At 72.3% G+C, this 48,869-nt stretch carries 38 protein-coding genes (1 of these 38 cut by a window edge); 18 read left to right on the top strand and 20 right to left on the bottom strand.

The genetic code is table 11. The annotated features are described in order from the left end of the window. Positions 1-88: 88 nt before the first annotated feature. Positions 89-1,438 carry an AbfB domain-containing protein gene (locus tag ACIBQZ_RS06120; protein ID WP_396087348.1) on the bottom strand — a complete coding sequence of 450 codons (1,350 nt, stop codon included), beginning with the start codon at positions 1,436-1,438 and terminating at the stop codon, positions 89-91. 148 nt (positions 1,439-1,586) lie between these two features. Between ACIBQZ_RS06120 and ACIBQZ_RS06115 the strand changes: the two genes are divergently transcribed. Further along, on the top strand, positions 1,587-4,055 hold the full coding sequence (locus tag ACIBQZ_RS06115; RefSeq protein ID WP_396087347.1) for a protein kinase: 2,469 nt from the start codon (positions 1,587-1,589) through the stop codon (positions 4,053-4,055). A gap of 7 nt (positions 4,056-4,062) precedes the next feature. Here the strand turns inward: ACIBQZ_RS06115 and ACIBQZ_RS06110 are convergent, their stop codons facing one another. Continuing rightward, complete coding sequence (locus ACIBQZ_RS06110) at positions 4,063-5,289, bottom strand: threonine synthase (protein WP_396087346.1); 1,227 nt, start codon at positions 5,287-5,289, stop codon at positions 4,063-4,065. A 110-nt stretch (positions 5,290-5,399) separates the two neighbouring features. Here ACIBQZ_RS06110 and ACIBQZ_RS06105 point away from each other — a divergent pair, with 110 nt between their 5' ends. After that, positions 5,400-6,242, top strand: coding sequence for an SGNH/GDSL hydrolase family protein (locus ACIBQZ_RS06105; RefSeq protein ID WP_396087373.1), 843 nt, complete (start codon positions 5,400-5,402; stop codon positions 6,240-6,242). Positions 6,243-6,284: 42 nt separating this feature from the next. Here the strand turns inward: ACIBQZ_RS06105 and ACIBQZ_RS06100 are convergent, their stop codons facing one another. The 6 genes from ACIBQZ_RS06100 to ACIBQZ_RS06075 all read right to left on the bottom strand — a co-directional run bounded on the left by ACIBQZ_RS06100 (position 6,285) and on the right by ACIBQZ_RS06075 (position 12,145). Then, positions 6,285-7,637: a BNR repeat-containing protein gene (locus tag ACIBQZ_RS06100; RefSeq protein ID WP_396087345.1), complete on the bottom strand. Its 1,353-nt coding sequence runs from the start codon at positions 7,635-7,637 to the stop codon at positions 6,285-6,287. Positions 7,638-7,759: 122 nt separating this feature from the next. After that, positions 7,760-8,617, bottom strand: a complete 858-nt coding sequence (locus ACIBQZ_RS06095; protein WP_396087344.1) for a hypothetical protein — start codon at positions 8,615-8,617, stop codon at positions 7,760-7,762. Positions 8,618-8,707: 90 nt separating this feature from the next. Continuing rightward, a complete protein-coding gene (locus tag ACIBQZ_RS06090) occupies positions 8,708-8,947 on the bottom strand; it encodes a hypothetical protein (RefSeq protein WP_396087343.1) in 240 nt (79 codons plus the stop codon). A gap of 68 nt (positions 8,948-9,015) precedes the next feature. Next, entirely contained in the window at positions 9,016-10,353 is a 1,338-nt protein-coding gene (locus ACIBQZ_RS06085) for an NAD(P)/FAD-dependent oxidoreductase (protein WP_396087342.1), read from the bottom strand. Further along, positions 10,338-11,720, bottom strand: coding sequence for an aspartate aminotransferase family protein (locus tag ACIBQZ_RS06080; RefSeq protein ID WP_396087341.1), 1,383 nt, complete (start codon positions 11,718-11,720; stop codon positions 10,338-10,340). Before ACIBQZ_RS06080 ends, ACIBQZ_RS06085 begins: the two co-directional genes overlap by 16 nt. Continuing rightward, positions 11,705-12,145, bottom strand: coding sequence for an Lrp/AsnC family transcriptional regulator (locus tag ACIBQZ_RS06075; protein ID WP_396087372.1), 441 nt, complete (start codon positions 12,143-12,145; stop codon positions 11,705-11,707). Before ACIBQZ_RS06075 ends, ACIBQZ_RS06080 begins: the two co-directional genes overlap by 16 nt. 294 nt (positions 12,146-12,439) lie before the next feature. Between ACIBQZ_RS06075 and ACIBQZ_RS06070 the strand changes: the two genes are divergently transcribed. Next, on the top strand, positions 12,440-13,639 hold the full coding sequence (locus ACIBQZ_RS06070) for a saccharopine dehydrogenase family protein (RefSeq protein ID WP_396087340.1): 1,200 nt from the start codon (positions 12,440-12,442) through the stop codon (positions 13,637-13,639). Here the strand turns inward: ACIBQZ_RS06070 and gabT are convergent. The 5 genes from gabT to ACIBQZ_RS06045 all read right to left on the bottom strand — a co-directional run bounded on the left by gabT (position 13,613) and on the right by ACIBQZ_RS06045 (position 18,982). Next, the gene (gabT, locus tag ACIBQZ_RS06065) at positions 13,613-14,899 is read right to left on the bottom strand and encodes a 4-aminobutyrate--2-oxoglutarate transaminase (protein ID WP_396087339.1); all 1,287 of its coding nucleotides are present in this window, start codon (positions 14,897-14,899) and stop codon (positions 13,613-13,615) included. The genes ACIBQZ_RS06070 and gabT overlap by 27 nt on opposite strands. Before the next feature lie 2 nt (positions 14,900-14,901). Then, positions 14,902-16,341, bottom strand: coding sequence for a gamma-aminobutyraldehyde dehydrogenase (locus tag ACIBQZ_RS06060; RefSeq protein WP_396087338.1), 1,440 nt, complete (start codon positions 16,339-16,341; stop codon positions 14,902-14,904). A 90-nt stretch (positions 16,342-16,431) separates the two neighbouring features. Next, a complete protein-coding gene (locus ACIBQZ_RS06055) occupies positions 16,432-17,484 on the bottom strand; it encodes a YbhN family protein (protein WP_396087337.1) in 1,053 nt (350 codons plus the stop codon). A 41-nt stretch (positions 17,485-17,525) separates the two neighbouring features. Then, a complete protein-coding gene (locus ACIBQZ_RS06050) occupies positions 17,526-17,723 on the bottom strand; it encodes a hypothetical protein (protein ID WP_396087336.1) in 198 nt (65 codons plus the stop codon). Continuing rightward, complete coding sequence (locus ACIBQZ_RS06045) at positions 17,720-18,982, bottom strand: NAD(P)/FAD-dependent oxidoreductase (protein ID WP_396087335.1); 1,263 nt, start codon at positions 18,980-18,982, stop codon at positions 17,720-17,722. The genes ACIBQZ_RS06050 and ACIBQZ_RS06045 overlap by 4 nt, the downstream gene beginning before the upstream one ends. Positions 18,983-19,055: 73 nt before the next feature. Between ACIBQZ_RS06045 and ACIBQZ_RS06040 the strand changes: the two genes are divergently transcribed. Together ACIBQZ_RS06040 and ACIBQZ_RS06035 are read left to right on the top strand one after the other, a co-directional pair. Next, positions 19,056-19,613, top strand: a complete 558-nt coding sequence (locus tag ACIBQZ_RS06040; RefSeq protein WP_396087334.1) for a hypothetical protein — start codon at positions 19,056-19,058, stop codon at positions 19,611-19,613. A 12-nt stretch (positions 19,614-19,625) separates the two neighbouring features. Then, positions 19,626-20,465, top strand: coding sequence for a siderophore-interacting protein (locus tag ACIBQZ_RS06035; RefSeq protein ID WP_396087333.1), 840 nt, complete (start codon positions 19,626-19,628; stop codon positions 20,463-20,465). 131 nt (positions 20,466-20,596) lie between these two features. On the opposite strand, the gene ACIBQZ_RS06030 is transcribed toward ACIBQZ_RS06035, so the two are convergent. Next, positions 20,597-21,022 (bottom strand): hypothetical protein, encoded by a 426-nt coding sequence (locus ACIBQZ_RS06030; RefSeq protein WP_396087332.1) that lies wholly within the window; start codon positions 21,020-21,022, stop codon positions 20,597-20,599. 421 nt (positions 21,023-21,443) lie between these two features. Here ACIBQZ_RS06030 and pulA point away from each other — a divergent pair, with 421 nt between their 5' ends. Next, complete coding sequence (pulA, locus tag ACIBQZ_RS06025) at positions 21,444-26,795, top strand: pullulanase-type alpha-1,6-glucosidase (RefSeq protein ID WP_396087371.1); 5,352 nt, start codon at positions 21,444-21,446, stop codon at positions 26,793-26,795. Positions 26,796-26,838: 43 nt separating this feature from the next. Beyond that, entirely contained in the window at positions 26,839-28,716 is a 1,878-nt protein-coding gene (locus tag ACIBQZ_RS06020) for a propionyl-CoA synthetase (protein ID WP_396087331.1), read from the top strand. Here ACIBQZ_RS06020 and ACIBQZ_RS06015 read toward each other — a convergent pair whose 3' ends face one another. The 3 genes from ACIBQZ_RS06015 to ACIBQZ_RS06005 are packed head-to-tail and all read right to left on the bottom strand — an operon-like array spanning position 28,717 to position 31,545. After that, positions 28,717-29,499: a hypothetical protein gene (locus tag ACIBQZ_RS06015; protein WP_396087330.1), complete on the bottom strand. Its 783-nt coding sequence runs from the start codon at positions 29,497-29,499 to the stop codon at positions 28,717-28,719. Next, the gene (locus ACIBQZ_RS06010; RefSeq protein ID WP_396087329.1) at positions 29,496-30,014 is read right to left on the bottom strand and encodes a SigE family RNA polymerase sigma factor; all 519 of its coding nucleotides are present in this window, start codon (positions 30,012-30,014) and stop codon (positions 29,496-29,498) included. Before ACIBQZ_RS06010 ends, ACIBQZ_RS06015 begins: the two co-directional genes overlap by 4 nt. Positions 30,015-30,057: 43 nt before the next feature. Continuing rightward, positions 30,058-31,545: a class I SAM-dependent methyltransferase gene (locus ACIBQZ_RS06005; RefSeq protein WP_396087328.1), complete on the bottom strand. Its 1,488-nt coding sequence runs from the start codon at positions 31,543-31,545 to the stop codon at positions 30,058-30,060. A 52-nt stretch (positions 31,546-31,597) separates the two neighbouring features. Here ACIBQZ_RS06005 and ACIBQZ_RS06000 point away from each other — a divergent pair, with 52 nt between their 5' ends. Further along, on the top strand, positions 31,598-33,013 hold the full coding sequence (locus ACIBQZ_RS06000) for an NAD(P)/FAD-dependent oxidoreductase (RefSeq protein WP_396087327.1): 1,416 nt from the start codon (positions 31,598-31,600) through the stop codon (positions 33,011-33,013). Here ACIBQZ_RS06000 and ACIBQZ_RS05995 read toward each other — a convergent pair. Together ACIBQZ_RS05995 and ACIBQZ_RS05990 are read right to left on the bottom strand one after the other, a co-directional pair. After that, positions 32,989-33,714: a response regulator transcription factor gene (locus tag ACIBQZ_RS05995; protein ID WP_396087326.1), complete on the bottom strand. Its 726-nt coding sequence runs from the start codon at positions 33,712-33,714 to the stop codon at positions 32,989-32,991. The two genes, ACIBQZ_RS06000 and ACIBQZ_RS05995, sit on opposite strands and share 25 nt — an antisense overlap. 71 nt (positions 33,715-33,785) lie before the next feature. Beyond that, positions 33,786-35,585 (bottom strand): ABC transporter ATP-binding protein, encoded by a 1,800-nt coding sequence (locus tag ACIBQZ_RS05990; protein WP_396087325.1) that lies wholly within the window; start codon positions 35,583-35,585, stop codon positions 33,786-33,788. An 85-nt stretch (positions 35,586-35,670) separates the two neighbouring features. On the opposite strand from ACIBQZ_RS05990, the gene ACIBQZ_RS05985 reads away from it, so the two are divergent. The 8 genes from ACIBQZ_RS05985 to ACIBQZ_RS05950 all read left to right on the top strand — a co-directional run bounded on the left by ACIBQZ_RS05985 (position 35,671) and on the right by ACIBQZ_RS05950 (position 44,934). Then, positions 35,671-36,087 carry a MarR family winged helix-turn-helix transcriptional regulator gene (locus tag ACIBQZ_RS05985; RefSeq protein WP_396087324.1) on the top strand — a complete coding sequence of 139 codons (417 nt, stop codon included), beginning with the start codon at positions 35,671-35,673 and terminating at the stop codon, positions 36,085-36,087. A 120-nt stretch (positions 36,088-36,207) separates the two neighbouring features. Beyond that, positions 36,208-36,750, top strand: coding sequence for a TetR/AcrR family transcriptional regulator (locus tag ACIBQZ_RS05980; protein WP_396087323.1), 543 nt, complete (start codon positions 36,208-36,210; stop codon positions 36,748-36,750). A gap of 1 nt (position 36,751) precedes the next feature. Further along, positions 36,752-38,935: an MMPL family transporter gene (locus tag ACIBQZ_RS05975; protein WP_396087322.1), complete on the top strand. Its 2,184-nt coding sequence runs from the start codon at positions 36,752-36,754 to the stop codon at positions 38,933-38,935. Between the two features lie 215 nt (positions 38,936-39,150). Beyond that, complete coding sequence (mmsA, locus tag ACIBQZ_RS05970; RefSeq protein WP_396087321.1) at positions 39,151-40,698, top strand: multiple monosaccharide ABC transporter ATP-binding protein; 1,548 nt, start codon at positions 39,151-39,153, stop codon at positions 40,696-40,698. Further along, the gene (gene mmsB, locus ACIBQZ_RS05965; protein ID WP_396087320.1) at positions 40,695-41,990 is read left to right on the top strand and encodes a multiple monosaccharide ABC transporter permease; all 1,296 of its coding nucleotides are present in this window, start codon (positions 40,695-40,697) and stop codon (positions 41,988-41,990) included. The genes mmsA and mmsB overlap by 4 nt, the downstream gene beginning before the upstream one ends. A gap of 54 nt (positions 41,991-42,044) precedes the next feature. Then, positions 42,045-43,145: a substrate-binding domain-containing protein gene (locus ACIBQZ_RS05960; RefSeq protein WP_396087319.1), complete on the top strand. Its 1,101-nt coding sequence runs from the start codon at positions 42,045-42,047 to the stop codon at positions 43,143-43,145. A 117-nt stretch (positions 43,146-43,262) separates the two neighbouring features. Next, positions 43,263-44,492 (top strand): ROK family protein, encoded by a 1,230-nt coding sequence (locus ACIBQZ_RS05955; protein WP_396087318.1) that lies wholly within the window; start codon positions 43,263-43,265, stop codon positions 44,490-44,492. Between the two features lie 40 nt (positions 44,493-44,532). Continuing rightward, on the top strand, positions 44,533-44,934 hold the full coding sequence (locus ACIBQZ_RS05950) for a hypothetical protein (RefSeq protein ID WP_396087317.1): 402 nt from the start codon (positions 44,533-44,535) through the stop codon (positions 44,932-44,934). Between the two features lie 14 nt (positions 44,935-44,948). Here the strand turns inward: ACIBQZ_RS05950 and ACIBQZ_RS05945 are convergent, their stop codons facing one another. Continuing rightward, the gene (locus ACIBQZ_RS05945) at positions 44,949-45,575 is read right to left on the bottom strand and encodes a hypothetical protein (protein ID WP_396087316.1); all 627 of its coding nucleotides are present in this window, start codon (positions 45,573-45,575) and stop codon (positions 44,949-44,951) included. A 280-nt stretch (positions 45,576-45,855) separates the two neighbouring features. On the opposite strand from ACIBQZ_RS05945, the gene ACIBQZ_RS05940 reads away from it, so the two are divergent. Further along, positions 45,856-48,159, top strand: coding sequence for a putative bifunctional diguanylate cyclase/phosphodiesterase (locus ACIBQZ_RS05940; protein ID WP_396087315.1), 2,304 nt, complete (start codon positions 45,856-45,858; stop codon positions 48,157-48,159). 407 nt (positions 48,160-48,566) lie between these two features. Next, positions 48,567-48,869 carry the beginning of a sugar phosphate isomerase/epimerase family protein gene (locus ACIBQZ_RS05935; RefSeq protein ID WP_396087314.1) on the top strand. Its footprint extends 618 nt past the window's final position, so only the first 303 of its 921 coding nucleotides appear in the window; it begins with the start codon at positions 48,567-48,569; its stop codon lies off the right edge, out of view.

Here is a 48,869-nt window from a genome sequence, read left to right as displayed (position 1 = left end):
CTCGTACGAATCAAGGAGACACGACGTCAGCGGGCGACCAACACGATTTTCAGCCCGGAACGGGCCACCTCGCCAGAGGCGACAGGGACTAGCCCAGTGGGGTGGTCACCGTGAACGACGCGTCCGCCTTCAGGGCCGCGCTGTTGTCGTTGCGGTCGATGCGCAGCTCGTAGTTGTAGTGCCGCAGGTAGAAGCCCGGATAGTTGTACGACTCGAACGAGGTCCCGCTGCCGGTGAGCCCGGCCCGGCCGCAGAACGTGGCGTCGTTGCGGAACGTCGCCGAGCCGTCGTTCGCCGCCAGCACCAGGCGGTTGTTGGCGTGCCGCAGGTACCGGCCGGCCGGGTTGACCGACTGGAACGTGTAGCAGTTGCCGTTGGCCAGGCCGGCGCCGATCGTGAACGTCGCGTCCAGCCGGTCGGTCGGGGTGCTCACCGGCTCCAGGTAGCCGAGGCTGTTGCGGTGGCGCACGTACCGGTCGGGGAAGTTGACCGAGCGCAGGGACCGGTTGCCGGTCGGCACCGCGGTGCTGTCGCCGACGTTCTCGCGGAGCACGGTGAAGTGCCGCACGGTGCCGGACAGCCCGGGCATCTCGGTCTTGGCCGACCAGGTGTTCAGGTTGCTGCTGTCGGCGTAGTAGTACCGGCCGGCGCCGTACTGGTCGAAGTACAGCCGCCAGGAGCCGTTCGGCAGCTGCACCACGGCCGGGCCCTCCAGCCCGGAGCCCCAGCCCGCCCAGTTGCCGGTGCCGGTGAAGGTCCAGGGCCCGGTCAGCGCGCCCGCGGTGGCGTGCTCGATGTACTTGGTCGTCTCGTTCTTCACGAACGCGTGGTACGTGCTGCCGGACTTCACCACGAAGGTGTCGATGTGGTTGGCCGGGATGCCGAGCGCGGTGCGCGCGCTCCACGCGGAGAGGTCGCTGTTGGTCGCAGTGATCTTGTACGGCTGGAACTGCCCCGCCGTCCCGGTGGTCGACGCGGAGAAGATCACGTTGATGCTGCCGTCGGTGTCCTTGAACCACTCCGGCGCCCAGGTGCTGCCGGTGGCGCCGTTCAGCCCGACGGTGACGGTGCGCAGGAAGGTCCAGTTCACGTGATCGGCGCTGCGGGCGAAACCGATCGTGTTGCCGGTCCAGTTGGTGGTGTAGACGATGTAGTAGTAGCCGTCGGTGTGCCGCATGACGCTCGGGTCGCGGATCAGCCCGGACGGCGGGGTGTAGGCGTTCGCGCGGATCAGGTCGTAGTTGGTGGCGTTCGACGAGTCGTACACGTACATGTTGGACTCGCTGGAATTGGTGAACGCTGTCATCAGATAGTGCGGCGCGGGGCCGGCCGCGGCGGCGGGCTGCGGGCTCAGTCCGGTCAGCGCGGTGCCGGCCAGGACGCCGGTCACCGCCGCGGTCAGGAGCCGGCGCCGGCGCGCCGTACGGGGGATGGGCACGTGGTTCCTCCCGGGGGGGAATCGGGGCTGTCTATGTGACCGTTAACAATCGGTGACGTCGTTCATCTGACCGCAATACATCGAGCCGCGTCAAGATGTGGCGACCCCGGAGATGCGTGACGGAGCTGCTACCGGCAGACTGCCTCGGATGGAGGACGCCCAACTGCTCGGCGGCCGCTATGCGTTGCTTGACCAACTCGGGTCCGGCGGGATGGCGGTGGTCTGGCGCGCCCGCGACGAGGTGCTCGCCCGTACGGTCGCGGTGAAGGTGCTGGCCGGCCGGCACGCCGGCGAGCCGGACGCGCGCGACCGGATCCGGGCCGAGGCCCGGGCCACGGCGAAGCTCTCGCACCCCAACATCGCCCAGGTGTACGACTACGGCGAGGCCCGCGAGGACGGGGCCCCGATCCCGTACGTGGTGATGGAGCTGGTCCGCGGCAGCACGTTGCAGCACCGGATGGACTCCGGGCCGATGTCACCGCGGTTCGCGATGCGGGTCGCCGCCGAGGTGGCAGCGGCGCTGGCCGCGGCCCACTCCGACGGCCTGGTGCACCGCGACATCAAGCCGGCCAACGTGATGCTGGCCGAGACCGGCGCCAAGGTCGTCGACTTCGGCATCGCCGCCGCGATCAACCCGGCCGGCACCGGCGACGAGGAGTTCGAGGTGCTCGGCACCCCGGCCTACCTGGCCCCGGAACGCCTCATCGGCGACGGCGTCGAACCGGCCTCGGACGTGTACGCGCTGGGCGTCCTGCTGTACCGGATGGTCTCCGGCCAGTCGCCGTGGAGCGCCGACACGACCACCCAGATGCTCTCCGCGCACATCTACGTCGACCCGGAGCCGCTGCCCCCGCGGCCGGGCGTGCCCGACTACGTGACGCTGCTGTGCAACCGCTGCCTGAGCAAGGACACCACGGAACGGCCGAGCGCCCGGGAGGCGGCGGCGCTGCTCGCCCAGGGCGCCGGGCTGCGGGTCGTGGAGGACGCGCTGCCGACGGATCCGGAGGGCGGCCCGAGCCACGACAACGAGCCGTCGGTGCTGATCCGGCCGCGGGGGGTGCGGCGGCTGCCGGGTCCGCGCTGGTACGACGACCCCGCGCCTGCCGGGCCGGCCGCCGCCGCGCCCGCCGGGCCGGCCGCTGCCGCCGCGGCCGCGTCCGCCGCGCTGGCCGGTCCTGGCGCGGGAGGATCGCCGGCCGGTCCTGGCGCGGGAGGATCGCCGGCCGGGCCTGGCGCGGAGGGATCGCAAGCCGCGCCCGCGGCGGCGGGATCGCCGGCTGTCCTGCCCGTGGTGCGGCCCGCGGCCTTCGACCCGTCTCATGGCGCCGGGGAGAATGCTCCCGGCGGCCGGGCGGCTGCGGATTCGATGGCGTCTCCCGACCTGGACCCCGCTTTGGGTCAGGCCGGCGCTGTCCCCGGCCAGGCCGGTTCCGGCCGGTTCGGTTCCGCCTCCGGTCAGGCCGGCTCCGGTCTGGCTGGTTCTGCCTCCGGCCCCGGCCGCTTCGGCTCTACCCCCCGCCAAGCCGGCTCCGACCGCTTCGGGTCTGCTTCCGGGCGGGACCCGTCGGCGTCCGGCCGGTCCGGCTCCGCCCAGGACGCGGCCACCACCGGGACCTCCGGTCCGGCGGTGTTCGCCGCCGGGATGGCGTCCGGCGCCGGCAGCACGTCCGCATCGGGCCCCGCCGATGCCGACGCGTCCGCCCTCGCGCCCCGCGCGGCCGGCCACCGCGCCCCCGCGCCCGGTTCCGCCGGTACCTCCGGCCCGCACGCCGGCGGTTCCGGCCCGCACGCCGGCGGTTCCGGCCCGCACGCCGGTACCACCGGCCTGCACGCCGGCGACTCCGACCTGGCCGGCGCCGCGGCGTCCACACCCAGTCGGGCCGGCGCCGCGTCCGCCTCCGGTCCGGGCGCCAGTTCCGGTCCGGGCGCCGATTCCGGTCCGGGCGCCGCTGCCGGGTGGGGAGGTGCTGCCGGGCCGGGCGGCGCTGCCGTGGCCGGTTCCGCGGGCAAGCGCCGCCGCCCGCGCCGGCGGGCCGTGCCCGTGCTCGCGGCCGTCCTCCTGCTCGCCCTCGCCGGCCTGCTGTGGTGGCTGATCGGTTCCGGCGACGACGGCCGCACCGGGCAGACCGTTGTCGCCCCGGGAGCCAGCGGTGGGCTCGGCACCGCGGACCGCTCGGCCGGCGCCGATCCCACCGACGGCGCCACCAGCCTTCCCGCCCGGGCACAGACCCCCGGCGCGACCGCCACCACCGGTCTGCCGGTCCAGGGCGACCGGCCGCCGGCCGCCGGCGCGCCCGGCGCGCCCGGCGTCACCGCCACCACCACCCCACCGCCGGACGCGGAGGAGCCCGAGCCCACCACGACCGCCCCGACCACCGACCCGCCGGCCGAGGAGCGGACGTTCACCTCGTCCGCCGGTTCGGTCCGGGCCACCTGCCCGAGCTCGTCCACCGCGGAGCTGCTGTCCTGGTCCGCGACCAAGCCCTACAAGGTGAACGACGTCGAGGAGGGCCCCGCCTCGAGCGCGGCGGTGGTCTTCAAGCACGGCAACGAGCTGGTCCGGATGACCGTCACGTGCTCGGGCGGGGTCCCGTCCGGCGACACCTCCGAGGGCTGAGCCCGGCTCAGGGCCGCGCCGGGATCACCCCGTCCACGGGCAGCGTCGGCACGTCGACGGGGACGGTTTCCGGGTACTTCAGGCCCGTACCGGTGTTGAGCACCACCACGCTGTCGGACCCGTCGAGGAAGCCGGTCTCGCGCAGCCGGCGGGCCGCCGCCAGGCAGGCCGCGGTCTCCGGGCAGACGAAGGTGCCCTCGTCCCGGGCCACCCGGAGCTGCTCGGCCAGCAGGTCCTGGTCGCTGACCGCCACCGCGGTCCCGGCGGTGGCCCGGACGGCCTCCAGCACCAGGAAGTCGCCGAGCGCCTTGGGCACGGTGATGCCGAACGCCACCGTGTGTGCGTCCGGGAACGGCTCGCTCACGTCCGCGCCCGCCGCGAACGCCTCGACGATCGGCGCGCACCCCTCGGCCTGCACCGCCACCAGCCGCGGCAGGTCCGCGCCGAGCCAGCCCAGCTCCTGCATCTCCCGCAGCGCCTTGTAGATGCCGATCAGCCCGACCCCGCCGCCGGTGGGGTAGAGGATCACGTCCGGCACCCGCCAGCCCAGCTGCTCGACGATCTCGTAGCCCATGGTCTTCTTGCCCTCGAGCCGGTACGGCTCCTTGAGCGTGGACACCTCCTGGTACCCGGTGCGCTCCCGGACCGCCGCGTTGATCAGCTTGCCCGCGTCCCCGATCAGCCCGTCCACCAGGTACAGCTCCGCGCCGGTCGCGACACACTCGGTACGGGTGATCGCCGGCGCGTCCACCGGCATCGCGATCAGGCACCGCATCCCGGCCCGGGCCGCGTACGTCGCCCAGGCCGCGCCCGCGTTGCCGTTGGTCGGCATGGCCACGCCGGTGACGCCCAGCTCGGCCGCCCGGGACACCCCGACCGCCGCGCCGAGCGCCTTGAAGGTGCCGGTCGGTGTCAGCCCCTCGTCCTTCATGAGCAGCCCCGGCAGCCCGATGCGCGCGCCGTAGCGGGGCAGCGGCAGCAGCGGCGTCATGCCCTCGCCCAGGGTCACCCGCCGGGCGGGATCGCGGACCGGCAGCATCTCGTGGTAGCGCCACAACGTCGGCGGGCGCCCGGCGAGCGACTCGCGGGTCAGCGTCCGGCCGGCCCGTTCGATGTCGTACCGGGCCAGCAGGGGGACGCCGGCGTCGCTGACTCCCTGGACGACGTCGGCGTCGTACCGGGCGCCGGTGCGGGAGCACTCCAGGTGGCTCAGGGCGGCGGGGATCGTGGTCATGGTGATCAGCTAACGATGCCCGGGGTGGTCTCCCGCCACCGGGGTGACGGTGTCCCGCCGATGGCTTAGGGTGATGCAGTCGTTGCTTTGAGTGGTTTCGGGGGTTGATGGTGCTTCGCCGCTGGCATCTGGTGGTCTTCGTCCTGCTCGCCGCGCTGGCGCTGGCCTGCGAGGGCGCCGGGACCGCCGCGCCCGAGCCGACCGGCGCGAGCAAGGGGCTGCCCGCGTCGATGGGCGCGCTGGGCGACTCCATCACCGCCGGCTACGGCACCTGCTTCACGCTCGTCGCCTGCGGCCGCAACTCCTGGTCGACCGGCGGCAGCGCCACCGTGGACAGCCACTACCGGCGGATCCGCGACGACAACCCGGCGATCAAGGGCCGGGCGGAGAACTACGCCGTGCCGGGCGCGCTGGCCCGGGACCTCGCCGGCCAGGCCGACCGGGCGGTCGCGGACAAGGTCCAGTACGTGACCGTGCTGATCGGCGCCAACGACGCGTGCGCCGACCGGGTCGCGGACATGACCCGCACCGGCACCTTCCGCAAGCAGGTCGACACCGCGCTGGCCCGGCTGAAGAAGGGCCTGCCCAAGGCCCGGGTGCTGGTGATCAGCATCCCGGACGTCTACCGCCTGTGGGAGCTGGGCCACGACAACGAACGCGCCGTCCGCGCCTGGAGCCGCGGGGTCTGCCCGGCCCTGCTGGCCCGCCCCACCTCGACCGCGGCGGCCGACGAGGAGCGCCGCCGCCAGGTCGAAAACCGGGTCGACGCCTACAACGACGCGCTCGAGGCGGCCTGCGACAAGTACGGCCGCAGGTGCCGCTGGGACGGCGGCAGCGCGCACCGGGTGCGCTTCTCCCTCGACCTGGTCAACGAGATCGACTACTTCCACCCGGACGTCGAGGGCCAGAACAAGCTGGCGGACGTGACCTGGCCGGGCCGCTTCACCTGGTAGGGCTACGGCTTGGATGGCCCATGGTGGACGTGGTACGCGCGGTCAGGGGCGTACGGTCCAGTCCTGCACGTCGATCTGGCTGCCGCCGTACCGGGGGGCGAAGATGCTCAGGACGCCGAGCGTGCGCAGCCGCTCGTGGTCGATCAGCGGGTCGGAGTAGTAGATCGCGCCGGAGGTGTACCGCAGCGTCCAGTCGCTCCAGGCCGACGCCTTCGAGGCGGTCTGGATGTGCAGCTTGCGGGTGCTGGAGTCGCCGCTGGCCACGTAGAGGTTGTCCGCCGCGTCGACCCCGATGTCGCCGCGGCTGGAGCGCTCCAGGAACGGCGTGTACGTCTGGTGCCAGACCTTCGACGCCTTGTCCCGCCAGTAGTGCACCAGCACCGCGCTCTCCCGGGCGGCGGTGAAGTCGGAGTTGCTCGGCGCCGCCGCGGGCAGGTGCGAGGCCAGCACGTGCACGATCCCGGCCTTGTCCACGACCTGTGACTCCTGGTTGATCAGGCCGCGGTTCTGGCCGATCGCCCAGACCCGCAGCCCGGCCGAGTTCGAGATCAGTGGCGCGCTGCCGGTGGTCGCGATGACGGTGCCGGCGTTGTTGCGCCAGGTCCGGCCCTCGTCCCGGCTGTACGCGTAGAACAGGTCGTGGTTGGTGCTGGCGTTCGAGGTTTCCCGCACCGTCCACGTCGCGTGCAGCAGGCCGGTGCTGTCGTACTCCAGGCCGAACAGGTACGCGTTGTTGTTGGCCGTGGTGCCGTCGATGAACCGGCCGACGGAGGTCCAGGCGCCGTTCGCGTACTCGTAGAGCACCTCGTCGCCGGCGCCGCTGGTGCCGGTCCGCAGGGCGAGCTGCAGCTTGCCGGCCGGGGTGGTGAGGAACTGCGGGTACGTCATCGTCGGCATGCCCGCGCCGGTCAGGCTGGACACCACCGCGCCGAAGCTGCCGGTCGTCCAGGCCGCGGTGCCGGGCGAGGTGGCCAGGCCGGCCACCGACCGGCGGTAGCGCAGCACCGAGGAGTGCATGTCGAAGGCCAGGTGGATGCTGCCGTCCTGGCGGGAGATGCCGATGCTGATGGTGTTGTGCGAGTCGGTCGAGGTCGTCGCGTAGTCGGTGAGCCGCAGGTTCTGCCAGGCGCCGGCGGGCAGCTGCCGCCGGGAGAGGTTCACGTAGCCGCTCTGGTCCCAGAACGCCGTGTACTGCCAGCCCGCGATCGTGGTGATGCCGTCCTGCTGGAACGACTCCCCGTTCATGTAGCCGGTGTAGGTCAGCGCGGTGCGGCCCGTGGTGGTCAGCACGGTGACCGACGTCTGGGTCACCGCGGGCGCCGCCGCCTGTGCGGGGGAGCCGCCGAGGGCGGTGGCGACACCCAGGACGGTGGCGGCGGTCATGAATCGTTTCATCGACGACCTCAAGGGGGCTGCGGTGGGGCGCGGAAGGTTTCGCAGACGTTAAGCCGCCGCGTCCAACACAGTCAAGGGCATCAATCTCAGTGACCGGGTGCGGGTGCGTCACCCGGCTTGTGTCAGGACAAGCCGCGGCGCCGGCGGGTGGCCAGCACGGCGGCGAGCCCACCGAGCAGCAGGGCCACGCCGGCCCCGGCGACCACGGCGGTGCTGCCACCGGTCACCGGCAGGCCACCGCCCTCGCCGCCGTCGGCTCCGGCCGTGCCGCCGGTGGGTGACGGCGACGCGGTCGCGGTCGCCGGCGGGGTGGGCGAGGACGACGCCGAGGGGGTCGGCGACGGGCTGGGCGCCGGACCGTCGACGAGCTTGAGCAGGGCGGAGTTGCCGTTGGCGCGGATGTCGGCCATCGGCAGGGCGCGGTTCTGCAGGCCCACCTTGCCCTCGGTGCCGCGGGTGACCGCGGCGCCCGGCGACTTGAAGAAGTCGATCGTCTTGCGCAGGCCGCCGCGCGCGTCCGCCCAGCTCTTGCTCTGCCAGCGGAACGGGATGCCCCAGATCCGCTCGGGCACGGCGTCGCGCTTGACCGTGAGCATGGTGGTCGCGAGGGTCAGCCCGCCGTAGCCGGGCAGCGTGGCGTCGAACTCGCACCAGGCCATCGGCCCGTCGGGGCCGGTGGTGTACCAGCAGTTGCTGTAGCGGTGGGTGAACTCCACGTCGCCGTACGCCTCGACCTGGGCGACCAGCCCCCGCACGGGCGCCTTCTGCACGCTGATCACGCCGATCGGCGCCACCACCTCCTCGCCGCGGTGCACGTCGTAGACGACCTTGCTGTAGAGCTCGTCCTCGACCTGCTCGGTGACCGCCTCCAGCAGCGCGGGATCCGGGGGTGCCGCGGCCGCGGCGCCGGGCGCGGCGGTGAGCACGACCAGGACCGTCGTGACCGCCAGCGCGAGTCGGTGGTGCGGGCGAGCGGCCATGACTACGGCTCCCGGGATCGGTGACACGAGGTACGGGGACCGGATGTTACAACCTCGTGACGCGTACCGGTGCCCGCTCGCCCGGGGGTCCTAGATCACCAGGTCCAGCGCGCTGCCGATCCGGCCGACGTCCGCACCGGTGTTGCCGCTCGCCTGGCGCTGCTGCAGGGAGTCGGTCTCGGAGCGGGTGAGGATCGCCTTGTCCTTGGCGGCGACCTTCTCGGCCGCCTTCGCCGCCAGGTCCTCCGCCAGCTTCAGCTGGACCCGCTGGAACTCGGTCCGGGCGGTGTTGGTGCTCGCGTCCGCCGAGCCGATCGCCTCGACTGCCATGGTGTTCCCCTGTCCTCGTTGCTGACTGTCGGGGGACCCCATCGTCCGGCGTCCGGCGATCTTCACCATTATTCGGCTGGCAATCGGCTGGGAGCCCGGCGCCGGGCGTGTTCCCAGGTGTCCCGCAGGGCGGTGCCGCGCAGCGCGGCGTTGATGCCGAGCCAGCGCAGCGGCTCCGGCTCCCAGCGGCGCGAGCGGTGGCCGGCCCAGGGCAGCCGGGTCAGCTCGGAGTCCGTACCGGTGATCAGGTCGGCCAGGGTGCGGCCGGCCAGGTTGGCCGCCGCCACGCCGTCGCCGACGTAGCCGCCGGCCCAGCCCATGCCGTCGGCGAGCCCGACCGAGGGCATCCAGTCGCGCGGGATCGCCAGCGGCCCGCCCCAGCGGTACGCGACCGGCGGGTTGATGCCGAACAGCTCGGTGAGCGCCCGGCGCAACGCGGCGAACACGGCCGGCTCGAGGTCGTAACCGGGCCGGACCCGGGAGCCGAAGTGGTACGGCGCGCCCCGGCCGCCGAACGCCAGCCGGTCGTCGGCGGTGCGCTGGCCGTAGACGATCAGGTGCCGGTGGTCGGTGAACGTCTCGCGCCGGGCCAGGCCGATCCGCTGCCACACCTCGGCCGGCAACGGCTCGGTGGCGATCATCAGCGAGTACACCGGCGCCAGCGTTCGGCGGTGCCCGGCCAGGCCGGCGGTGTAACCCTCCAGGGCGCGGACCACCACGTCCGCGCGTACCGTGCCGTGGTCGGTGAGCACCGAGCCGGCGGAGAGCCGCAGCGCCCGGGTGTTCTCGTAGATCGTGACGCCCCGCCGCTCGACCGCCGCGGCCAGGCCGCGGACCAGCGCCGCGGGCTGCACCGCGGCGCAGTCCGGGCTGAACGTGCCGCCGACGACCCCGGTGGCGCCGCACTTCTCCCGGGCCGCCGCGGCGTCCAGCAGCGTCAGGTCGAGGCCGTACTCCCGGGCCGTGGCCGCCTCCGCCTCGGCGCGGCGCAGCTGGGCCGCGGACCGCGCGAGCGCGACCGTGCCGCCCTTGGCGAAGGCGCAGTCGATGCCCTCGGCCGCGGCGGCCCGGCCGACCTCGTCGACGGTCCCGGCCAGCGCCCGGTGCATGGCGATCGCCTGCTCCCGGCCGTGCCGCCGGGCCAGCGCACCCACCGGTACGGGGAAAAGGCCCGAACACCACCCGCCGTTGCGCCCCGACGCGCCGAAGCCGGCGTGCTCCGCCTCCAGCACCGCGATCCGCAGCGACGGGTCCGCCCGGGCCAGGTAGTACGCGGTCCACAGCCCGGTGTACCCGGCGCCGACGATCGCGACGTCCACGCCACGGTCGCCGGGCAGCGCGGGCCGCGCCGGACCGGGCCCGCCCAGCGCCGCCTGCCAGTACGAGGAGCTCAGAGCTTGGTCCACGCCTCGGTCAGCACCCCGCGCAGGACCTGCTCGATCTCGGCGAAGTGCTCCTCGGTGCAGATCAGCGGGGGCGCGAGCTGGATCACCGGGTCGCCGCGGTCGTCGGCGCGGCAGTACAGCCCGGCCTCGAACAGCGCCTTGGACAGGAACCCGCGCAGCAGCCGCTCGGCCTCGTCGCCGGTGAACGTCTCCTTGGTCGCCTTGTCCTTGACCAGCTCGATGCCGAAGAAGTAGCCGTCGCCGCGCACGTCGCCGACGATCGGCAGGTCGCTGAGCCGTTCCAGATAGGACCGGAACAGCGCCGAGTTGGCCCGGACGTGGCCGTTGAGGTCCTCGCGCTCGAAGATGTCGAGGTTGGCCAGCGCGACCGCGGACGCCACCGGGTGCCCGCCGAAGGTGACGCCGTGCGAGAACGAGTTGTCGCCCTGCAGGAACGGCGCGATCAGCCGATCGGAGGTGATCATCGCCCCCAGCGGCACGTAGCCCGAGGTCAGGCCCTTGGCGCAGGTGATGATGTCGGGGGTGTAGCCGAACCGGGTGGAGCCGAAGTACTCACCGAGCCGGCCGAACGCGCAGATCACCTCGTCGGAGACGAGCAGCACGTCGTAGCGGTCGCAGATCTCCCGGACCCGCTGGAAGTAGCCGGGCGGCGGCGGGAAGCAGCCGCCGGCGTTCTGCACCGGCTCCAGGAACACGCAGGCCACCGTGTCGGGGCCCTCGAACTCGATGGCCTCGGCGATCCGGTCGGCGGCCCAGATGCCGAACTGCTCCTCGCTCATCGACTCGTCGGGACGCCGGTAGTAGTTGGTGTTCGGCACCTTCAGCGCGCCCGGCACCAGCGGCTCGAACTCCTGCTTGATCAGCGGCAGCCCGGTCAGCGACAGCGCGCCCATGGTGGTGCCGTGGTAGGCGATGGACCGCGAGATCGCCTTGGTCTTCATCGGCTTGCCGGTCAGCTTGAAGTAGCTGCGGGCCAGCTTCCACGCGCTCTCCACCGCCTCGGAGCCGCCGGTGGTGAAGAAGACCCGGTTCAGGTCGCCCGGGGTCAGCCCGGCCAGCCGCTCGCTCAGCTCGACCGCGGTCGGGTGCGCGTACGACCAGAGCGGGAAGTAGGCCAGCTCGGAGGCCTGCTTGGCGGCCGCGTCGGCCAGCTCGCCGCGGCCGTGCCCGGCCTGCACCACGAACAGCCCGGAGAGCCCGTCCAGGTAGCGCTTGCCGTGCTGGTCCCAGATGTACGGCCCGGAGCCGCGCACGATGACCGGCACCTCGCCGGCGTGTGCCCCGGTGTACGACGACATCCGGGTGAAGTGCATCCACAGGTGGTCGCGGGCGGAGCCGGACAGGTCCTCGGTCATCTGGTCCCCCATGCGTAGGTCTGCTTGGCGAGCTTGAGGTACATGAAGGTCTCCGTGGCGGTGACCCCGGGCACCGTGCGGATGGCCTCGTTGAGCAGGTGCAGCAGGTGCTCGTCGTCGGTGCAGACGAGCTCGACCAGCAGGTCGTAGCCGCCGGCGCAGATGACCACGTAGTCGACCTCGGGGATGGCGGCCAGCTGGTCGGCGATCACGCGCATGTCACCGACGCACTTGACGCCGACCATGGCCTGCCGGGCGAAGCCGAGCATGAGCGGGTCGGTGACCGCGACGATCTGCATCATCCCGCCGTCCAGCAGGCGCTGCACGCGCTGGCGCACGGCGGCCTCCGACAGCCCGATGATCTTCGCCAGCCCGGCGTAGGACATCCGTCCGTCCCGCTGCAGGTGGTCGATGATCTGCTTGTTCACGTCGTCCAGCGCCAGGTCCGTCACGCAGCGATTCTGGCGTGCGGTCCGGCGGATGGCAACGGAATCCGTCGGCGCATTCCGGACACTCCCGCGAATCCGTGGCGGCGCGGACCGTGCTCTGTGGACCGCCGGGCGGTGGCCGTGACGAGGTGGTGACGCTGTGCTCATGCGATCGGCTTCCGTGGTTCGGGGGTAACCCTGCTGACTGCGTTTATCGCAGAATCTTGGCCCATTGACAAGTGTTTCCGTCGCGATAGCGTGCTGGCAACACGTTTTCGGTTCCTTTTGTGGAGAGGCCATGCCATGCGCGTACTGCTCGTCGGCGCCGGCGGGGTGGGCGCCGCCGCCGTCGGCATCGCTGCCCGCCGCGACTTCTACGACGTCTTCGTGGTCGCCGACTACGACCTCGAGCGCGCCCGCGCCGCGGTCGCCGGGCGCGACGGCTTCGTGGCCGCGCAGGTCGACGCGTCGTCCGCCGCCGCGGTGACCGCGCTCTGCCGGGAGCACAAGATCACGCACGTGCTGAACGCCGTTGATCCCCGGTTCGTCATGCCGATCTTCGACGGCGCCTACCGGGCCGGCGCGCACTACCTCGACATGGCGATGTCGTTGTCGCGCCCGCATCCCGACGAGCCGTTCTCCCGCACCGGCGTGAAGCTCGGCGACGAGCAGTTCGCCGCCGCCGACGACTGGCGGGACGCGGGCCGGCTGGCGCTGGTGGGCATGGGGGTGGAGCCCGGTTTGTCCGATGTGTTCGCCCGGTACGCGGCCGACCACCTCTTCTCCCGGATCGACGAGATCGGCATCCGCGACGGCGGCAACCTGGTCGTGGCCGGCTACGACTTCGCGCCCTCGTTCTCGGTCTGGACCACGATCGAGGAGTGCCTCAACCCGCCGGTGATCTACGAGGCCGGCCGCGGCTGGTACACCACCGAGCCGCTGAGCGAACCCGAGGTCTTCGACTTCCCCGGCGGCATCGGCGAGGTCGAGTGCGTGCACGTCGAGCACGAGGAGGTGCTGCTGATCCCGCGCTGGGTCGACGCGCGGAAGGTCACCTTCAAGTACGGGCTGGGCAAGGAGTTCATCGACGTGCTGAAGACCCTGCAGAAGCTGGGCCTGGACCGGACCACGCCGGTGCGGGTCGGCGGCGTGTCGGTGTCACCGCGTGACGTGGTGGCCGCCTGCCTGCCCGACCCGGCCGGCCTCGGCGACCGGATGACCGGCAGCACCTGCGCCGGCACCCTGGTCAGCGGCGCCGGCCCGGACGGCGGACCGCGCACGGTGTACCTCTACCACGTCGTCGACAACGAATGGTCCATGCGCGAGTACGGCTCCCAGGCAGTCGTCTGGCAGACCGCGGTCAACCCGGTCGTCGCCCTGGAACTGCTGGCCACCGGGGTGTGGCAGGGGGCCGGCGTCCTCGGCCCGGAGGCCTTCGACGCCGTGCCCTTCCTGGAGCTGCTCACCGCGTACGGCTCACCCTGGGGGATGCGCGAGCAGTGACTCGGCCAGGATGTCCAGGCCGCGCGCCACCTGCTCCTCGCCGATCACCAGCGGGGGCAGGAAGCGCAGCACGTTGCCGTACGTGCCGCAGGTCAGCACCAGCAGCCCGGCGCCGTGGCAGGCCCGGGCCACCGCCGCCGTGCGCAGCGGGTCGGGGTCGAGCGAGCCCGGCTTGACCAGCTCGATCGCCAGCATCGCCCCACGCCCGCGCACCTCGGCGATGCCCGGGTCCTGCTTGGCCAGCGCGGTCAGCCGCAGCAGGAACTGCGCCTCCAGCCGCTTGGCGGCCGCGTTGAGGTCCAGCTCGTGCATGGTCTCGATGGCCGCCAGCGCGGCGGCGCAGGCGATCGGGTTCCCGCCGTAGGTGCCGCCCAGCCCGCCCGGGTGCACCGCGTCCATCAGCTCGGCCCGGCCGACCACCCCGGCCAGCGGCAGCCCGCCGGCCATCCCCTTCGCCGTGGTCACCAGATCCGGCTCCACGCCCTCGTCCGCGCAGGCGAACCACGATCCGGTACGGCAGAAGCCGGTCTGCACCTCGTCGGCGATGAACACCGCACCGGCCTCCCGGGACCACGCGGCGAGCGCGGGCAGGAAACCCGGCGCCGGCACCACGAAGCCGCCCTCACCCTGGATCGGCTCGATCAGCACCGCCGCCACGTTGGCCGCGCCCACCTGCTTGGAGATCACGTCGATGGCCCGGGCCGCCGCCTGCGCCCCGGACAGCCCGCCGTCCCGCAGCGGGTACGACATCGGCGCCCGGTAGACCTCCGGCGCGAACGGCCCGAACCGGTGCTTGTACGGCATCGACTTGGCGGTCAGCGCCATCGTCAGGTTGGTCCGCCCGTGGTACGCGTGGTCGAACACCACCACCGCCTGCCGCCCGGTGGCGTGCCGGGCCACCTTGACCGCGTTCTCCACCGCCTCGGCACCGGAGTTGAACAGCGCGGCCCGCTTGTCGAACCGGCCCGGGGTCAGCGCCGCCAGCTGCTCGCACACCGCCACGTACGACTCGTACGGGGTGACCATGAAGCAGGTGTGGGTGAACCGCTCGACCTGCTCGCGCACGGCCGCCACCACCCGCGGCGCCGCGTTGCCGACGCTGGTGACCGCGATGCCGGAACCGAAGTCGATCCACTCCCGGCCGTCCACGTCGTGCAGGCTGCCGCCCGCGGCGTGGTCCACGTAGGACGACACCATCGAGGTGACGCCCCGGGCGACGGCCGCGTGCCGGCGCTTGTGCAGCTCCTCGGACGACGACATCCTCAGCCCTCGAGACTGTGCATGACGTGCTTGATCCGGGTGTAGTCCTCCAGGCCGTACACGGAGAGGTCCTTGCCGTGCCCGGAGTGCTTGAACCCGCCGTGCGGCATCTCCGCGACCAGCGGGATGTGGCAGTTGACCCAGACGCAGCCGAAGTCCAGCCGCCGGGTCATCCGCATCGCCCGGCCGTGGTCGCGGGTCCACACCGAGGAGGCCAGGCCGTACTCGACGCCGTTGGCCCAGCGCACCGCCTCGTCCTCGTCGGTGAACCGCTGCACGGTGATGACCGGCCCGAACACCTCGTCCTGGATGATCTCGTCGGTCTGCTTCAGGCCGGCGACGACCGTGGGGGAGTAGAAGTAACCGCGCTCGCCGACCCGCCCGCCACCGGCCTCCAGGCTGGCGTGATCGGGCAGCCGGCTGATGAAGCCGCCGACCCGGTCCAGCTGGCGCGCGTTGTTCAGCGGGCCGTAGAGCACGTCCTCGTCGTCGGGCGGGCCGGTGCGGGTGCCCCGGGCCTGCTCGGCCAGCGCCGCCACGAAATCGGTGTAGACGCCGGGCGCGGCCAGCACCCGGGTCGCCGCGGTGCAGTCCTGCCCGGCGTTGAAGTAGCCGGCCTCGGCGATCGCCGCGGCGGCCGCCTCGATGTCGGCGTCGTCGAAGATCACCACCGGGGCCTTGCCGCCCAGCTCCAGGTGGGTGCGCTTGAGGTCGGCCGCGGCGGCCGAGGCCACCTCCATGCCGGCCCGGACCGAGCCGGTGATCGAGACCATCCGCGGGGTCGGGTGCGCCACCAGCGCGCGGCCGGTGTCCCGGTCGCCGACCACCACGTTGAGCACGCCCGGCGGCAGGAACTCCGCGGCGATCTCGGCCAGCATGATCGTGGTGACCGGGGTGGTGTCCGAGGGCTTGAGCACCACGGTGTTGCCGGCCGCCAGCGCCGGCGCCAGCTTCCACACCGCCATCATCAGCGGGTAGTTCCAGGGCGTCACCTGCGCACACACCCCGACCGGCTCGCGCCGCACGTAGCTCTCGTAACCGGTCAGGTACTGACCGGCGGACCGGCCCTCCAGCAGCCGGGCCGCGCCGGCGAAGAACCGGATCTGGTCGACCGCCGGCGGCAGCTCCTCGCTGGCGGTCAGCCCCAGCGGCTTGCCGGTGTTCTGCGACTCGGCGGCGACCAGCTCGTCGGCCCGCGCCTCCACCGCGTCGGCGAACCGCAGCAGGGCCCGCTGCCGCTCGGCCGGGGTGGTGTCGCGCCAGGTGGAGAAGGCGGTCTCGGCCGCCCGCATCGCCCGGTCGACGTCGGCCTGCCCGGACACCGGGGCGGCCGCGAAGACCTCGCCGGTGGACGGGTCGATCAGGTCCTCGTACCGCCCGTCGGCCGGTCCGGCCGCCGCACCGTCGATGAAGTTGGTCAGCACGCGCTTGGTGGTGCTCATCCGGCCTCCCGCAGAGATATCACGCCTCGCGGAGACATCTTTTCACCGAATCCGCAGCAGGCAAGGGCTGCGAGGACTGTTTCCGTGGCGCTACCGCGGCGGCCCGGCGCTCGCCCGGCGCAGCGCCAGCCCCGCTGCGCCGCCGGCCGGGATGATCAGCCAGCAGGAGAGCAGCCGGTAGACCAGCACGGCGGCGGCCGCGCTGACCGCGGTGGCGCCGGCCGCGGTGAGCCCGGCGACCAGGGCGGTCTCGATCACGCCGACCCCGCCCGGGGTCAGCGGCACCTGCCGGACGATCTGCACGCCCAGGTAGATGCCGGCCAGCGTGGTCACCCCGACCGGCAGCCCGAACGCACGGCACGCGGCGGCCAGGCAGAGCAGGTCGGTCAGCCAGTTCACCGCCGCGTACGCCAGCGCCGCCGCCCAGTCCCGCACCCGCAGCCCGGCCCCGGCCCGCCAGGCGTCGCGGCCCGAGGTCAGCAGCCGGGTGATCAGCCGTCCGGCCCGGCCGACCCGCGCCGGGCCCGCGGGAGTCCGCTGCGGGCGGGCGCCGTACCGGCGGCCGAGCACGATGCCGGCGGTGGTGATCCCGGCGAGCGCCGCCACCACCGCGAGCGGGCGCCAGCTCAGGTAGGCGCCGGGGTCGCGCGCCACGAGACCGGCGCCGCCGGCCACGTACAGCAGGGTGAGGCCGCCCAGCGAGGCCAGCCCGGAGACCACCGCGGACGCGGCGCCGATCCGCCGGGACACCCCGGCCTTCTGGTACTCGCGGATCGCGTACGCGGTGGACACGGCCGCGCCGGCGGGCAGGCTGATCGACAGGGCCGAGCGGGCCAGCGTGATCGCCAGCAGCCGGCGGACCCGCAGCCGCACCCCGAGGTCGGCCAGCAGGCGCCGCTGCTGGCCGGCGAACGCGACCAGCGACACGACCTGGAGCAGCGCGGCGAGGGCGATCCAGCCGGAGTCGGCGCCGGCCAGCGCGGCGACGAACGCGCGCGGGTCCGGCAGCCGCCCGCGCAGCCCGACCACCGCCAGCGCGACGACCGCGACGGCGATCGCGGCCAGGCGCAACCGGCGGGAGACGCCCGCGGGCGCCGAGACCTCCGCCGGGCGCTCCCGCACCTCGGACGGCGGACGCGACATCGCCCGATCCTCGCAAACGAGATCCACTCCGGCCGGCGGGGTCAGGCCGGCCCGGCGTCGCCCCCGTGCGCATCGACGTGCTCGAGCACCGCCGGATCGGCGCTGCGCAACCGGTCGACCTCCTCGCCCGCGTCACAGGTGAGCAGCGCGATCTCGACGGAGTCCGGGGTGCGCACCAGCACCCGCCAGGTGGCGCCGGACTCCTCCCAGCGGCGCAGCCGGGCCAGCGCGTCGTTCACGGCAGCAGCTCCGGCAGCGCGACGTCCGGGTCGGCGAGCCGGGCCGGGTCGGGGGCGTGGCCGTCCAGGCCGGCCCGGACCAGCGCCTGGATCTGCTCGGTCACGTCCCACACGTTGACGTTCATGCCGGCGGCGACCCGGCCGTCGACCGTCCAGAACGCGATGAACTCCCGGCCCTGCTCGTCGCCGCGGATCACCACCTGGGCGGCGGCGCCGGGCGGCACCCAGCCGGCGTACTCCATGCCCAGGTCGTACTGGTCGGTGAAGAAGTACGGCAGCCTGTCCCACACGGCGTCCTGGCCGAGCATCGCGCGCGCCGCGACCGGCCCGGAATGCAGCGCGGTGTCCCAGTGCTCGACCCGGATCCGGCTCCGCAGCAGCGGATGGTCGACGTTCGCCACGTCGCCGGCGGCGCAGATGTCCGGGTCGGCGGTGCGCAGATGCCGGTCGACCAGCACGCCGTCGTCGACCGGCAGCCGGGCCTGGTCGGCCAGGCCGGTGTTCGGCTCGACGCCGACGGCCACCAGCACGACGTCGGCGTTGATGGTCGCCCCGTCGGTGAGCACGACCTGGGCCACGTCCGGGCCGCCGCGCAGCTCCCGCACCCGGGTGCCGAAGCGGAACTCCACCCCGTGCTCGCGGTGCAGGCCCAGGAAGACCTTCGCCAGGCGGTCGCCGAGCACCCGGCGCAGCGGCAGCGCGGCGGGCGTCACCACGGTGACGGTGGCCCCGCGGAGCCGGGCCGCCGCGGCGACCTCCAGCCCGATCCAGCCGGACCCCACGACCACCAGCCGGGTGCCGGCCTGCACGGCCGCCGCGATCCGGTCCGAGTCGGCCAGGGTACGCAGGGAGAACACGTTGCCGAGCCCGGCGCCCGGCACCCCCAGCCCGCGCGGCGAGGCGCCCGTGGCGAGCAGCAGCTTGTCGTACCCGAGGTCGTCACCGTCGGAGAGGCGGACCCGGCGTTTGTCCGCGTCGATCGCGTTGACGGTGGTGGCCGTGCGCAGGTCGACGTTCTGCGCGGCGTACCACTGCGCGTCGTGGACGTAGGCCTGCTCGCGCTGGGCGGTGCCGAGCAGCAGCCCCTTGGACAGCGGCGGCCGCTCGTACGGGATCTCGGGCTCGGTGCCGATCAGCGCGATCCGGCCGCGGAAGCCCTCCGCGCGCAGCGTCTCGGCGGCCTTCGCGCCGGCCAGTCCGGCACCGGCGATGACAAATGTGCGGTCCTGGAGCATGGCACCCTCCTCTGCGGACACCATGTCACGACTCTCGGGGTCGTGTCGGGGTCAATCCCCGATGTGTGCACGGGGTGCCCGGCGGCAGGCTGCAGACATGCCGCGACTCGTCAGGTTCTGCGCCTTCGCCGCCCCCGCCCTCATGCTGGTCTACGCCCTGCTCCGGGTGGTGGACGGCCTGGACGGCGACCGGCACAACGGCCCGGCCTGGGACCTCGGCCACCTGGCCTTCTTCGTCGCCATCGCGTTGTTCGCGGTGCTCGCCCTGGCGCTGCGGGCGCTGGACCGGCCCGCCACCGCCCGGCGCGTGCTCGTCGACGCGGCGACGGCCGCCGTGCTGGCCGGCGCGGCGTGCTTCCTCTGGGTGATCACCGGCGACCTGTCCGCCGGCTTCCACGAGGCGGCGCCGCTGCCGGCGGCGCTCGAGCTGATCGGTCCGCTGCTGTTCCAGGCCGGCCTGCTGATCCTGCTGGTCCGCCTGGTGCTGGCCGGCCGGCTGCCGGCCTGGAGCCCGATCGTGGTGCTGCTGGGCTTCGCGGCGATCGGCATCAACCTGGACCTGCTGCCGCTCGGCTCGGTGCTGGTCCTGGCGGCGCTGCTGCCGCTGGCGCTCGGCCGGTCTGAGGGTAGCCTTACCCGGACCGCCGGCCAGTAGGGAAGTGTTGTCATGGCGAACAGGCCCGTCCGAGCCGCCACGATCGGGGAGGTCACCCGGGTCGAGCAGCTCACGCCGCACATGGTCCGTGTTGTCGTCGGCGGTGCCGGCCTGGCCGGGCTCGACGCCGGTGCCCACACCGACCACTACGTCAAGATCCTGTTCCCGCCGCCCGGGGTCACCTACCCGGAGCCGTTCGACCTCGCCGTGATCCGCGAGACGCTGCCACGGGAGCAGCAGCCGGTGGTCCGCACGTACACGGTGCGCCGCTGGCGGCCCGAGGTGCCGGAGCTGTGGCTGGATTTTGTCGTGCACGGCGCCGCGGGCATCGCCGGGCCGTGGGCTGCGACCGCGCGGGTCGGCGACCCGGTCCGGTTCCTGGGCCCGGGCGGCGGCTACGCGCCGAATCCGGCGGCCGGCTGGCACCTGCTGGCCGGCGACGAGAGCGCGCTGCCGGCAATCGCGGCGGCGCTGGAGGCCATGCCCGCGGGCGCGACGGTGAAGGCGTTCATCGAGGTCGAGAACGCGGCCGAGGAGCAGAAGCTGGAGACCGCCGCGAACGCGGAGATCACCTGGCTGCGCCGCGACGGCCGCCCGGTGGGCGAGGCGCTGGTCGCGGCGGTCCGCGGGCTCGCGTTCCCGGCCGGGCAGGTGCACGCGTTCGTGCACGGCGAGGCGGGCTTCGTCAAGGACCTGCGCGCGCTGCTGCGGGTCGAGCGGGGGCTGCCGATGCAGCAGCTCTCCATCTCGGGCTACTGGCGCCGCGGCATGAACGAGGACGGCTGGCAGTCGAGCAAGCGCGAATGGAACCAGCAGGTGGAGAGCGAGCAGGAGCCGGCCGCGAGCCGGTAGCGCCGTCGCGACAAGCCGGCCGCCTGGCCCGGCGGGCCGGCTCGTCGCGTGTTCAGTGGCGCGGGGCCGGGTGGCTGATCAGTCGGCTCCTCGTGGCGAAGATGCGCCCGTGGGCCTACGTGATCGGTGGCCTACCGGGGGCTGTTCGGTCCCTCAAGCAGCCCCACGATGCGGGCCATCCCGGCCTTGACGGCCGTCATGTCGGACTTGAGCCCCGACACGTCGGCCTTGATCCCTGTCATGTCGGCCTTGATCCCCGTCATGTCAATCTTGAGGCCCGCCACGTCGGCTTTGAGGCCCGTGACGTCGGTCTTGATCTGCGCTACGTCGGCCTTCAGTTCCGCCGCGTCGGCTTTGTGCTCGTTGTAGTGCGCTACTTGTGTCTCCCTCAACGCGTTCAGCATCCTGGTGTGGGAGCGAAGCTCGGAGCGGACCTCAGCGACGTCGTGGTCCGCGCCGGCGGCCAGCGCCCGGGTCGCGACGGCTTCGGCTCGCAGAAGTGAAATTTCGGCCTCTATGGCGGCGTGGCGCCGCTCGTGATCGTCAAAGCTGCTCACTCCGAAACCGTAGCGGATTTCGCCCGCAGGCGCTAGTCATGAGACAACTGGTTATGTGTCAACGGGCCAGGCTGCGCCGTCGCGGGGGAGTCGGCCGTCCTCCGGGGCTGGGCCGCTGGTGAGCAGCACCTCGCCGGCGGGTAGCCGGGCCTGGTGCAGCTGGGTCAGTCGGTCGTGGCGCGTCGCCGCGGCCGTCGGCGAAGTGGAAGCGCGCCCAGCCCGGCCACGTAGCTCATGGGCCACGCCGTTCATGTCCAGATTGTTTCCCTACGACGGCGATGTAATTGCACGACAGTTTCTGCAAAGTCTTGCATGGCCCGTCTGCCGGAGGTTAGCGTGCGTCGTCGCCCTGCCATCGGAAGGCCTCAATGTGGAAACCCTCCAGCTCGGACGGCGTCTGACGCTCGTCTGGTTTGTCATCATGGGCGTGGTGCTGAGTGTCGCCGCGGCCGTGCCCGCCCGCGCCGCCGGCCCCGCCGAGCCCAGCGCCGCCGCCCTGGCGAGCTGGGGCTTCGACGCCGAGCCCGGGCCCGCCGAGCAGTTCTACTTCGTCCTGCCGGACCGGTTCGCCAACGGCGACCCGTCCAACGACACCGGCAAGCTGCCCGGCGACCGGCTCGCCACCGGCTACGACCCGGCCGACAAGGGCTTCTATCACGGTGGTGACCTGCAGGGGATCATCAACGGGCTGGACTACATCCAGGGGCTGGGCACCACCGCCATCTGGCTCGCCCCGGTCTTCAAGAACCGCCCGGTGCAGGGCAGCGGCGCCGACATCTCGGCCGGCTACCACGGCTACTGGATCACCGACTTCACCCGGGTGGACCCGCACTTCGGCACCAACGCCGACCTGGAACGCCTGGTCAAGCTCGCGCACCGGCGGGGCATGAAGATCTACCTGGACATCATCGTCAACCACACCGCGGACGTCATCAAGTACGCGGAGAACAAGTACGACTACCTCGACAAGGCGACCTCGCCCTACACCGACGCGCGGGGGCGGGAGTTCGAGGACCGCAACTACGCCGACGGCACCCGGGCCTTCCCGGAGCTGAACGACCAGTCGTACCCGTACACGCCGGTGATCGACGCGAAGGACACCAGCGTCAAGAAGCCGGGCTGGCTCAACGATCCGGCGATGTACCACAACCGGGGTGACTCGACCTTCGTCGGCGAGAACAGCGAGTACGGCGACTTCGTCGGCCTCGACGACCTGTTCACCGAGCGGCCCGAGGTGGTCGCCGGCATGACGAAGATCTACGGGGACTGGATCGCGAAGACCGGCATCGACGGCTATCGACTCGACACGGTCAAGCACACCAACCTGGACTTCTGGCCGCAGTTCGCCGAGGGCATCAACAAGGCTGCCCGCAAGGCCGGCAAGAAGGACTTCTTCATGTTCGGCGAGGTCTACAGCGCCGACCAGGAGATCGAGTCCACCTACGTGCGCCGCGGCGGCCTGCCCGCGATCCTCGACTTCTCCTTCCAGGCGGCCGCGAAGTCCTTCGCCGCCGACGGCGCCTCGGCCAAGGTGCTCCAGGACCTGTACGCCAAGGACGACCTCTACACCACCGACGACACCGGCGCCGACCGGCTACCGACGTTCCTGGGCAACCACGACATGGGCCGGATCGGCTCGTTCATCGCCGCCAAGGAGCAGGACCCGGCCGTCCAGCTGCGCCGCGACCAGCTCGCCCACGAGCTGATGTTCCTCACCCGCGGCCAGCCGGTGATCTACTCCGGCGACGAGCAGGGCTTCACCGGCCCCGGCGGCGACAAGGACGCCCGGCAGGACATGTTCGCCAGCAAGTCGGCGGACTACCTCGACGACGACCTGATCGGCACCGACCGCACGCACGCGGTCGCCAACTACGAGACCGGCCATCCGCTCTACCGGGCGATCGGCGCGTTGGCCGAGCTGCGCAAGGCCCACCCGGCCCTGGTCACCGGCGTGCAGGTCGACCGGTACGCGAGCGACGGCCCCGGCGTGTTCGCCACCTCCCGGATCGACCGCAAGGCCCGCACCGAGTACGTGGTGGCGACCAACAACGCCACCACCCCGCAGGCCGTCACCCTCGACACCTGGACGCCGAGCGGCTCCTTCGCCGGCATCTACGGCGCCACCGGCACGACGGCCACCGGCGCCGACGGCAAGCTGACCGTCACCGTCCCGGCGCTGTCCTCGGTGGTCCTCAAAGCCGCCGAGCCGATCGCGCAAGCCGGCCGAGCGCCGACCGTGGAGGTGCAGGCGCCCGGTGCCCTGGTGCCCACCCGCACCGAGCTGACCGCGACCACCACCGGCGACCCGCTCGCCACGGTCACCTTCGCCGCGCAGGTCGGCGACGGCCCGTGGCGGCTGCTCGGCACCGCCGACAAGGCGCCCTACCGGATCCACCACGATCTGACCGGCCTGGCCGGCGGCACCCCGGTGCAGTACAAGGCGGTGGTCCGCGACGGCCGCGGCCGGCTCGCCGTCTCCGGCACCCGGATCAAGGTCGGCACGCCGCCGGTGACCGCCGGCCCGGACTACGCGATCGTGCACTACCAGCGCCCCGCCGGCGACTACGACAACTGGGGCCTGTACGCCTTCGGCGACGTCGAGACCACGACCACCTGGCCCGCCGGGCAGCCCTTCGACGGCGTGGACGCGTACGGGAGGTTCGCCTGGGTGAAGTTGAAGCCCGGCGCGAAGAACGTGGGCTTCATCGTGGTCAACAAGGACGGCGTGAAGGACGTCGACGCCGACCGCTTCCTGGACCCGACGAAGACCCCGGAGGTGTGGCTCAGACAGGGCGACGCCACGGTCACCACCACCGGGCCGGCCGCCGAGCAGGACCCGGACACGGCGATCCTGCACTACCGCCGCGCCGACGGCGACTACGCGGGCTGGGGGCTGCACGTGTGGGACGGCGCCGCGACCGGCACCGATTGGTCCGCGCCGCTGCAGCCCGCCGCCACCGACAAGTTCGGCGTGACCTTCCGGGTGCCGCTGGCCGCCGGCGCCACCGGGCTCAACTACATCATCCACCAGGGCGACACCAAGGATCTGCCCGACGACCAGCGGCTCGACTTCGCCAAGGCCGGGCGGGAGGTGTGGCTGCTCTCGGGCGTACCGGACAGGTTGTTGCCCGTGGTGCGCAAGGCCGGCGGCGGTGTCGCGGACCTCGGCAAGTCCGCCGCGGTCTGGATCGACCGCGGGACCATCGCCTGGAAGGCGGGCACCGGCAGCTCGCTGGAGCCGGTCGGGGCCGGCACCGACGGCCGGGTCTACGACCTGGTCTACGCCCCCGAGGGCGGGATGAGCATCGTGGAGGGTGAGCTCACCGGCCCGCACGGCAGCGTCCGCCTCGACGCCCGCCGCAACGGGCTGACCGAGGCGCAGCGGGCCAAGAACCCGCACCTGTGGCAGTATCCGGCGTTCCGGCTGCGGGACACCGCCAAGGTCAAGGACGTGCTGCGCGGGCAGGTCGCGGTCACCGAGCGCGACGCCGAGGGCAAGTTGCTCTCCGCGACCGGCGTGCAGACCGCCGGCGCCCTGGACGACGTCTACGCCGCCGCGGCCCGGGCCGAGCTCGGCGCGACCATCCGGGGCGGGCGGCCCACGCTGGCGGTATGGGCGCCGACCGCACGCACCGTGGCACTGGAGCTGTTCGACAACCCGGCGGCGACCGCGAAGCAGGTCGCGATGACCCGCGACGCGGACACCGGCGTCTGGTTGGTGCGCGGCGGCAAGGACTGGACCGGCAAGTACTACCGGTACCGGGTCACCGCCTGGCAGCCCGCGGCGAACAAGGTGGTCACGGCCTCGGTCACCGACCCCTACTCGGTGGCGCTGTCCACCGACTCCAAGCACAGCCGGATCGCCGACCTGTCCCAGGACAAGCCGGCCGGCTGGGACAAGCTGCGCAAGCCCGCCTACACCCCGGGCAAGCTCCAGGTCTCCGAGCTGTCGGTGCGGGACTTCTCGATCGCCGACAGCACGGTCCCGGCCGCCGCCCGCGGCACCTACCGGGCCTTCACCGACCCGCGCACCGCGGGCATGAGGCAGCTGAGGGCGCTGGCCGATGCCGGCACCACCCATCTGCACCTGCTGCCGGTCTTCGACTTCGCCACCATCCCGGAGCAGCGCGCCGACCAGCAGCAGCCGGCCTGCGACCTGGCGGCGCTGCCGCCCGACTCGGCCGAGCAGCAGAAGTGCGTCGCGGCGGTGGCCGCCAAGGACGGCTACAACTGGGGGTACGACCCGCTGCACTACACCGCCCCCGAGGGCGGCTACGCCGTCGACCCGGACGCGCGGACCAGGGAATTCCGCGAGATGGTCGCCGGGATCAACGCCGGTGGGCTGCGCGTGGTCATGGACGTCGTCTACAACCACACCTCGGCGGCCGGCACCGACCCGCACTCGGTGCTCGACCAGATCGTCCCCGGCTACTACCAGCGGCTGCTGGAGGACGGCACGGTGGCGAACTCCACCTGCTGCGCCAACACCGCGCCCGAGCACACCATGATGGGCAAGCTGGTGGTGGACTCCCTGGTCACCTGGGCCAAGGAGTACAAGGTCGACGGCTTCCGCTTCGACCTGATGGGTCACCACCCGAAGGCGAACATCCTGGCCGTGCGGGCCGCGCTCGACAAGCTGACGGTCGCCCGCGACGGCGTCGACGGCAAGAGCATCTACCTGTACGGCGAGGGCTGGGACTTCGGCGAGGTCGCGGGCGACGCCCGCTTCGTGCAGGCCACCCAGCAGAACATGGCCGGTACGGGCATCGGCACGTTCAACGACCGGCTGCGCGACGGCGTCCGCGGCGGCGGCCCGTTCGACGACAACCCGCGGATCCAGGGCTTCGGCTCGGGGCTGTTCACCGACCCGAACGGCGACCCGGTGAACGGCACCGCGGCGGAGCAGAAGGCCCGGCTGCTGCACCACCAGGACCTGATCAAGGTGGGGCTGGCCGGCAACCTGGCCAAGTACCGGTTCACCGGCTCCGCGGGCACGGCGGTCACCGGCGACCAGATCGACTACAACGGTCAGCCGGCCGGCTACACCGCGGCGCCCGGCGAGGCGATCACGTACGTGGACGCGCACGACAACGAGATCCTGTACGACGCGCTCGCGTACAAGCTGCCGCAGGCCACCTCGGCGATCGACCGGGCGAAGATGCAGTCGGTGGCGCTGTCCACCACCGCGCTCGGCCAGGGCGTGGGCTTCCTGGCGGCGGGCAGCGAGCGGCTGCGGTCCAAGTCGCTGGACCGCAACTCGTTCAACTCCGGCGACTGGTTCAACGAGATCACCTGGGACTGCGCGAAGGGCAACGGCTTCGGCCGCGGCCTGCCGCCGGCGGCGGACAACGAGGCCAAGTGGCCGTACGCCAAGCCGCTGCTGGCCGAGGAGAAGCTGGTGCCCGGGTGTGACGCGGTGAACCTCGCCGACGCCCGCTACCGGGAGCTGCTGGCGATCCGGAAGTCGTCGCCGGTGTTCGGCCTGCCGACCGCGGCCGAGGTGCAGAAGCGGCTGTCGTTCCCGCTCTCCGGGGCGGCCGAGACGCCCGGCGTGATCACCATGCGGCTGGACGGGCGCGGGCTCGACCGCCGCTGGAAGTCGGTCACGGTCGTCTTCAACGCCACCCCGGCGGCGGCGCGGCAGACGGTCCCGGCGCTCAAGGGCGCCAGCATCGGCCTGCACCCGCTCCAGCACGAGCAGGCGTCGTTCGACCGGGCCACCGGCACCTTCACGGTGCCGGCCCGGACCACGGCGGTGTTCGTCCAGGACTGATCGCCTCTGGACGTAGGGCCCTGCCGGTGGTCACCCTTGCTGCATGGGTGACTACCGGCAGGCGTACGAGCGCAGTCTCCGCGATCCCGAGGGCTTCTGGCGCGAGGCCGCCGGGGCGATCGACTGGGACAGTCCGCCGGACCGGATCCTGGACGACAGCGCCGCGCCGATCTACCGGTGGTTCCCCGACGCGCGGCTCAACACCTGCCACAACGCCCTGGACCGGCACGTGGACGCCGGGCGGGGCGAGCAGCCCGCGCTGATCCACGACAGCCCGGTCACCGGGACGCTGCGCACGTACACCTACCGGGAGCTGCGCGACGAGGTGGCGCTGTTCGCCGGGGCGCTGCGGGGTCTCGGCGTCGGGCCGGGCGACCGGGTGGTCATCTACATGGCGATGATCCCGGAGGCGGTCGTCGCCATGCTGGCCTGCGCCCGCCTCGGCGCGGTGCACTCGGTGGTGTTCGGCGGCTTCGGCGCGCCCGAGCTGGCCGCCCGCATCGACGACGCCCGCCCGGTCGTGGTGGTGGCCAGCTCCTGCGGCATCGAGGCGTCCCGGATCGTGGAGTATCAGCCGCTGCTCGACCGCGCGCTGGGCCTGGCCACGCACCGGCCCGCCGGCTGCGTGATCCTCCAGCGCCCGCAGCTGCTCGCCGAGCTCACCCCGGGACGCGACGTGACCTGGGCCGACGCGATCGCCGGCGCCGAGCCCGCGGAGTGCGTACCGGTCGCGGCGACCGACCCGCTCTACATCCTCTACACCTCCGGCACCACCGGACGCCCGAAGGGCGTGGTCCGCGACAACGGCGGGCACGCGGTCGCGCTCCGCTGGTCGATGGAGGCGATCTTCGCGGCCGGCCCGGGCGACGTCTTCTGGGCCGCGTCCGACGTGGGCTGGGTGGTCGGGCACTCCTACATCGTGTACGCGCCGCTGCTCACCGGCGCCACCACCGTGCTGTACGAGGGCAAGCCGGTCGGCACCCCGGACGCGGGCGCGTTCTGGCGGGTGATCGCCCAGCACCGGGTGAACGTCATGTTCACCGCGCCGACGGCCATCCGCGCGGTGAAGAAGGAGGACCCCGAGGGCAAGCTGATCGCCCAGCACGACCTGTCCAGCCTGCGGTTGCTGTTCCTGGCCGGGGAACGCCTCGACCCGGAGACGTACGGCTGGGCGGGGGAGCGGCTGGGCGTGCCGGTGATCGACAACTGGTGGCAGACCGAGACCGGCTGGCCGATCGCGGCCAGCCCGCGCGGCCTGGAGGAGCTGCCCACCAAGCCGGGCACCCCGTCGGTGCCGGTGCCGGGCTACCGGGTCCGGGTGGTCGACCCGTACGGCACCGAGGTGCCGCCCGGCGAGGACGGCTCGATCGTCATCGGGCTGCCGCTGCCGCCGGGCTGCCTGCCGACCCTGTGGCAGGACGACGAGCGGTACGTCCGCTCGTACCTGTCGGCCTTCCCGGGCAGCTACCTGACCGGCGACGGCGGCCGCTTCGACGCCGACGGCTACCTGTACGTGATGGGCCGCACCGACGACGTCATCAACGTGGCCGGGCACCGGCTGTCCACCGGCGCGATGGAGGAGGTGCTGGCCTCCCACCCGGCGGTCGCCGAGTGCGCGGTGATCGGCGTGCACGACCCGCTCAAGGGCCAGCTGCCGCGCGGCTTCGTGGTGCTGAAGTCCGGCACGGCGATCGACCCGGAGCGGCTGAGCGCGGAGCTGGTCACGATGGTCCGCGACCGGATCGGCCCGGTGGCGGCGCTGCGCCGGGTGGACGTGGTGCCGGGCCTGCCGAAGACCCGCTCGGGCAAGATCCTGCGCCGGACCATGCGCGGCATCGCCGACGGCGTCGCCGAACCGGTGCCCTCCACCATCGAGGACCCGGCCGTCCTCGACGTGCTGCGCCCGATCCTGACGGACTGATCAGATCTTGGGCACGGTGACCCGCACCGGCTCACCGAACCCCGAGTACAGGGTGGTGAAGTTGTTGTTCGCCCCGTCCCCGCTGAGGTTCAGGGTCACCTTCTGGACGTGACGCGAGGCGACACCGGCCTCGATCCCGCCGCTGTACGTCAGCAGGCCGCCCTTCACCGAGTAGGTGTACGTGTACACGTCCACCGCGTCCTGGCCGCTTCCCGTCCGGCCCGTGTACTCCACCCGGCCGCGTTCCTTCAGCGACCGGACCACGGCCGCCGGGTCGACGGTGAACTCGGCGATCGGCCCGGGGCAGCTCATCGACTGGGCCAACGTGGCGCGGTGTTCCGCCCGCCAGGGCTTGCCGGCCGGCTTGACGTACTGCGTGGCGTTGACAAAACGGATCTCGTAGCGGTCGGCGCCGGTGCCCTGCTCCCAGCCCACCCCGGCACCAGGATCGACAGCGCCGTGGCAGGCAACGGCACGTCCGTCCGCGGTGCTTCCGGTGTGCTGGAAACGGAAGCTGGTGGCACTGGTGGCTTCGGCCCCCGAGGCCACGTCCACGGGGGCGGCGGCCACCGGAGCCGGCGCGGGGCGGAGGGCCGAAACGGTCAGTGCCGTCGTGCCGCTGACCACGGCCACCACGCCGACCACCATCATCGTCCGGGTCAGCCGCTGGGCGCGTCGCCGGCGCCGACCGCGCCGGATCAGGTCGGCCACCGGCGCGGGCGGGGTGTCCGCGGTGTCCGCAACGACGTGCAGGGCGACGGCCAGACGCTCTTCGGTGTTCACGGGCTGACTCCTTTGTGATGCGGAGCGGACAGGACCTCACGCAGCCGCACCAGTGCCCGCGAGTTCTGGGACTTCACGGAGCCGACCGAACAGTCGAGCGCCGCGGCGACCTCCTTCTCGCTGAGGTCGGCGTAGTGGCGCAGCACCACGATCGCCCGCTGTCGGCGCGGCAGGGTGAGCAGGGCCCGGCTCAGCTCCTCGTACGGCTCGGCCGGTGCGGCCCGGGGGTCGGCCTGCTCCGGCGAGTCGGCAACAAGGTGTTCCCGTCGTCGCCGGCGCCACCAGCTCACGTTGCCGTTGGCCAGCATGCTTCTCAGGTAGGCGTCCGGGTTCTGGTGCCACGACATCCGGTGCCATCGCGAGTACAGCTTGACCAGGCAGTCCTGCAGGAGCTCCTCGGCACGGTGCGGATCGCCGGTGAGCAACCGGGCCACCCGCAGGTGGTGATCCCACGCCCGTGCCACGAACTCGCCGTAGGCCCGGTCCGCATCGGCCCGTTCCATCTTCACGCTCACACCCCTCCTACGCCGCAGACCCGGAAAAGGTTGAGACGCCGGGTCAGGTGTTGAACGGCCGGCGCGCCACCAGCAGGACGTGGGTGACCGGCCACTCCAGCGGGGTGCCGTCCAGTGCGGCCAGGGTCGCGGTCGGGGCGATCCGGTGGTCGATGATCCAGTCGTTGCGGCTGGTGGCCGAGGCCGGGTCCACCTCGAAGCCCACGTCCGCCAGCAGGGACTTCCAGTCGGCGTACTCCAGGCCGCAGAACTGCTCCTGGACCTCCGACAGCCAGTTGTCCGCGTAGTCCTTGCGGGTCAGGTAGTCCATGGCGGCGCCCAGGGTGAGCTCGACGGCGTTGCCGGCGGCCACGTAGCTGAACGGGAAGCGGAAGTCCACGGCGAACTGGTCCAGGCGGGCCCGGGTGGACAGGCCGCCCACGTATTCCGCGACCTCCCCGGTCAGGTCCCGGCGCGGCTCGGGCGGGTTGGCCCCGTCGGTGTCGTCCAGGGTGAGCAGGACCTTACGGTCTTTGTTGTCCGGGCCGCAGACGTCACTGTTGATCCACACGCCGCCCGGCGCGGTGTGGTCGTAGATGGCCTGGGCGAACCTGCGCAGCGACTCCCAGCGGTCGCCGTAGGACCAGATCTCGTGGGTCAGCGCGAAGGTCAGCGTGGTGTCGATCGACCGGGGCGGGAAGATCGCCCCGCCGAGCACGTTGCGGCGGTAGAAGAACACGTTGGCGTTGGTGAAGACCCCCTGCGCCTTCTTGTGCACGCACTCCTCGTAGAGGTGCCGGGCGATCTCCACCCCGATCAGGTCGCTCTCGCGCAGCGCCGGCTCGCGGTCGGCCAGCTCCAGCACCGCCCCGGCGCCGCAGCCGAGGTCCACGATCCGGCCCGGCCGCACGTGCCGCTCGACCAGCTCCCACTTGCGGGCCGCGCTGTCGGCGAACGCCTCCACGTAGGTGCGGTAGTTGCGGGTCGCGGTCAGCCCGCCCTCGGCGCCGACCACCGGGTCGTTGACCACCGAGCGGACGCTGTCCACCAGCCGGTAGCGGTCGAAGACGTCCACCGTCGCCGGGTGGGCCAGCTCACGCCAGCTCTCGTCGCCGGCGGCCAGCCGCAGCAGCACGTCCCACGGCCGGGCCGGTTCCGGCGTGCTGTCGGCCTCCACCCCGGCGATGGTGAAGCCGAGCCCGCGATACAGCGCCGCCACCGCCGGCGTCGAGCAGGCGACCACGGTGTTCGCCGGGGTCAGCTCCAGCCCGGTCGCCACGGTGATGTTCTTCAGCGTGACCTCGGCGAAGCGGTCGGTCGGCGCGGTGTCGAAGATCGGCACCACCACCGAGCGCAGGCCGGCGAGGACGCTGAAGCGCTCGATCGCGGCCTCGCGGCGGTGGTACGGCACCGGGTTACGCTTCGTGTTCTCATGGTTCGCCGAGGTGACCGGCCAGACAATGGTCACACCTGGCCACCGGCGCAGGTAGTCGGCCTGGAACCGGGTAAGCACGTGGTGACGGCCGGGGAACAGCAAGAAAAGAGTTTCCATCACGTCGTTGATACCGTACGGACAGCGCCGACCACGACAAGCGGAGACTGTGATGCCTGAACGATCTGATCGCCGGCACCGGGTAGTGGTCGTGGGAGCCGGCTTCGGCGGGCTGTTCGCCACCAAGGCGCTGCGCCGGGCCGACGTCGATGTGACGCTCATCAACGGCACGGCCTACCACCTCTTCCAGCCACTGCTGTACCAGGTGGCCACCGGCATCCTGTCCGAGGGTGAGATCGCCCCGCCGATCCGGGAGATCCTGCGGCGCCAGGACAATGTCGACGTGAAGCTCGGCTGGGTCAGCGACGTGGACGTGGCGGCGAAGACGGTCGCGGTCGAGGCGCCCGGGATCGACTACACCGTGCCGTACGACACCCTGATCGTCGCGGCGGGCGCGTCCCAGTCGTACTTCGGCAACGACAAGTTCGCCGACCACGCGCCCGGCATGAAGAGCATCGACGACGCGCTCGAGCTGCGCGCCCGGATCTTCGGCGCGTTCGAGCTGGCCGACCTGCACACCGACCCGGCCGAGATCGAGCGCTGGCTGACCTTCGTGGTGGTCGGCGCCGGCCCGACCGGCGTGGAGATGGCCGGGCAGATCGCCGAGCTGGCCCACCGCACCCTGCCGGGGCAGTACCAGCACATCGACCCGCGCAAGGCCCGGATCATCCTGATCGACGCGCTGCCCGCGGTGCTGAACACCTTCGGCGACCACCTGTCCACCCGCGCGCTGCGCCGGCTGCACCTGCTCGGCGTCGAGGTCGAGCTGGAGACCAAGGTGGTCGACGTGGACGCCACCGGCATCGAGGTGGACACCAAGCGCGGGCACGAGCGCATCGAGTCGATGACCAAGATGTGGGCCGCCGGGGTGGCCGCCCCGCCGCTGTCGCGCAAGCTGGCCGAGCAGGCCGGCGCCGAGACCGACCGGGCCGGCCGGATCAAGGTCAACCCGGACTGCACGCTGCCCGGGCACCCGGAGATCTTCGCGGTCGGCGACATGATCGCGCTGAACAAGCTGCCCGGCGTCGCCCAGGTGGCGATCCAGAGCGGCCGGTACGCGGCCGACGCGATCAAGCGCCGGCTGGCGGGCAAGGAGCCGGCCCGGCCGTTCAAGTACTTCGACAAGGGCAGCATGGCCACCATCTCCCGGTTCTCCGCGGTGGCCAGCGTCGGCAAGATCCGCGTCTCCGGCTTCCTGGGCTGGCTGATGTGGCTGGCGGTGCACCTGCTCTACCTGGTCGGCTTCAAGAACCGGACCACCGCGGTGCTGCACTGGGCGGTCAGCTTCCTGGGCCGCGGCCGGTCCGAGCGGGTGTCGACGTTCCAGCAGGCGTACGCCCGCGCCGCGGTCCGCGAGTACGGCGACCCGTTCGACCGCCGCCGGGCCGAGTCGGCCGGGGCGACGGATGAGGCCGGGGCGACGGACCAGGCCGGGGCGACGGATCAGGCCGGGGCGACGATCAGGTAGCCGGCCGGGTCGGCGGCGTGCAGCAGCGGCTCGCGCCCGGCGTCGACCTTGCGCCGCAGCGAGGTCAGGGTGAGCGCGACCAGGTTGGTCCGGCCGCCGAAGGTGCCGCCCCAGACGTGCGCCCGGATCTCCTCCTCGGGCACGACCTGACCGGGCCGGCGCATCAGCAGGTGCAGCACGTCGAACTCGGTCGAGGTGAGCGAGAGCGCCGCGCCACCCCGGTGCACGGTCCGGCGCTCGACGCTCAGGGCCAGGTCACCGACGGTGAGCACCGAGCCGTCGGCCGGGCCGGGCACGCCGATCAGCGCCTGCAACCGGCCCACCACCTGCTCCAGGCTGAACGGCTTGGTCAGGTAGCCGTCGGCGCCGGCCCGCAACCCGGCGTCCCGGTCCTCGGCGGAGTCCCGGGCGGTCAGGAACAGCACCGGCAGCCCGGGCAGCCGCTCGCGCAGCCGCCGCAACACCTCGACCCCGTCGAAATCCGGCAGCATCACATCGAGCAGCACGGCATCGGGCCCGAACTCACCGGCAACCCGCAGCGCCTCGGCGCCGTTGTCGGCGCTGCGCACGTCCCAGCCCTCGTAGCTCAGCGCCATCGTCAGCAGCTCGGCGAGGGACGGTTCGTCATCCACCACCAGAATCCGGGCAGGCCGTCCGGGGGCGCCGGTCAGGCTCCCGGGAGCCGCTGCGGTCATCGTCATGAACCGATGGTCGGCCCGCGCCTTGTGGAGGCACTGAGCTGCCCATGTGCAAACCCTGTGACCGGACGGGCTCAGGCTGCCAGGGTGGCGTAGCGGCCGCCGACCGAGACCAGGGTCTCGTGGGTGCCCGACTCCAGGATCCGGCCGTGGTCGACCACCACGATCTGGTCGGCGTCGCGGACCGTGGACAGCCGGTGGGCGATCGTCACCGTCGTGCGGCCGCGGCTCAACTCGTCGAACGCCCGCTGCACGGCCCGTTCGGTCGAGGTGTCCAGCGCGCTCGTCGCCTCGTCCAGCACCAGGATCCGGGGGTCGCGCAGCAGCGTCCGGGCGATTGCGATGCGCTGCTTCTCGCCGCCGGAGAACCGGTGGCCGCGCGAGCCGACAACGGTGTCGTAGCCGTCCGGCAGCCCGGCGATCAGGTCGTGGATCTGCGCCGCGCGGGCCGCCTGCTCGATCTGCTCGTCGGTGGCCTGCGGGCGGGCGTACCGGAGGTTCTCCCGCACGGTCGTGTGCAGCAGGTAGGTCTCCTGGCTGACCACCCCGACGATGCTCGCCAGGTCGGCCAGGCGCAGGTCGCGCAGGTCGATGCCGTCGACGGTGATCCGGCCGGCGGCCGGGTCGTAGAGCCGGGCGATCAGCGCGGCCAGCGTGCTCTTGCCGGAACCGGTCTCGCCGACCAGGGCCAGCGACGTGCCGGCCGGCACGTCCAGGGTGACGCCCGCGATTGCCGCGGTCCCGCTTCCCGGGTACGCGAACGTGACGTCCTCGAACCGCAGGTGCCCGCGCACCGGCCGGGGCAGCGGCACCGGCGTGACCGGGTCGTCCACCTCGACGGGCAGGTCCAGGTATTCGAAGATGCGGGCGAACAGGGCCAGCGAGCTGGTCAGCGACACGCCGACGCCGAGCAGGCCCATCAGCGGCCGGAACAGCCCGGCCTGCAGCGTGGTGAAGGCGACCAGGGTGCCGATGCTCAGCGTGCCGGCGGTCAGCGGCAGCCCGGCGCTGAGGTAGATGACCGCCGGGATGGCGGCGAAGATGATGCTCATCGCGGCCATCCGCCAGCGGCCGGCCAGCTCCGAGCGCAGTTCCAGGTCGATGAGCCGGGTCGAGGAGGCGGTGAAGCGGTCGACCAGCGCGGCGCCGGTGCCCATGGTCTTGCTCAGCTGCACGCCGCTGATCGACAGGCCTTCCTCGACGGTGACGTTGAGGTCGGCGAGCTCGCGCTGGCGCTGGGCGGTGATCTCCTTGCGCATCCGGGCGACCCGGCGGGTCAGGATGATCGCCGGCGGCAGCACGACCAGCGAGACGAGCGAGAGCTGCCAGGACAGCGCGGCCATGGCGACCGCGGTCGCGATGGCGGTGGTGAGGTTCGAGGCGATCGAGGTGGCGGTCGAGGTGACCACCGACTGCATGCCGCCGATGTCGTTGGTGATGCGCGACTGCACCTCGCCGGTCCGGGTCCGGGTGAAGAACGCCACGGACTGCCGGTGCAGGTGGGTGAAGACGTCGACGCGCAGCCGGTGCATGACCTGCTGGCCGACGGTGGTGGAGATCCAGGTCTGGACCACGCCGAGCGCGGCGGTCACGGCGGCGACGGCGACCATGCCGGCGACCAGCCAGACCAGCAGCGTGACGTCCTGCTCGGGCAGCGCGCGGTCGATGACCTCGCGGAGCAGGAAGGGCGACGCCATGGCCAGCACGGACGAGGCCACGATGATCGCGGTGACGACGCCGAGCTGCAGCCGGTGGGCGCGGAAGAGCCGGCCGATGCGGCGCAGCGAGACCTCGCGGGCCTGCTTCTTCTCGGCGGCGGTGACGGTGGTGGTGGTGCGGCCGCGGCGGCCGCCTTCGACGGGTGGCGGTTCCAAGAGCACAACCTGCTTCCGGTACGGGGATATTAGTGAGGTTACCTCATCATGAGGTAACAACCGCAACCGCTGGTACGGTATTCCCGTGGACGATCCCGCCGACGAGAACCTCGCCGAGCTGTTCTGGTCCGTGGCCCGCAGCCTGCGCCACCTCAACCGGGAGGCGCTGGAGCCGCTGCACGTCACGCCGTCGCACGGCCGCGCGCTCGCCGTCCTGCTGCGCCACGGCCCGATGCGTCCCGGCGCCCTGGCCGAGCACCTGCGGATCGCGCCCCGCTCGGCCACCGAAGTGGTCGACGACCTGGCCCGGCGCGGTCTGGTGGAGCGCGCCCCCGACCCCGGCGACCGCCGCGCGACGCTGGTCAACCTGACCGCCGCCGGCTCGGCGGCCGGCGACGCGATCCGGTCCGCCCGGGAGGCCGCGGCGGACCGGTTCTTCGCCGGCCTGGGTGCCGACGACCGCGCCGACCTGACGCGGATCCTGCGGCAGCTCCGGGATTAAGTCCCTTTTTGGCCGGTTTCGACCTGGCGTTATCTCGCCTCGGTATCGTGCTGAGTTACCTGGGTCACTAACTGACCGATCGGCCAGCTTCTGACCGATCGGTCAGGCATCCTGGATCGCATGGCCCGCACCCGGACCCGCGACGACATCATCGCCGTCGCCGCCGACCTCTTCGCGCACGCCGGCTTCAAGGGCACCTCCCTGCAGGACATCGCCACCGGGGTGGGCTGCTCCAAGGCGACCCTGCTGTACCACTTCGACAGCAAGGAGGCGATCCTCGCCGCCCTGGTCGCGCCCGCCGCCGCCGAGCTGGCCGAGCTGACCGCCCGGCTGGCGGCGCTCGAGGGCGAGCCCGCGCGCGAGGCCGCCATCGACGGCTTCGTCGATCTGGTGCTGCGCTACCGCCGCGAGGCCGGCCTCATCTACTACGGCTCGCTGGACGTGCTGATGACCCCCGCGTTCGCGGACGCCCAGCCCCTGATCGAGAACCTCTGCGCCGCGTTCACGGCCGGCTCCGCCGAGCCCACCGACCGGATCGCCGCCGAGGTGCTGCTCGCCGGCATCTGCTCCGTCGCCATCGACAAACCCGATGACGACGTCCTGCGCTCCGCCCTGGTCGCCGTGGCGAAGCGTGCCCTGCTCACTACCCGGATGAAGGACTGACATGGCAACCCTGTTGTACCGGCTCGGCCGGGCCTCGTTCCGCCGCCGCAAGCTCGTGGTGGCGCTGTGGCTGGTGCTGCTGGCCGCGCTGGGCGGCGCCGCCCTGGCCTTCAAGGGCCCGTCCTCCAGCGACTTCACCATGCCCGGCACCGAGTCGCAGCGCGCGATCGACGCCCTGCAGCGCGAGTTCCCGGAGGCCGGCGGCGCCACCGGCACCATCGTGGTGGGCGCGCCGGCCGGCGGCACCCTGGCCGATCCCGCGCTCAAGCCGGCGGTCGAGGGCCTGGTCAAGGAGGCGGCGGTGCTGCCCGGCGTGCTCGGCGCGGTGGATCCGTTCACCGCCAAGGCGCTCTCCCAGAACGGGCAGTTCGGCCTGATCCAGGTGCAGTTCGCCACCCGGGCCGACGAGATCACCGAGGAGCAGCGCACCGCGTACGAGCGCAGCGGCGCCGCCGCCGAGGCCGCCGGGCTGCGCGTCGAGCACGGCGGCGAGGTGCTCAACGCCGAGCCCGAGGTCGGCGGCACCGAGAGCATCGGCGTCATCATCGCGCTGGTGGTCCTGGTGGTCACCTTCGGCTCGCTGGTCGCCGCCGGCATGACGATGCTCAACGCGCTGATCGGGGTGGGCGCGGGCATGGCGGGCCTGTTCGCGCTCAGCGGCGTCGTCACGCTGACCAGCACGGCGCCGGTGCTGGCGCTGATGCTGGGCCTGGCGGTCGGCATCGACTACTCGCTGTTCATCACCTCCCGGCACCGGCAGAACCTGGTCGACGGCCTGGCGCCGGAGGACGCGGCCGCCCGTGCGGTGGGCACCGCCGGCTCGGCCGTCGTGTTCGCCGGCATCACCGTGGTCATCGCGCTGGCCGGCCTGGCCGTCGTGGACATCCCGTTCCTGACCGTGATGGGCCTGGCCGCGGCGGGCACCGTCGCCGTGGCGGTGCTGGTCGCCATCACGCTGCTGCCCGCGCTGCTCGGCTTCGCCGGTGACCGGGTGCTGCCCCGCCGGCTGCGCGCCTCCCGCTCCCGGGCCGCCTCGCACGCCTCGGCCGTGGAGGGCTTCGGCTTCCGCTGGGCGCGGCTGATCATCCGGCTGCGCGTACCGGTGATCCTGGTCGGGGTGCTCGGCCTGGGCGCGCTGACGCTGCCGGCGCTGGACATGCGGGTGGCGCTGCCCGGCGCGGGCGCCGGCCCGATCGGCACGCCCGCCCGCGACGCCGCCGACCTGATCACCGAGGGCTTCGGCCCCGGCTTCAACGGCCGGCTGGCCCTGGTCGTCTCCGGCGACTCGCCCGAGGCCACCGCGGCGGCCGCGCAGCAGGCCACCCAGCTGCTCCAGGGCACCCCGAACCTGCTGGCGGTGACCCCGCCGAACCTGAGCCAGGACAAGCGGACCGCGCTGCTCGGCGTGCTGCCGACCACCGGCCCGACCGACGCGGCCACCGAGGACCTGGTGCACGAGGTCCGCGACCGGGTGGCCGCCGTCAGCACCGCGGACGTGGCGCTGACCGGGCAGACCGCGGTGGGCATCGACGTGTCCGAGAAGCTCTCCGACGCGATGCCGGTCTACCTGCTGCTGGTCGTCGGCCTGTCGGTGCTGCTGCTGATGCTGGTCTTCCGGTCCGTCCTGGTGCCGGTCAAGGCCGCGCTCGGCTTCCTGCTCACCGTGGGCGCCACCTTCGGCATCACGGTGCTGGTGTTCCAGGAGGGTCACCTGGCCGGCCTGGTCGGCCTGGACACCCCGGGGCCGCTGATCAGCTTCCTGCCGATCCTGCTGATCGGCATCCTGTTCGGCCTCGCGATGGACTACGAGGTGTTCCTGGTGTCGCGGATGCGCGAGGACTTCGTGCACGGCGAGACCGCGCACGAGGCCACCATCAGCGGCATGGGCCACGGCGCCCGGGTGGTCACCGCGGCCGCGCTGATCATGACGTCGGTCTTCGCGGGCTTCATCCTGCTGGACGACCCGGTGATCAAGTCGATGGGCTTCGCGCTGGCGATCGGCGTGGCGATCGACGCGTTCGTGGTCCGGATGACCATCGTGCCGGCGGTCATCTCGCTGCTCGACCGCTCCGCCTGGTGGCTGCCGAGGTGGCTGGACCGGGTGCTGCCGAACGTGGACATCGAGGGGGAGCGGCTGCGCGCGGAGCTCGCGAACGCGCCGCAGCCGGAGCCGATCGCCGTTTGACCAGGGCCTGATGGGGCCTGACCAGGGGCCGAACGACCACAGCCGGGGCGTGCATCGCACGCCCCGGCTGTTTATTGCCGGATTGTTACCTGTCCGGTGATCTAGAAACTTGCGAATCATCTTCCGCTCTGAATAGGTTGCCATCGGCAACAAAACCAGGTGAAAGCCAGAACCTCCCGGGAGGCATCCATGACATTGGCGAGGTGGTGCGAGCTATGAGCGACGCGCCGATCCTCCTGGAGATGCGTTCCATCACCAAGGAGTTCCCCGGAGTCAAGGCTCTCTCCGACGTCAACCTGGTGGTGCGCGCCGGCGAGATCCACGCCATTTGCGGCGAAAACGGTGCCGGCAAGTCCACGCTGATGAAGGTTCTCAGCGGCGTCTACCCGCACGGCACGTACCAGGGTGACATCGTTTACCAGAACGCTCCGACCCGCTTCCCGGACATCCGGGCCAGCGAGCACGCGGGCATCGTGATCATCCACCAGGAGCTCGCGCTCATCCCGGAACTCTCGATCACCGAGAACATCTTCCTCGGCAACGAGCCCCGCCGGCGCGGCGTGATCGACTGGAAGTCCGCCCAGCGCCAGGCCCGCGAGCTGCTGGCCCGGGTCGGGCTGCGCGAGGACCCGGACACCCTGATCAAGGACATCGGGGTCGGCAAGCAGCAGCTGGTGGAGATCGCCAAGGCGTTCGCCAAGGACGTCAAGCTGCTCATCCTGGACGAGCCCACCGCGGCGCTGAACGAGGCGGACTCCCGGCACCTGCTGGACCTGCTGCGCGGCTTCCGCGAGCGGGGCATCACCTCGATCATGATCTCGCACAAGCTGAACGAGATCGAGTCGATCGCCGACCAGATCACCATCCTGCGGGACGGCAAGACGGTCGAGACGCTGGACGTCAAGGCCGACGGCGTCGACGAGGACCGGATCGTGCGCGGGATGGTCGGCCGCGAGCTCAGCAGCCGGTTCCCCGACCACACCCCGACGATCGGCGAGGTCTTCTTCGAGGTCCGCGACTGGAACGTGCGGCACCCGATCTCCGCCGAGCGCCAGGTCTGCAAGAACGAGAGCTTCGTGGTCCGCCGCGGCGAGATCGTGGGCTTCGCGGGCCTGATGGGCGCCGGGCGCACCGAGCTGGCGATGAGCGTCTTCGGCCGCTCGTACGGCGTCTGGGAGTCCGGCACGATCATCAAGGACGGCAAGGAGATCGTCCTGAAGTCGGTGGCGGACGCGATCGCCCACGGGCTCGCGTACGTCAGCGAGGACCGCAAGGCGATCGGCCTCAACCTGCTCGACGACATCAAGACGTCGACGGTGTCCGCCAAGCTCTCCAAGATCACCAAGCGCGGAGTGCTGGACGAGGTCGCCGAGTACAAGGCCGCCGAGGCGTACCGCAAGGAGCTGCGGACCAAGGCGCCCAATGTGGACGAGGGCGTCTCCAAGCTTTCCGGCGGCAACCAGCAGAAGGTCGTCCTGGCGAAGTGGATGTTCACGGACCCCGACCTGCTGATCCTCGACGAGCCCACCCGGGGCATCGACGTGGGCGCGAAGTACGAGATCTACGGCATCATCCAGCGGCTCGCCGACCAGGGTAAGGGCGTCATCGTCATCTCCTCGGAGCTGCCCGAGCTGATCGGGCTCTGCGACCGCATCTACACCGTGTTCGAAGGCCAGATCACCGGCGACATCCCTCGCCAGGACGCGGACCCGGAGACCCTCATGAAGCAGATGACCTCGACGAAGAAGATGCAGACCCGATGAGCCGATTCAAGGACCTTCAGAAGAACCTTTTCGGAGGCACGACCTCCAACGCCCGCCAGTTCGGCATGATCTTCACCCTGGTGGCGATCGTCCTGCTGTTCCAGTTCCTGACGGACGGGCTGACGCTGCGATCGGACAACCTGATCGCGCTGTTCCAGCAGAACTCCTACATCCTGATCCTGGCCATCGGCATGCTGATGGTGATCGTGGCGGGCCACATCGACCTGTCGGTCGGCTCGATCGCCGCGTTCGCCGGCATCCTGGTCGCCAAGTCGATGGCGGAGTGGGACCTGCCCTGGCCGGTGGCCATCCTGTTCGGCCTGCTGATCGGCGCCGCCATCGGTGCCTGGCAGGGCTTCTGGGTCGCCTACATCGGCGTGCCCGCGTTCATCGTCACGCTGGCCGGCATGCTGATCTTCCGCGGCGGCAACCAGTTCATCGGCAACGCGAACACGATCCCGGTGCCCGAGGGCTTCCGGGCGATCGGCTCGGGCTTCCTGCCCGAGGTGGGGCCGAACACCGGCTACAACAACCTGACCCTGCTGCTGGGCCTCGCGGCCTGCCTCGCGGTGGTCTGGCGCGAGGTGCAGGCCCGGCGTACCCGGCACGAGATGGACGCCGACACCGGCCCGCTGTGGGTCTCCATCCTGCGGATGGCCGTCATGGTCGGCGTGCTCGCCTTCGTGGCGCTGCGCTTCGCCAGCGGCCGGGTGGGCACCAGCTTCCCGGTCTCCGGCATCATCCTGGTCGCGCTGGTCATCCTGTACTCGTTCTACACCCGCAACACCGCCGGCGGCCGGCACATCTACGCGGTCGGCGGCAACTCGCGCGCCGCGGAGCTCTCCGGCGTCAAGCTCAAGCGGGTCAACTTCTTCGTCATGATGAACATGTCCGTGCTCGCCTCGCTGGCCGGCATGATCTTCGTGGCGCGGTCGGCCGCCTCCGGCCCGCAGGACGGTAACGGCTGGGAGCTGGACGCGATCGCCGCCGTCTTCATCGGTGGCGCCGCGGTGGCCGGCGGCATCGGCACGATCAGCGGTTCCATCGTCGGTGGTCTGGTCATGGCGGTCCTGAACAACGGCCTGCAGCTGCAGGGCGTCGGCACCGACCGGGTCCAGATCATCAAGGGCCTGGTGCTGCTGCTCGCCGTCGCGCTGGACGTCTACAACAAGAGCCAGGGCCGTTTCTCGATCATCGGGAGTATCACGCGTCCCTTCCGCCGGGAGGCTTCCGCCACACCGGCAACGTCGGCAGCGGACCGTGAGCCCGCCAAGACGACGGTGTCCGGCTGACGGCCACCGACCCCTCTCACCCCGTTTCACCTCTGAAGAAGGGCAACACCCCCCATGCGTACTTTCTTTGCCAAGACGGTGGCCGTAGGCGCCATCTCGATGCTGGCCCTGACGGCCTGCGGCGGCGGCCGCGACGAGGAGACCGGCGGCTCGGACGCCCCGGCCAAGGGCTTCGCGGCCAACTCCCTGATCGGTGTGGCCCTGCCGGCCAAGACCTCGGAGAACTGGGTTCTCGCCGGTGACCTGTTCACCAACGGCCTGAAGGAGGCCGGCTTCCAGAGCGACGTGCAGTACGCCGGCGCGTCGACCACGGTCGCCGACCAGCAGGCCCAGATCACCGCCATGGTGACCAAGGGTGCCAAGGTCATCGTCATCGGCGCGACCGACGCCGCGCAGCTGTCGACCCAGGTCGCCGCGGCGCACCAGGCCGGCGCGAAGGTCATCGCGTACGACCGCCTCATCACCAACACGCCGGACCTCGACTACTACGTCGCGTTCGACAACTTCAAGGTCGGCCAGCTCCAGGGCCAGGCCCTGCTGGACGGCATGAAGGAGCGCAAGCCGGCCGGCCCGTACAACATCGAGCTGTTCTCCGGCTCGCCGGACGACAACAACGCCGGTGTCTTCTTCAACGGCGCGATGGACGTGCTCAAGCCGGAGATCGACAAGGGCAACCTGGTCGTCGCGTCGAAGCAGACCGACGTCAAGCAGACCGCCATCCAGGGCTGGAAGGCCGAGGGTGCGCAGGCCCGCATGGACCAGCTGCTGACCTCGACCTACGGCAGCAAGGAGCTGGACGGCGTCCTCTCCCCGAACGACACGCTGGGCCGCGCGATCATCACCTCGATCAAGAGTGCCGGCAAGAAGGTCCCGGTCGTCACCGGCCAGGACTCCGAGGTCGAGTCGATCAAGTCGATCATGGCCGGCGAGCAGTACATGACGATCAACAAGGACACCCGGACCCTGGTGAAGGAGACCATCAACATGGTCAAGGCCCTCCAGACCGGTGCCGCCCCGACCGTCAACGACCAGAAGTCCTACAACAACGGCAGCAAGGTCGTCGACACCTTCCTGCTCCCGCCGGTCGCCGTGACCAAGAAGAACGCGGCCGAGGCGTACGCGAACGACCCGAAGCTCGCGCCGCTCACCAAGTAATTACCACTGGGTAGTCACTGACGGCCCTTGGGTCCCCGGAGTCCGTCTCCGGGGACCCTTCGTCGTTACGCCTCCCGACAAATACCGTTAACAGGATGCTCGAGAGGAGGCCCGGCCGTGGCGACACCCCTGCGTACCGGGCGTCCGCTGGAGCAGGCGCTGCCGGCCGCGCCCGGCGCCAGCCAGGAGGAGATCCGCCGGCAGAACCTGGGCGCCGTGCTGCGGTACGTCCACGTGCACGGGCCCACCTCGCGGGCCGAGCTCACCGCCCGCCTCGGGCTCAACCGCAGCACCATCGGCGCGCTCGCCGCCGACCTGGCCGCCGCCGGGCTGGTCACCGAGGAGGCAGAGGCGCCCACCGCCGCCCGCCGCGCCGGCCGGCCCTCGCTGGTGGTCAGCCCGCGCTCGGCCCGGGTGTACACGCACGCGCTGAGCATCGAGGTGGACCGGCTGCGGGCCGCCCGGATCGGCCTCGGCGGCCGGATCCTCGACCTGCGGGAGGTCGGCCGCCCGTCCGGGATGCCGGTGCTCGACGCCGTCGGCCCGCTGGCCGGCCTCGTCCGGGAGATGGCCGGCGCCGCGCCCGAGGACGCGCTGCTGGTCGGCGGCGGCGTCGCGGTGGCCGACACGACCCGCGACGACGCCGGCCGGATCCGGATCGGCCTCACCGAGGAGCACCTCGGCGCGGCGTTGCGCGCCGAGCTCGGGCCCGGCCCCGGCTTCGTCACCGGGGACCTGGCCGACATCGCCGGGCTGGCCGAGCACATCCGGGGCGTGGCCGCGGGCGTCAACGACCTGGTCTACCTGCACGGCGACCTCGGGGTCAGCGCCGGCATCATCACCGGCGGCCGGCTGGTCACCGGCCACCGCGGGCACAGCGGCAAGGTCGGCCACATGGTGGTCAACCCGGACGGGCTGCGCTGCGGCTGCGGCTCGCGGGGCTGCTGGGAGACCGAGGTCGGCGAGACCGCGCTGCTGCGGCACGCGGGCCGACCGGCGGGGGACCGGGCCGCGGTCCTCGAGGTGCTGCGCGCGGCGGCCGGCGGTGAGCCGGCGGCCGCCGGCGCGGTCCGCCAGGTCGCCGACTGGCTCGGTTTCGGGGTGGCGAACCTGGTCAACGTGGTCAACCCCGACCTGGTGGTCTTCGGCGGGTCGCTGCGCGAGGTGTACGCCGCCGGCGCCGGCCTGGTCCGCCGCCGGCTGGACACGATGGCGCTGCCGGCCTCCCGCGAGCACGTGCAGCTGCGCGCCGCCGCCCTCGGCCGCAACGCCGCCCTGATCGGCGCGGCCGAGCTCGCCTTCGACCAGCTGCTGGCGGATCCCCTGAACGCCGGGGTTGCGGGGTAGGGGCAGACTGGTCCGCGGCACTAGCAACGGAGGCGGCCTCATGACGGAGACACCGGTCAGCGCGGCCACCTGCCGGTGGCTGACCACGCTGGTCTGGCTGCTGCCGCCGCTGCTCGAACTGCCCGTGCTCGTGGCGCTGTGCTCGGCCGTGCCCGAGGTCGGCCGGGAGGCGGTCTTCGGCACCCCGGCCACCCGGGTCGCCGTGCTGTTCGCGCTGGTCGCGGCGCTCGCCGGCGGTGTCGCCGCGGTGCGCGGCAGCTCCGGGCTCGCCCAGGCGGCCGTCGCCGGCGCGCTGTCGGTGGCGGCCGGCGTCGTGGCCGCGCTGGCCGCCGGCTTCCTCTTCGACGGGGAGTTCCCGCTGGTCGGGCTCCTCCCCGCCCACTCGGCCCTGGCGCTGGCCGTGCTGGCCGGCGCCACGCTGCGGCAACCCGCCGACGCCTGAGCCGGCCGGCCCGCTCAGTAGCGCCGGCGCGCCGTCAGCCCGGGCAGCAGCGACAGCCCGGCGATGATGGAGCCGCAGACCATCGCCAGGTACGTGAGCACCAGCGCCTCCCCGCCGCCACCGCCCAGCGTCGCCGCGGCCAGCACCAGCACGAAGCCGAGCAGCGCCGGCAGCGCGGCCAGCACCCAGGCGGCGGCCTTCTGCGCCGGGCTCCACCGCGGCGAGCCGGACACCAGCAGCAGGCCGGCCAGCGGGCTGATCACCGGCAGCACCACGGCGCCGGCGGTGAGCAGGGCGATCCCGGCGTACTCCAGGCTCCCGGACGGCGCGGCCGCGGGCGGCGGCAGCGGCGCCGGCGCGACCGGGCGCCGCAGGTGGGCCGGCATCCGGCCGCGGCGGGTGGCGGCCACCAGCGACTCCGGCGGGCCCAGCCGCTGCAGGATGAGCCGGGGATCGTCCACCGGGTCGGCCACCGAGGTGCGCCGCAGCGCGATGTAGTCCGCGACCGTGGTCATGAGCTCGTCACGCAGCTCCGGGGCGAGGTCCTCGCTGGCGCCCCAGAGCGCGGCGAGGTAGTCCAGGACGAGGCCGTCCGTGTGCGCCAGCGGTGTGGTGTCGTAGTGGTGCGGTACGGACGTCATCCGGTTCCCCCTGAGCAGAGCGCGACAGTGCAGCCAGCATCGCGGCGCGCCACCCCGGCGCACATCTGACCGGGGGCTGATCCCCGGGCCCGGCCTCTGCCTTTCGGCCGATCGGGGCCGCCGGGCGATCCGTGCCCGGCCGACCGGATGGTCCGTTTCTCCGATGGCCCCGGGGCCCCGGGTGCGGCAGCCTGGTCCGGTGGACCCCGGGGATCTTGCGAGCCGTCCCGTGCCGCCGCGTTTCCCTACACCGGGGTCGTTGCCCGCCGATCCTTTCAGCATGGCCGAGGACTCCCGTGCACCCGCACGCTACGTGTGGATCACCGTCGGCCTCGCCGTCGCCAGCTCGCTGTGGTTCGTGCTGTTCAGCACCGTGGGCGCCGGGCACGCGGCGATCGCCTACCTGGCCGTGCCGCTGGAGGGCGCGGTCGCGGTGGCGGCGCTGTTCCAGCTCTGGCGCACCGTGCGCGGCGACCGTACGGCCGGCCCGTTCTGGCTCACCCTGCTGATCGCCGCCGTCTTCATGACGATCGGCTACGTGCTGATGGCCGTCAACGCCGCCCTGCACACGGTGGGCGACCTGCCACCGGACATGCCGCTGTCGGCCGCCGGCTTCGTCGGTCTCGGCTTCGCGCTGGCCATGTGGGCCGTCGGCCGGGTGCCGGTCGGCGCCATGCACCCCGGCGAGCGCTGGCGGATGCACCTGGACCGGCTGGTGGCCTTCCTCGGCGGCGCGACGGTGCTGTGGCACTTCGGGCTCGCGCCGATGCTGACCGCCGACGAGCGCTGGTCGGCGCAGACCCTCTCCCTGGTCGGGCTGGCGTTCCTGCTCACCATCGCGGGCATCACCAAGGTCTCGTACCTCGGTGACGGCCCGGTGGACCGCACCGCGATGCGGCTGGTGGCCACCATGGGCCTGACCGCGGCCGGGGTGGCCGTCATGGCGAGCTCGTTCGGCAACGCCGGCGGGGTGCCGTCCCAGTCGGTGGTGCTGCCGATCGCGCCGGTGCTGCTCACCCTGGCCGTCCGGGTGCAGGCCCGGGCCACGCTGGGCGGGCGCCGGGTGTCGCGGCGGTCCTCGCCGCTGCTGCCGTACCTGGCGATCGCGGCCGGCGACCTGCCGCTGATCGCCGTGGCGGTCGGGCCGCTGCAGTGGCCGGGCCGGGTCTCGCTGATCGCCGCCGTGCTGGTCAGCGTGCTCGTCACGGTCCGGCAGTTCGTGGCGTTCCGGGACAACAAGCGGCTGCTCAGCGACATCCGCGGCCAGGAGGAACGGCTCCAGCACGAGGTCAGCCACGACAGCCTGACCGGGCTGGCCAACCGGGCCCGGTTCCGTGACGTGCTGCACGCCGCGCTGGCCACCGGCACGTCGGCGACCGTGCTGCTGGTCGACCTGGACGACTTCAAGACCGTCAACGACTCGCTGGGCCACGACGTCGGTGACCGCCTGCTGGTCGCGGTGGCCGACGTGCTGCGCGGGCAGTCCGGCGCCGACGGCCTGCCGATCCGGATCGGCGGCGACGAGTTCGCCGTGCTGCTCACCGGCGGCACGACCGTGGGCGAGACCGTCGCCCAGCGCATCCTGAACGCGCTCACCCGGCCGATCAGCGAGCAGCGGCTGCTGGTGCAGGCCAGCATCGGCATCGCGACCGCGGCGCCGGGCGCGACGATCGACAGCGTGCTGCGCGACGCCGACGTCGCCATGTACGCGGCCAAGGGCCACGGCAAGGCCGGCTACGTGCGGTACGTGCCGGGCATGGAGGAGCCGATCCTGGCGCACATCCAGCTCGGCGGCGAGCTGCGCCGGGGCCTGGACTCCGGCGAGTTCCGGGTGGTCTACCAGCCGGTGATGAGCCTGCTCGACGGCCGGATCATCGGCGTCGAGGCGCTGGCCCGCTGGGACCACCCGATCCGCGGCCAGGTGCCGCCGAGCGAGTTCATCGCGGTCGCCGAGCGCACCGGGCTGATCGTCGAGCTGGGCCGGTTCGTGCTGCGCGAGACCTGCCGGCAGACGGCGACCTGGCTGGCTGAGTTCGGCCCCGACGCGCTGCAGAAGCCGAGCGTCAACGTCTCGGCGCGGCAGCTGCACGACCCCGACTTCGTCGCCGGCGTGCTGGCCGCACTGGCCGACAGCGGCCTGCCCACCAGCCGGCTGGTGCTGGAGCTGACCGAGTCCGCGGTGCTGCGCGGCAGCCAGGTCTCGCGCACCCTGCACGAGCTCGACCGGCTCGGCGTGGCGCTGGCGCTGGACGACTTCGGCACCGGCGAGTCGTCACTGAGCCTGCTGCGCTCGTTCCCGGCGAAGATCGTCAAGCTGGACAAGTCGTTCGTGGACGGTATCGAGGTCGAGGACGCCGAGCCCGGCGCCCGCGACGCCCGCCAGGCGGTGGCCCGCGCGATCATCCAGCTGGCCGACGCGCTGGGGCTGGAGACGGTCGCCGAGGGCATCGAGAACGAGGCCCAGGCGGAGCAGCTGCGCCAGCTCGGCTACACCCTCGGCCAGGGTTACCACCTGGCCCGGCCGATGCCGCCGGAGGAGTTCACCCGGCTGCTCGCCGCCCAGCGCCGCGCCGTCATCGCCTGACCCGCGCCGCCGCGTCCGCATCGGACGGTCCCAGGACATCGAAGCCCGTCACTCGAACGAGTGCCGGGCCGCACGCGTCCGGGCCCCGGTGCCCCGGGTGCGCCCGGTGCGGAGGGGTGGATCGCCGGACGAAAAGCCTTCGGAGCAGGCGATATCCGGAGTGTCCACATTGCCACGATCCGGGGCTTTGGCGGGGATTTATCGCGCCGATCGGCCGAACTTTTGCATATTCCGAAGATTCTTTTCGCCACTTGAGCGAAACAAACCATTAACATCAGCAAGCGAACGACTTCGATGCAACAAAAGTGCTCCGACGTGGCGTACGGGCTCGCCGAACCGACGCCCGGGCGGCCGATGCCGCACGTCCACGTCCATCCCGCACCACCGACCGGGAGGCAGTGCAACCGATGCAGAACGAGTCCACCGTCAGCCGCCGTCACCTGCTGGGCGGGGTCGCCGCCGGCGCCGCCGTGGTCGGCACCTCCGCCGTCCTCGCCTCGCCCGCCGCGGCTTCCCAGGGCGGCCACCGGCCCGCCCGGGTGCCCCGCGACAAGATCAGCGTGCAGCTCTACACCCTGCGCAACCAGCTCGCCATCAACCTGGAGGCCAGCCTCGCCGAGCTGGCCGAGATCGGCTACACCCGGGTCGAGCACGCCGGCTTCGTCGGCCGCACCGCCGCCCAGTTCCGGGCCGCCCTGGACGCCGCCGGG

The organism is Actinoplanes sp. NPDC049599 (assembly GCF_044465625.1).
Lineage (GTDB): Bacteria > Actinomycetota > Actinomycetes > Mycobacteriales > Micromonosporaceae > Actinoplanes.
The sequence above is the reverse complement of the archived record's forward strand: the minus strand, read 5'-3'. Positions and strand labels throughout refer to the sequence as shown.

Bases quoted from the DNA above. Each gene is read 5' to 3' on its own strand.
- ACIBQZ_RS06115 (WP_396087347.1), top strand. From the start codon at position 1,587: ATGGAGGACGCCCAACTGCTCGGCGGCCGCTATGCGTTGCTTGACCAA.
- ACIBQZ_RS06110 (WP_396087346.1), bottom strand. From the start codon at position 5,289: ATGACCACGATCCCCGCCGCCCTGAGCCACCTGGAGTGCTCCCGCACC.
- ACIBQZ_RS06100 (WP_396087345.1), bottom strand. From the start codon at position 7,637: ATGAAACGATTCATGACCGCCGCCACCGTCCTGGGTGTCGCCACCGCC.
- ACIBQZ_RS06095 (WP_396087344.1), bottom strand. From the start codon at position 8,617: ATGGCCGCTCGCCCGCACCACCGACTCGCGCTGGCGGTCACGACGGTC.
- ACIBQZ_RS06090 (WP_396087343.1), bottom strand. From the start codon at position 8,947: ATGGCAGTCGAGGCGATCGGCTCGGCGGACGCGAGCACCAACACCGCC.
- ACIBQZ_RS06080 (WP_396087341.1), bottom strand. From the start codon at position 11,720: ATGGGGGACCAGATGACCGAGGACCTGTCCGGCTCCGCCCGCGACCAC.
- ACIBQZ_RS06070 (WP_396087340.1), top strand. From the start codon at position 12,440: ATGCGCGTACTGCTCGTCGGCGCCGGCGGGGTGGGCGCCGCCGCCGTC.
- gabT (WP_396087339.1), bottom strand. From the start codon at position 14,899: ATGTCGTCGTCCGAGGAGCTGCACAAGCGCCGGCACGCGGCCGTCGCC.
- ACIBQZ_RS06060 (WP_396087338.1), bottom strand. From the start codon at position 16,341: ATGAGCACCACCAAGCGCGTGCTGACCAACTTCATCGACGGTGCGGCG.
- ACIBQZ_RS06055 (WP_396087337.1), bottom strand. From the start codon at position 17,484: ATGTCGCGTCCGCCGTCCGAGGTGCGGGAGCGCCCGGCGGAGGTCTCG.
- ACIBQZ_RS06045 (WP_396087335.1), bottom strand. From the start codon at position 18,982: ATGGTGTCCGCAGAGGAGGGTGCCATGCTCCAGGACCGCACATTTGTC.
- ACIBQZ_RS06040 (WP_396087334.1), top strand. From the start codon at position 19,056: ATGCCGCGACTCGTCAGGTTCTGCGCCTTCGCCGCCCCCGCCCTCATG.
- ACIBQZ_RS06035 (WP_396087333.1), top strand. From the start codon at position 19,626: ATGGCGAACAGGCCCGTCCGAGCCGCCACGATCGGGGAGGTCACCCGG.
- pulA (WP_396087371.1), top strand. From the start codon at position 21,444: ATGGGCGTGGTGCTGAGTGTCGCCGCGGCCGTGCCCGCCCGCGCCGCC.
- ACIBQZ_RS06020 (WP_396087331.1), top strand. From the start codon at position 26,839: ATGGGTGACTACCGGCAGGCGTACGAGCGCAGTCTCCGCGATCCCGAG.
- ACIBQZ_RS06005 (WP_396087328.1), bottom strand. From the start codon at position 31,545: ATGGAAACTCTTTTCTTGCTGTTCCCCGGCCGTCACCACGTGCTTACC.
- ACIBQZ_RS06000 (WP_396087327.1), top strand. From the start codon at position 31,598: ATGCCTGAACGATCTGATCGCCGGCACCGGGTAGTGGTCGTGGGAGCC.
- ACIBQZ_RS05995 (WP_396087326.1), bottom strand. From the start codon at position 33,714: ATGACGATGACCGCAGCGGCTCCCGGGAGCCTGACCGGCGCCCCCGGA.
- ACIBQZ_RS05980 (WP_396087323.1), top strand. From the start codon at position 36,208: ATGGCCCGCACCCGGACCCGCGACGACATCATCGCCGTCGCCGCCGAC.
- ACIBQZ_RS05975 (WP_396087322.1), top strand. From the start codon at position 36,752: ATGGCAACCCTGTTGTACCGGCTCGGCCGGGCCTCGTTCCGCCGCCGC.
- mmsA (WP_396087321.1), top strand. From the start codon at position 39,151: ATGAGCGACGCGCCGATCCTCCTGGAGATGCGTTCCATCACCAAGGAG.
- mmsB (WP_396087320.1), top strand. From the start codon at position 40,695: ATGAGCCGATTCAAGGACCTTCAGAAGAACCTTTTCGGAGGCACGACC.
- ACIBQZ_RS05960 (WP_396087319.1), top strand. From the start codon at position 42,045: ATGCGTACTTTCTTTGCCAAGACGGTGGCCGTAGGCGCCATCTCGATG.
- ACIBQZ_RS05950 (WP_396087317.1), top strand. From the start codon at position 44,533: ATGACGGAGACACCGGTCAGCGCGGCCACCTGCCGGTGGCTGACCACG.
- ACIBQZ_RS05945 (WP_396087316.1), bottom strand. From the start codon at position 45,575: ATGACGTCCGTACCGCACCACTACGACACCACACCGCTGGCGCACACG.
- ACIBQZ_RS05940 (WP_396087315.1), top strand. From the start codon at position 45,856: ATGGCCGAGGACTCCCGTGCACCCGCACGCTACGTGTGGATCACCGTC.